This window comes from Brevibacterium sp. LAARM3_SD1, from assembly GCF_057364765.1.
Map to the genome: position 1 here is coordinate 1 of NZ_JBNFOL010000020.1, position 56,692 is coordinate 56,692.

The window sequence follows — 56,692 nt, forward strand, 5'->3', positions numbered from 1 at the left end:
AACCTCGCGCGAGGTTGCTGGGCCGCCGTCAGGTAGTTCTGGGGGAAAGGTCTTGACGGGGACTCCGCGGGCTGTCTATGCTGATTTCACGGAATGGAAACAAAACTTCCATAATACGGAAAACAGAGGCAACTCAAAGGAGAGCTCCATGTCCCCGAACTTCACCTCACCCGGCAGCTACGTCCTCAACTGCTCCACCCTGCTCGCCGAGGTGCCCGTTCTCGAGCGGGCTCAGGCCGCGAAGGATGCGGGTTTCGACGAGGTCGAATTCTGGTGGCCCTTCGACGGGAACCCGACCCCATCCTCGGCGGAGGTCGATGAGTTCATCGCTTCCCTCGAATCCGCAGGGGTCGCCCTCAAAGGTCTGAACTTCTGGGCCGGGAACATGGCCGCGGGCGATCGCGGAATGGTCTCGATCATCGGAGCCGAAGAGGACTTCGCGGCCAATGTCGCCATCGTCGTCGAGATCGGCCGACGCACCGGCTGCCGCGCCTTCAATGCGCTCTACGGACTGCGCACCGACGGCCAGGACCCGGCCGGACAGTACGCCACGGCCGCCGCCAACCTGGCGCTGGCCGCCGGCAAGGTCGCCGAGATCGGCGGAACTGTCCTCGTCGAACCCGTCTCCGGAGCCGAGGGCTACCCGCTCAAGCGATACGCCGACGCCGCCGAGGTGGTCGCAAAGGTCCGGGCCGACGGACCCCAGAACATCGCCGTGCTCGCCGACTTCTACCACATGCACGTCAACGGCGACGACGTCCCGGCCGTCATCGAGGCCGAAGCCGCGAACTTCGGCCACATCCAGATCGCCGACGCCGACGGCCGCGGAGCACCGGGAACCGGATCGCTGCCGCTGCGTGACTGGATCGACCGCGCTTACACTCTCGGCTACACCGGATCCGTGGCGCTCGAATACAAACAGGACCGCGCAACCGCCTTCGACTGGCTCGACCGCGCCGCCCAGACCGCCTGACCATCACCACCGACGACTTGAAGGAAACCCCACCATGTCCAAGACCATCGCTTTCATCGGACTCGGCATCATGGGCCTGCCCATGGCCAAGAACCTCGTCGCCGCCGGATTCGACGTCCGCGGCTTCAACCGCACCCCGCCAAGGCCGACGCCCTCGCCGAGGCGGGTGGCAGTGCCGCCGCCACCATCGCCGAGGCGGTGGCCGGGGCCGATGTCATCATCACCATGGTTCCCGACTCACCCGACGTCGAAGCCGTGCTGACCGGCGACGACGGAATCCTCGCCCACGCGTCTGCCGGGTCCACCTGGATCGACTTCTCCACCATCCGCCCCGATGTCGCGAAGGACTTGGCCGAACGGGCCAAGGCTGCTGGCCTCAAACCGCTCGACGCCCCCGTCTCCGGCGGCGAACCCGGAGCCGTCGACGGTGTCCTCTCTGTCATGGTCGGCGGCGACCAGGCCGACTTCGATGCGGTCTCCGACGTCTTCGAAGCCGTCGGCAAGACCATTGTCCTCGTCGGCCCCTCGGGAGCCGGCCAGACGGTCAAGGCCGCGAACCAGCTCATGGTCGCCGGCAATATCGGACTGCTGGCCGAAGCCGTCGTCTTCCTCGAAGCCTATGGAGTCGAAACGGGTGCGGCACTGCAGGTCCTCGGCGGCGGGCTGGCCGGATCCAAGGTGCTCGATCAGAAGGGGCAGAAGATGCTCGATCGCTCCTTCGACCCCGGATTCCGGCTTGAACTCCACCACAAGGACATGGGCATCGTCACCGCCGCCGCCCGCGAGGCAGGAGTGGCGATCCCGCTCGGCGCCACGGTCGCCCAGCTCGTCGGCGCAACGGTGCAGCAGGGCAACGGAGGTCTCGATCATTCGGGTCTCTTCACCGTCGTCGAAGCCCTCTCCGGCAAGAACGAGAACTGAACGACCGCCTCGGCGCCGGTGATCTCACCACTCAACCCCGAACCGAGCCGGCGACAGCGTCGTCGCCGGCTCCAGAACAAAGGACTCAACCCATGACACGCATGCGCGCAGTCGACGCCGTTGTGCTCATCCTCGAGAAGGAAGGCGCCACCGAGACCTTCGGGCTGCCGGGAGCGGCGATCAACCCGCTCTACTCGGCGATGAAGGCTCACGGCGGAATCCGCCACACCCTGGCCCGGCACGTCGAAGGAGCCTCGCATATGGCCGACGGGTACACCCGTTCGGCACCGGGCAACATCGGAGTCTGCCTGGGCACCTCGGGCCCGGCCGGCACCGACATGATCACCGGGCTCTACGCCGCGGCCGCGGACTCCCAGCCGATTCTGTGCATCACCGGCCAGGCGCCCGTCGCCGTGCTCGACAAGGAGGACTTCCAAGCCGTCGACATCGCCTCGATCGCGAAGCCCGTGACGAAGATGGCAAAGACGGTGCTCGAAGCCGGGCAGGTGCCCGGCGTCTTCCAGACCGCCTTCCAGTTCATGCGCTCGGCCCGTCCCGGACCTGTGCTCATCGACCTGCCCATCGACGTGCAGCAGACCGAGATCGAATTCGACATCGACGCCTACGAACCGCTGACCCCGGCAAAGCCCGCGGCCACCTCGGGGCAGGCGGAGAAGATCCTCGACCTCATCGCCGAGGCGGAGCACCCGATCATCATCGCAGGCGGGGGAGTCATCAATGCCGATGCCGCCGACCGCCTCGTCGAATTCGCCGAACTCACGTCCATTCCGGTCTCACCGACCCTCATGGGCTGGGGTGCGATCCCGGACGACCACCCGTTGGCCGCGGGCATGGTCGGCATCCAGACGCATGTGCGCTACGGCAATGCGACCTTCCTCGAATCCGACCTCGTCATCGGCATCGGCAACCGCTGGGCCAACCGCCACACCGGTGACCTCGACGTGTACCGGAAGGGTCGGAAATTCGTCCACATCGACATCGAACCCACCCAGATCGGACGCGTCTTCGCCCCCGACTTCGGTGTCGCCTCGGACGCGGGAGCCGCACTCGATGCGCTGCTGGCAGCTGTACGGTCTCGGGCGGGAGGGCTGCCGGACTTCACCGGTTGGGCCGGCGAATGCACGGCACGGAAGTCGACCGAGCACAGGAAGACGAACTTCACCGAGGTGCCGATCAAACCGCAACGCGTCTACCAGGAGATGAACCAAGCCTTCGGCCGCGACGTCACCTATGTCTCGACGATCGGGCTCAGCCAGATCGCCGGCGCCCAGATGCTCCACGTCTACCGGCCCCGGCACTGGATCAACGCGGGACAGGCCGGACCCCTGGGCTGGACCGGACCGGCCGCGCTCGGCGTGGCCAAGGGCAAACCGGAGGAGACCGTGGTGGCGCTGTCCGGTGACTACGACTTCCAGTTCATGATCGAAGAGCTCGCCGTCGGCGCGCAGCACAACATCCCCTACGTCCACGTCGTCGTCAACAACTCCTACCTGGGGCTCATCCGGCAGTCCCAGCGCGGATTCGAGATGGACTACGAAGTCTCGCTGGCCTTCGAGAACATCAACGCCGCCGGCTCCGCATCGTCCGGATACGGCGTCGACCATGTGGCCGTGGCCCAGGGACTCGGCTGCAAGGCGCTGCGGGTCGAGGACCCCGAACTCATCGGGGAGGGCCTCCGAGTGGCCAAGGAGCTCATGGACGAACACCAGGTGCCGGTGGTTGTCGAGGTCATCCTCGAACGCCTCACGAACATCTCGATGGGTGCAGCCCTCGACCAGATCAACGAATTCGAGACCCTCGCCCAGACTCCGGCCGACGCTCCGACGGCGCTGAGCCCGATGGGCGAACTGGCCGCGGCGAAATAGGCTGGGTCGAACCGATTGAGGGCTGGGCCGAACCGCCCGAGCCGAGTAGGCTAGAACGGTATACCGAAAATTCATTCACCGGCCTTCCGGGGCGGGCGACCGAGGAGGAACATTGAGCAACGACGCCGACTTCGACCTGATCATCCATGCCGAGAAGGCTCTGCTGCCTGAGGGCATCGAACCGGTGACGATCGGGGTCAGGGACGGGAAGATCGCCGCGATCTCCCGCGGTGGACAGGATCTGGGCGCGACCGCCTCGGCGGGGGCAGAAGTCATCGAGATTGAGGATGATCGGGTGCTGCTGCCCGGACTCGTCGACTCCCATGTCCACGTCAACGATCCCGGTCGCGCCGAGTGGGAGGGCTTCGCCAGCGCCACCCGCGCGGCCGCGGCGGGGGGAGTGACGACGATCGTCGACATGCCGCTGAACTCTCTGCCACCGACGGTCGATGTCACGGCGTTGGAGACCAAACGTGAGGTCGCCGCACCGAAGGCCTTCGTCGACGTCGGCTTCTGGGGTGGGGCGATCCCCGGCAACACTGCGGACCTGCGGCCCCTGCACGACGCCGGCGTCTTCGGGTTCAAATGCTTCCTCGAGGACTCCGGAGTTGAGGAGTTCCCGCCGCTGGAACCGGCCGAGATGACCGCGGACATGGCCGAGATCGCCTCCTTCGACGGAATGCTCATCGTCCACGCCGAGGATCACGAGGTGATGACCTCGGCGCCGAAGAACTCGGGTCCGAAGTTCGCCGACTTCCTCGCCACGCGCCCCCGCGAGGCCGAGAACGTCGCGATCGGCCGCGTCATCGACGCCGCTCGTGAGACCGGAGCAAGGGCGCACATCCTGCACCTGTCCTCGGCGGATGCGCTGGAGCAGATCGCCGCGGCCAAGGCCGAGGGGATCAAGCTCACCGTCGAGACCTGCCCGCACTACCTCGTCTTCACCGCCGAGGAGATCCCGGATGGGGCGACGACGCACAAGTGCTGCCCGCCGATCCGTGAGGAATCGAACCGTGAGGCGCTGTGGCAGGGGCTCATCGACGGCACGATCGACTGCATCGTCTCCGACCACTCGCCGTCGACGCCGAGCTCAAGCTGCTCGACACCGGTGATTTCGGTGCGGCATGGGGCGGGATCTCGTCGTTGCAGCTCGGCCTTTCGCTTGTGTGGACAGAAGCTGCGAAGCGCGGGATCGACCTCGCCGGGGTGGTCCGCTGGATGTCCGCGGCACCGGCGGCCGTGGCCCGGGTCGAGGGCAAGGGAGCGATCGCCGAGGGCAATGACGCGGACTTCGCCGTGTTCGCCCCCGACGAGGAGTGGACGGTGCGGGCCACGGAGCTCTGGCACCGCAACCAGATCAGCGCGTATGACACCCGCACCGTCCGCGGTCGGGTCACGCAGACCGTGCTGCGCGGCACCCCGGTCGACTTCGAGACCCCCGCCGGCCGCCGTCAGGTAGTTGTGGGGAGAAGTTATCCACAGGTTGTTCTCAGGTATTGTCTTTTGATGGTCAAGAGTGCAGTTTGGTGTCATGTACCTAAGTATGACGACGCAGAAACTCTATCGGCTCGGGTTCACCAAAGACGAGATTCGGCGCGGGGAGAAGTGCTGCCTCGAACGCGTAGCGCGAGGACGATATGTGGCCACCGGCTCCTGCACGGACGCGCGACATGAGCCGATCTGGTCGGCACTGAGTGAAGAGGACTTCGAGGAGTTCGGCCACCACGGCGACATGCGTGATGAGATCGAGCGTCTTCGCGTACTCATCCGGACTCGGGCTGAGAAGATCCACACCGCGTCTGGACGGTGGCGAGTGACGAAGGGGCGCGAGGTCTTCTCGCATCTGTCGGCGGCGCTCATCCACGGCCTCCCGATCGCTTATCCGGCCGAGTCCAGGGTGGAGGTGCTGCGTCCCAACATCAGCCGCAAGTACAAGCACCTCTATGTCCGGGACAGAGAGGTTCCGTCACCACATCGCCAGATGGTCGGCATCTATGCGGTGACGACGATGGAACGGACGCTCATCGACGTCGCCCGCGACTACGGACCCGATATGTCGGTGCCGATGCTCGACGAGGTGATCCGCCGACGCCGCACCGCGCGATTCCGCATCGAGGCGGTGCTGGCCGAATGCCCCGAACTACGCGGGGACGCGGCGGTGCTGCGCGCCCTCGACCTCACCGACGGCAGGCGCGAAGCCCCGTCGGAGTCGATCGCAGCAGTGCGCTTCTTTGAGCACGGAATCATCGGCTTCGAACCGCAAGTCGAATTCTTCGACCACTCCGGAGGCGTTGTCGCCCGAGTCGACTTCTGCAATCACGATGCCCGTCTGATCATCGAGATTGACGGCATGGAGAAGTACACGATGAATGGACTTTCGCCGGAAGAGAGCATCGCCGCGGAGAAGGCGCGTCAGGCCGCACTCGAAGCCAGGGGGTACACGATCATCCGGCTCACATACGGCGATCTCTTCCGTGCGGCTCCGTTCGAGCGGATCCTCGGTGAGCTCGCCACCCGGCTGCGCACGAACTGAGTGCCCGGAAACGCTCCCAGACGCAGGTGGCGGCGGTGGTGCCACCTCGCGCGAGGTGGCACGGCCGCCGCCAGGTAGTAATTGGAGGGTCAGGCGTTGAGCTCTTCGCGGAGGCGGGCTACGTGGCCGCGGGCGTCGACGTTGTACTCGGCGTGGGTGAGCGTGCCGTCGGCGCCGATGACGAAGGTCGAGCGCTGTGTGCCCTGGAACGTGTGCTCGCCGATCGTCTTCTGCCCATAGCTGCCGTAGGCCTTCGCCACCGCAGCGCCCGGGTCGGAGAGCAGCGAGAAGGTCAGCCCCTCCTCGGCGGCGAATTCCTTGAGCGATTCGGTGTCATCGGGGGAGACCCCGAGAACCTCGAAGCCCGCGGCCGCCAGCGCCGAGAGGTTGTCCCGGAAATCGCAGGCCTCCGTCGTGCAGCCCGGCGATGCGGCCTTCGGGTAGAAGTAGAGGATGACGCTGCGGCCGGCATAGTCGGCCTTCGACACCGTCCGCCCCTCGGCGTCGGTGAGCGTGAAGTCGGGAGCGATGTCTCCGACGGTGAGCTGAGTCTGAGTGGTCGTGGTCATGGTGCGTCCTTTCGTCGTTGAATGGTGCGTCCGGCGGCGAGCTGAGTGCGCACGCCTGCGCAGCCGTGTCCTCGATGAGCGCTTCGGCGCGCTCGGACAGAGTGGTGAGGTCCGCCGGTCCCGATGCGATCGACAACGCCGCCGTGATCCCGGCATCTCGGCATTCCGCGGCGGTCAGACCGACCCGACCGGCGATGACGATCACCCTCGCCGAGGCGGGGGCATGGTCCCGCACGGCCGCGACGACTTTCCCGCCCAAGGATTGGGAATCAAATGACCCCTCTCCCGTGAGCACGAGATCGGCGTCGGCCAGAGCCTCGGACAGTCCCACGGCCTCGGCGACCATCGTCGATCCGGGCACCACCTCGGCGCCGAGCAGCATCGTCAGTGCCAGCGGTATCCCACCGGCGGCCCCGAATCCCGGCGTCGCCGCCAGGTCGTTGGCTTCGGCAGAGGTGCCGGTGAGCACCTCGGCCAAGTGACCGAGCCCGGAATCGAGCACGTCCACCGAGTTCGCGTCCGCTCCCTTCTGCGGACCGAAGACCGCGGCAGCCCCGCAGGGCCCGGTGAGCGGATTGTCGACGTCGACGGCGATGCGCCACCGCACTGCCGTCGCCCGCCGGTCCAGCCCTGCTGTGTCGACCGCGGAGATCGCGGCCAAGCCGCCTCCGCCCGGCGCGACCGCCTGACCGGCAGCATCGGTGAAGCGGGCACCGAGGGCGGTCAGTATTCCGGTCCCGCCGTCCGTGCTCGCCGAACCGCCGATGCACAGCAGGATCTCCTCGACCCCGAGGTCGAGGGCCGCGGCCGCGATGAGTCCGACGCCGAAGGTATCGGCGCGCTCGGGCTGCAGTTCGACGTCCGAGACCTGCGGCAGGCCGTTGGCCTGTGCCGCTTCGATGACCGCGGTCTTTCCGTCAGGGGAGAGGCCGAAGTCCGCCGAGGCGGCCCTGCCCAGGGCATCGACCGTGTCCACAGTGCGCGGCCGAGTTCCCCACACGGCGAGCAGGGCGTCGAGCGTGCCCTCCCCGCCGTCGGCGAAGGGCAGTTCGGTGACCCGCGCTTCGGGGAGCACCGCTCGGACGCCGCGGGCCATGGCAGCTGCGGCGGCAGGAGCGGAGGCTGAGCCCTTGAAGGAGTCAGGGGCGCAGACGATTGACGGGGTCTGATCTGTCGTTGTCAGGCTCATGCACTCATTCAACCTCATCGTCGATGGTCGGGTGTGCGGCGGTTGCCACACGAACAGTATCCACCATACGGAAGAAAGTTTCCATAAAAATGTGTGAGCAATTTGACTTTGCCGATGGCGCCCAGCAGACTCGGATCAGTTGTTCGGAAATGGTATTCCGAACGGTGAAAGTCATTCAGCGCCTGCCTAGGAGGTCACCGTGGACCTGGCCGAGTTCAATCGACTCCCGGCCGATGACGCCCGCGGAGTTCTGCGTCCCTGCCTCGATGTCGACCGGTGGATCGACGCGATCGTCGATGCCCGCCCCCTGACCGACCTCGACTCCGCGACGGCCGCGTCCCGATCCGCTGCACCGCTGACCACCGCCGAGATCGACGCGGCCATGTCCCACCATCCGCGCATCGGTGAGAAGGCGAAGGGCGAGAGCGCCGAGGCGGCCCACTCGAGCCGTGAACAGGCCGGACTCGGCACCCTGGAAGCAGATGTGCAGTCCCAGCTGGCCGCCGGAAACGCCGCCTACGAGGCCCGCTTCGACCGCGTCTTCCTCATCCGCGCCGCCGGGCGCACGCCCGAGGAGGTCCTCTCCGAACTGCGTCGCCGCATGGACAACACCGCCGAGGAAGAGACCGCCGAGGTCGGGCAGCAGCTCATCCAGATCGCCGAACTGAGACTCGAAGGAATCCTCTCATGAGCTTCATCACCGCCCACGCCCTCGACTCGATGGTCGGCACCCCGGCCGCCGACCTCGAGGTCACGCTCTACTCCGGTGACGAGGTCATCGTCTCGGCCCGCACCGACGACAACGGGAGGGTCTCCGACTTCGGCCCCGATCACCTCGAGCCGGGGGACTACCGGATCGTCTTCGGCACCGGCGACTACTTCGCGGCCCGGGAGATCGACCACTTCCACCCCGTCGTCACCATCGACTTCACTGTCCAGGCCGGCCAGGAGCACTATCACATTCCGCTGCTGCTCAGCCCCTTCGCCTACAGCACCTACCGCGGCAGCTGAGCCGCGCCCACAACCGCTCACAGGGGAAGCAGGCCCCCTGCAGGATCTCCATCCTCAACAAACCGCCGAAGCCGACCGGTCCCATCCGGCAGGCCTCGACAATCGAATGGTCACGGTGTGCGCAGACTCGCACGCCGACGAACTGGAGGAAGAAAATGAGCAGCAAGGTCCGACTGACATCGAACCAGTACGGCAAGGCGGAGAACCGACTCATGCGGGTCTACCGCGATTCCGATCGCCACGAGATCCGCGATCTCAATGTCACCTCGCAGCTGTGGGGCGACTTCGAGACCGCTCACACCGAAGGCAACAACGAACACGTCGTCGCCACCGACACCCAGAAGAACACGGTCTTCGCGAAGGCCAAGGAGCTGGGCGTGAGCTCGCCCGAACAGTTCCTCATGGGTCTGGCCGACCACTTCACCTCAAGCTTCGACTGGGTCACCGGCGGTCGCTGGGAAGCCGAAGAATACGGCTGGGACCGGATCAACGACCACAAGCACTCGTTCTTCAAGTCCGCGCCCGAGGTCCGCACCGTCATCTTCACCCGTGACGACGACAAGGACACGCTGATCTCCGGCTTCAACGGACTCACCGTGCTCAAGACCACGGAATCGGGATTCGTCGGCTATCCGAAGGACAAGTACACGACTCTGCCGGAGACCGAGGACCGGATCCTGGCCACCGATATCGCCACCCGCTGGATCTACAACACCACCGACCTCGACTTCGAGGCCGTGTACACCAAGGTCAAGGAGATCATCCTCGATTCCTTCACCGACCACTTCTCCCACGCCCTGCAGCACACGCTGTACCAGATGGGCGAGAAGGTCATCGAGGCTGTGCCGGAGATCGACGAGATCCGCTTCTCCTGCCCGAACAAGCACCACTTCCTCTATGACATCGAACGTTTCGGACTCGAGAATCCGAACGAGGTCTTCATCGTCGCCGACCGCCCCTACGGCCTCATCGAAGCCACCTTCACCCGTGAAGGCGTCGACGAGAACAAGGACGCATGGGCACAGGTCGCCGGCTTCTGCTGAGATCTGAACATCACCTGCTGAGACAGGCTTTCCATCTCCGGGCTCCCGGGGTACTGTTCCGGGAGCCCGGACCCCGTGAGAAGGAAACCCCGATATGACACAGGACACAACCTCGGCGAGTCCGAGGGGAATCACCGACGAAGAGGTCGATGAATGGATCGAGTCCTGGGAAGGGCTCGTCGACGCGCGCGGAACCCAGCGCGCGGCCGAGATCATGGAGGCGCTGCGTGCACGCGCGGCCACGAACTCCGTCGCCCAGCCCAAGGTCACCACCACTGACTACGTCAACACCATCCCCGTCGACCAGGAGCCGTTCTATCCCGGCGAGGAGAAGGTCGAACGCCGCTTCCGCCGATGGCTGCGCTGGAACTCCGCCATGCTCGTCCACCGGGCACAGCGGCCCGAGATCTCCGTGGGCGGACACATCTCCACCTACGCGGGTGCGGCCACGCTCTACGAAATCGGATTCAACAACTTCTTCCGCGGCCAGGACCATCCCGGCGGCGGCGATCAGGTCTTCTTCCAGGGCCATGCCTCACCGGGAATGTACGCCAGGGCGTTCCTCGAGGGCCGCCTGACCGAGGCCGACCTCGACGGGTTCCGGCAGGAGGTCTCACGCGCCCCGCACGGACTGAGCTCGTATCCGCACCCGCGGCTGATGCCGGAATTCTGGCAGTTCCCGACCGTGTCGATGGGTCTGGGCCCGATCAACGCGATCTATCAGGCGCAGATGAACCGATACCTCCACAACCGCGGCATCTCCGACACCTCGGACCAGCGGGTCTGGGCGTTCCTCGGCGACGGCGAGATGGACGAACCCGAATCGCGCGGTGCCCTGCAGCTGGCCGCGAACGAAGGGCTGGACAACCTCACCTTCGTCATCAACTGCAACCTCCAGCGCCTCGACGGGCCCGTGCGCGGCAACGGCAAGATCGTCCAGGAGCTCGAGGCGACCTTCACCGGCGCCGGCTGGGACGTCATCAAGGTGCTATGGGGCCGCGAATGGGACGACCTGCTGGCCAAGGACCGCACCGGTGACCTCGTGAAGATCATGAACGAGACGCTCGACGGGGACTACCAGACCTTCAAGGCCGAATCCGGCGGCTTCATCCGCGACAACTTCTTCGGTCGGACCCCCGCGACGAAGGGGCTCGTCGACCACCTGTCCGACGACGACATCTGGAACCTCAAGCGCGGCGGCCACGACTATCACAAGGTCTTCGCCGCCTACCAGAAGGCCGTGAACACCAAGGGCAAGCCCACCGTCATCCTCGTCCAGACCGTCAAAGGCTACGGACTGGGCACGACGTTCGAGTCCCGCAACGCCACCCACCAGATGAAGAAGTTCACCGCCGACGATGTCAAGGCCTTCCGTGATCGGATGGACATCCCGATCAGCGACAAGGTCATCGACGAAGACCCGTACGCGGTGCCCTACTACCATCCGGGCAAGGACTCCGAGGAGATCCAGTACATGCTCGACCGCCGGCGTCAGCTCGGCGGATTCCTGCCGGCGCGGAAGCCGGAGAACAATCGGATCACCCTGCCTGCACCGAGTGACAAGGCGTTCGCGCAGACGAAGAAGGGCTCGGGGCAGCAGATGGCCGCCTCGACGATGGCCTTCGTCCGGCTGCTCAAGGACCTCATGCGAGAGAAGGGGCTGGGCGAGCGGATCGTGCCCATCATCCCCGATGAGGCCCGCACCTTCGGCATCGACGCGTTCTTCCCGACCGCGAAGATCTACAACCCGAACGGACAGAACTACCTCGCCGTCGACCGCGAGATGTTCCTCTCCTACAAGGAAGCGACCAGCGGTCAGCTCCTCCACGTGGGCATCAACGAGGCCGGTGCCGCCGCCGGATTCACCGCTGCGGGAACCTCGTACTCCACCCACGGCGAACCGATGATCCCGATCTACGTGTTCTACTCGATGTTCGGGTTCCAGCGCACCGGCGACGCCTTCTGGGCCGCCGGCGACCAGATGACCCGCGGGTTCATCATCGGCGCCACCGCCGGACGGACGACCCTGACCGGGGAAGGACTCCAGCACGCCGACGGGCATTCCCCGGTGCTCGCGGCCACGAATCCGGCCGTGCGCGTCTATGATCCGGCCTACGGCTACGAGATCGGGCATATCGTCCGCGACGGCCTCCACCGCATGTACGGCGAGCACGACCTCGGCGAGGACGAGCGCAACGTCATGTACTACCTCACCGTGTACAACGAGCCGATGCTCCAGCCCGCCGAACCCGAGGACGTCGACGTCGAAGGCATCCTCAAGGGCATCCACCGCGTCGCCGAGGCGGCCGGAGGCGACCGTCCGCAAGCGCAGCTGCTCGCCTCCGGTGTGGCAGTGCCCTGGGCGCTCGAAGCCCGGGAGCTGCTCTCAGCCGACTGGGGCGTCGACGCCGCCGTATGGTCGGTGACCTCGTGGCGCAGCTGCGCCGTGACGGTCTCGAATGCGAAGCCGCGGAACTCAACGCGGCCGCAGGCGACGACGAACCCGCGGATCGCGTGCCCTATGTGCGGCAGAAGCTGGAAGGTCGGCCGGGGCCGATCGTGGCCACGAGCGATTTCGACTCGACCCAGCCGGACCTCATCCGGCCGTTCCTCGACCACGATTTCGCGACGCTGGGCGCCGACGGGTTCGGCTTCTCCGATACCCGTGCCGCCGCGCGCCGGCACTTCAAGATCGACGCGCACTCGATGGTCGTGCGCACCCTGCAGCTGCTCGCCAAGCGCGGTGAGATCGACGGGTCCATCCCCGCCGAGGCGGCTCGACGTTATCGTCTGGGCGACGTCAACGCCGGCACCTCGGGAACGGCCGGCGGAGACTCCTGACCCGATCGGAGAACTGAAGTCAGCGGCCGCTCTGCATCTCTGCGGAGATGCGGGCGGCCGCGTCTTTGAGCAGCGGGACCGCGCGATCGGCGAACGACTGGTCGACGCGGCTGATCGGCCCCGATACGGAGATCGCCAAGGGAGCGGGGGAGTCGGGGATGGCCATTGCGAAGCAGCGCACTCCGAGCTCCTGCTCCTGTTCGTCGATGGCATAGCCGCGTTCGCGGATGCGCTCGAGCTCGGCCTCGAGACCGTCGATCGTCCCGATGCTGTATTCCGTGGGGGTGGGCATGCCCGCGGTGGTCGCGATATGCCTCACCTGCTCGGAGTCGAGGCCCGCGAGGATGGCCTTTCCGACCCCGGTGGCGTGCATATGGGCACGGCGTCCCACCTCGGTGAACATCCTCATCTGTCGATCCGACGCGACCTGATCGACGTAGACGACCATGTCTCCGTCCATCGTTGCCACATTCGCCGACTCCCCGAGTTCGGCGACGAGCTCGCGCAGATAGGGCCGCGCAATCGCGCCGAGCTGCGAGCCGGCGATATCGCCGAGGCGGACCAGCCCGGGTCCGAGCGCATAGCCGCGATCGGGCAGCTGCCGGACCACACCGAGGTTGACCAGGGTGTTGAGCAGACGGTGGATCGTCGGCAGCGGCAGATTGACGTCCGCGGCGATATGGCTCAGCGTTGCCGAGCCCGCGGAGTTCGCGATGCACTCCAGCAGTCCGAATGCACGTTCGACGGACTGTACGCCGCCCTTGGACTGGCGGATCGCCGGGGAGTCCTTGCTGCTCATCGATGTTCCTTAATCTGTGGGGAGTCTCGGCAGTGAAACTGCGTTCAGTCTAGCCCTCAAATGGAAGAAACTTTCCGAATTCACTGACACCAACTAGAGTTTCCGCTAGGCAAAAGTTATTATCCATAATACGGAAAATCGATATCAAGGAGGATATTGCCCATGGTCGCCACCAGCCCCGGATACTCCATCACTCTGCGCGTCGGCACCGAGGTCGGTCAGGCCTCGACCTCCGACCTCGTCGCCGCAGCCGCAGCCACCGGTGCGTCGGTCACCGCCCTCGACGTCGTCGAGTCCACCCCGCATTCGGTCATCATCGACGTCAGCGCAGACACCCGCGATGTCGCCCACGCCGACGAAGTCTCCGACGCCCTCAATGCACTGACCGGAGTCGAGGTCCACAAGGTCTCGGACCGGACCTTCCTCCTCCACCTCGGCGGGAAGCTCGAATCCACCCCGAAGGTGCCTCTGCGCAACCGCGACGATCTCTCCCGCGCCTACACCCCCGGTGTGGCACGCGTGTGCAAGGCGATCGCCGAGAACAGAGAGGATGCGCGCCGGCTGACGATCAAACGCAACACCGTCGCCGTGGTCACCGACGGCACCGCGGTGCTCGGCCTCGGCGACATCGGCCCCGAAGCGGCCATGCCGGTGATGGAGGGCAAGGCCGTGCTGTTCAAGCAGTTCGCCGACGTCGACGCGTGGCCGGTGGCCCTGGATACGAAGGACACCGAGGAGATCATCGCCATCTGCAAGGCCATCGCCCCGGCCTACGGCGGAATCAACCTCGAGGACATCGCGGCCCCGCGCTGCTTCGAGATCGAGGCCCGACTGCGCGAGGAACTCGACATCCCCGTCTTCCATGATGACCAGCACGGCACTGGCGTCGTCACCCTCGCCGCGCTGAAGAACGCTCTGAAGGTCGTGGACAAGAAGATCGAGGACCTGCGCATCGTCGTCTCCGGAGTCGGCGCGGCCGGCAACGCCATCATCCGCCTCCTGCAGGTCGCGGGAGCCGTGAACATCATCGCCTGCGGCCGCGACGGGGCGATCGGTCCGGACTCGACGGTCGACACCGACCACAAGAAGTGGCTGCAGGCGAACACGAACCCCGAAGGCTTCGCAGGCAGCCTCAAGGAAGCCGTCGTCGGCGCCGACGCATTCATCGGCGTCTCCGCCCCGAACGTGCTGAACGGGGACGATATCGCGGCGATGAACACGGACGCCCTCGTCTTCGCCATGGCCAACCCCGACCCAGAGGTCGACCCAGCCGAGGCGGCGAAGCACGCAGCCGTCGTGGCCACCGGACGCAGCGACTTCCCGAACCAGATCAACAACGTGCTCGCGTTCCCCGGAATCTTCCGCGGCCTCCTCGACGCCGAAGCCCGGGACGTCGGCGAGAACATCATGGTCGCCGCGGCCGACGCCATCGCCTCGTGCATCCCCGAGGACGAACTCCACCCCGGCTACGTCATCCCCTCCGTCTTCGACCCGGAAGTCGCGAAGAAGGTCGCCGAGGCGGTCGCCGAGGTCTCGTTATGAAACCCCAGAGAGCCTCCGTGCCAGGCGGTGGTGAATGAGAGACAATGAGGCCAGGCCCGGCACCGCCGCCTCGCCGTCGAACCCCGTGCAGAGAAAGAGAATGTGAAAGTGGAACGATCAACACTGGCCGATATCGACTCACTGCTGGGGGACACAGACGAGCTTCTGGCGACCGCATACCCCGGGGAACGCGACGTCCGCCAACCCGTCCACACCGTCTACGTCCCCGGTCACCGCACGAGCGCGGACCTGCCGTATCAGTGGGGACAGCAGGCGCTCGAGTGCGTCGAGGCCCATGGCGGAATGCTGCAGCTGGCCGAACGCGTCATCACCGCCGCCCGGAAGGAATCCGGTCCCGCGATCCCCGGCCAGGGGGCCAGCATCCACCAGGTGGCCAGGGAGGCCGAACTCCTCGCCGAGGCGGTCACCGCAAAGCTCGAACGCGAACCGATCGAGGATCTGCGTCTGGACTTCGAAGACGGATTCGGCGATCAGGGCGATGAGACCGAGGACCGGTGGGTCGTCCAGGCCGCCCGCGATGCGGTGGCCGGTCGCACCGAGAAGGGCGCCCCCGGCTTCGTCGGCATCCGGTTCAAATGCATGGAGAAGGCGACCCGGGAGCGCGGCCTGCGCACCCTCGATCTGTTCCTGTCGGAGCTCATCAAGGCTGGCGGCCGACTGCCGGAGAACCTCGTGCTCACCCTCCCGAAGGTCAGCACCGTCGATCAGGTGAGGGCGATGGTGCTCGCCGCTCGGGCGCTGGAAGCCGAGCACAGCCTCGGCGAGGGGACGATCACGTTCGAGATCCAGGTCGAGACCCCGCAGATCGTCCTCGCCGCCGACGGCACCGTGCCACTGGCGGCGTCCCTGCAGGCCGGGGCCGGACGCGTGACTTCGCTGCACTACGGAACGTATGACTATTCGGCGTCGATGGGCGTGGCCGCGGCCTACCAGGCGATGGACCATCCGGTCGCGGACTTTGCGAAGAACCAGATGATGCTCGCCGTCGCCGGCACCGGAGTCCACCTCTCCGACGGGTCGACGAACATCCTCCCGCTCGGCGAACCCGCAGAGGTCCACCATGCGTGGGCGCTGCACGCCGGCCTCGTCCGCCGCCACCTCAAGCGGGGGATCTACCAGGGCTGGGACCTGCACCCGCACCAGCTGCCGACCCGGTTCCTGGCGACCTTCGCCTTCTACCGCGAAGGCGGGGCACGGGCGGCTCAGCGCCTGCACGACTACGTGTTCAAGGCAGATTCGACCGTCCTCGACGAACCCGCCACCGCAAAGGCGCTCGCCCGCTACCTCGACCGGGGGCTCGTCTGCGGCGCCCACACCGAGGAGTTCGTGACCTCGCGGACGAACCTCAGCCTCACCCAACTCGGGCAGCTCGCCCGCACCGGCTCGCTCGACTGAGCAGACGACCACCGACCGAAGGAGACCCCGCACATGACGACGACCGACCCGTACACCTACTGGGCCCCGACCGGCGGCCACCCGCCGCAGTCCGATCTGCTCACCGACCGCGCGTTGGTGACCGAGGCCTACACGGTCATCCCGCGCGGAGTGATGCGCGATATCGTCACCTCGAACCTGCCCGAGTGGACCGGGACCCGGTCGTGGGTGCTGAGCAAGCCCGTGGCCGGGGGAGCGGTGACGTTCTCGCAGACGATCCTCGAAGTCGCACCCGGCGGCGGCTCGCAGGCGCCGGAACCGCAGCCCGAGGTCGAAGGGTTCCTCTTCGTCATGGCCGGAACGCTCGAGGTCACCCATGAGGGCACCGCGCATACGCTGACTCCGGGTGGGTTCGCGTTCCTGCCCGCCGGATCGACGTGGTCGGCGACGTCCACCGGCGCCGAGGCGGCCCGCTTCCACTGGGTGCGCAAACGCTACCAGCCCGTGGCGGGACTGACTCCTGAGGCGAAGTTCGGCAACGAAGCCGATGTCGAACCGTCGCCGATGCCCGGAACCGACGGACGCTGGCGCACGACCCGCCCGCTCGACCCGGACGACCTCGCCTACGACATGCACGTCAACATCGTCACCTTCGAAGCCGGAGCGGTCATCCCGTTCGCGGAGACCCACGAGATGGAGCACGGCCTCTACGTGCTCGAGGGCAAGGCCGTCTACCGTCTCAACGGCGACTGGGTCGAGGTGCAGGAGGGCGACTTCATCTCCATGCGCGCCTTCTGCCCGCAGGCCTGCTATGCCGGAGGGCCCGGACGCTTCCGCTACCTGCTGTACAAGGACGTCAACCGCCAGGTCGAGCTCTGAGCTTCTCGACGCTCCGAACTCCTGAGCGAACGTAAGAAGCGGCTGGCCGGAAAGGATTCCGGACAGCCGCTTCTCCTGTATGTCAGTCGCCTGAGTGCGTCAGTCCACTCAGATGAGCTGCAGGGTCCGCGAGGTGTACTCGGAGACCTCCTTGAGCAGCGTCTCGTCATCGACGAGGTCGCGGCCGAGCGACGGGATCATGTCCTTGAAGCGCTTCTCCCAGCCCGCGAACTCGCGCGGGAAGCAGGTCTTGAGCAGTTCGATCATGATCGGCACCGCGGTCGAGGCACCCGGTGAAGCACCGAGCAGGGTTGCCAGCGAACCGTCGGCGGACGAGATGAGTTCGGTGCCGAACTGGAGGACGCCGCCCTTCTTCGGATCCTTCTTCATCACCTGCACGCGCTGACCGGCCTGGATGAGTTCCCAGTCGGCGGGGTCGACGGAGGGGATGAAGGTCTGCAGGGCCTCGAAGCGGGCCTTCTTCGTTGCGGCGAGCTCACCGAGGAGGTACGTGACGAGGTCCGTGTTGTCCTTGGCGACATTGAGCATCGTGCCGATGTTGTTTCCGCGCACGGACAGCGGCAGATCGGTGAAGCGGCCCTTCTTGAGGAACTTCGGCGAGAAGCCGGCGTAGGGGCCGAACATCAGGTAGTCCTGGCCGTCGACGACACGGGTGTCGAGGTGCGGCACCGACATCGGGGGAGCATCCTGAGCGGCCTGGCCGTACACCTTCGCCTGGTGGCGGGCGACGAGATCCTGGTTCGCGGTGCGCAGGAAGTAGCCGGAGACCGGGAAGCCGCCGTAGCCGCGTCCCTCCGGGATGCCGGACTTCTGCAGCAGCGGCAGTGCACCGCCGCCGGCGCCGACGAAGACGAACTTCGCGCCCACCTGGTGGGTCTCGTGCGAGAGCAGATCCTTCACGGTGAGAGTCCAGCCGTCCGAGGAACGGTCGAGGTCGGTGACCTGGTGGCTGGTGCGCACGGTCGCGCCCTTGGCGGCGACGTAGCTGAGCAGCTGAGACGACAGAGAGCCGAAGTCGACGTCGGTGCCCTGCTTGATGCGCGAGATGCCGTTGACCTGCCCGGGACCGCGGCCGGAGAACATCAGCGGCAGCCATTCGGCCTGAGTGTCCGCGTCCTCGGTGTATTCCATGTCCGCGAACAGCGGATTGCGCACCATCGTCTCGTAGCGGTTCTTGATGTAGTCACGTCCCTTGTCGCCGCGTCCGTAGCTGACGTGGGCGATGGGATTGATGAAGGTCGTCGGATCGGTGATGACACCGGTGTCGACGAGGTGCGACCAGTACTGGCGCGAGTGGTGGAACTGCTGGTTGATGTTCGAGGCCTTTTCTAGGTCGATCCGACCGTTGGAGTCCTCGGGGGTGTAGTTGAGTTCGCAGAGTGCGGCGTGGCCGGTGCCGGCGTTGTTCCAGGGGTCGGAGCTCTCCGTTGCCACATAGTCGAGCTTCTCGTAGACACGGATGTCCCAATCGGGCTGAAGTTCGGTCAGCATGGCGCCCAGAGTGGCGCTCATGATGCCGCCGCCGATCAAGACGACGTCGACTTTTTCCTGCGGTGAGGGCATTTGGACTCTCATTCCTCGTCTCTGACTACATGTATTCGTCTCTCAGGGTACTCTCCGGCATCGGCCCACCTGTAACCCGGGAGGAGGGAACGAAGCGCCGCGAGAGCATTCTCACAGCGGATGGACGTCCGCCCTGCTCGCCTTTATCCGACCATTCGGACGCTTTGGCAAGACAGTCTGTGTTGCCCGCCACAAGATATGCAACTATGGGCACATGTCCAAACGTTTCCAGCTCCGTGACGCGCTCGCCGAATTCCCTCCCTACGTTCCCGGCAAGCCTCCCGTCGCATCCCCCGGCCTGACCCCGTACAAACTGTCGTCGAACGAGAACCACCTGCCGCCGCTGCCGGGTGTCGTCGAATCGGTGGCATCCGCCTCGGCGATTCCGGGGAACTACCCCGATCCCACCGCAGCCGCGCTCGTGGCCGATATCGCCTCCCACCTCGATGTCGAACCCGCCGAGGTGGTCCCGCGCCGGGCCGCTCCGAGGTCCTCACAGCGCTGACGAACATCACCCTCGAAGCGGGCACGTCCGTGGTCTATCCGTGGCCGTCGTTCGAGATGTACCCGATCCTCGCCTCGGCGCGGGGCGCGGAGAAACGCCCCGTCGCTCTGCTGGAAGACGGTCGGCACGACTTCGCCGGGCTGGCCGCGGCGATCGATGACACGACCCGCCTCGTGCTGCTGTGCTCGCCGAACAATCCGACCGGTCCGACGATCACCGATGCCGAACTCGAGGGATTGCTCGCCGAGGTGCCCGAGTCCGTCATCGTCGTCCTCGACGAGGCGTACCTCGAATTCGCCACCGAGGCCGCCGACTCCCTAGCCGCCTACCGCAAGCACTCGAACCTCGTGCTCGCCCGCACCTTCTCGAAGGCGCACGGCCTGGCAGGTCTGCGCGTGGGCTACGGCATCGCCGACGCCGAGATCGCCTCGGCGATGCGACAGGTCATCGCCCCGTTCTCCGTCACCGCCGGTGCCCAGGCCGCCGCCCGGGAATCCCTGGCACGCGTCGACGAGGTGGCCGTGCGCGCCAAGGAAGTCGCCGCGGTGCGCGACCGGTTCGCTCACGATCTGCGGGAGCTGGGTCTGTCCGTGCCCGACGCGCAGGGCAACTATGTGTGGATTGCGCTCGACCCCGAGGCGGCCGTCGCCTTCGAAGGCGAGTGCGCGAAGCAGGCCGTGGCCGTGCGTCGACTGCAGGGCGGCGTGCGCGTGAGCATCGGACCCGATGAGGCACTCGACCGTGTGCTCAAGGTCGCCGCGTCCCTGTGACGATGAGCGCGGAGACGACGGTGGGCACGGAACTGGACGGACTTGCGGCCGAACTGAGCTCGGGCGCCCTGGTCACCGATCGGGATGTCATCGACTCCTACTCGTCGGACAAAGCCCTGTTCTGTCCGGCGGGGACCGCCTCGGCGCTCGTTCGTGCTGCCGACGTCGATGATGTGGTCGCGGTGATGCGGTTCGCTACCGCGCATCGGATCCCGGTGGTTACTCAGGGTGCCAGGACGGGACTGTCGGGGGCGGCGAACGCCACGGACGGCGCGATCCTGCTCAACGTCGCGAAGCTGAATGCGATCGTCGATATCGACGAGGTCGACCAGACCTGCCGGGTCCAGCCCGGAGTCATCAACCAGGACCTCAAGACCGCGCTGGCCGAGCATGGTCTGTCGTATCCGCGGATCCGGGGTCGGTGGCGATCTCGACGATCGGCGGGAACGTCGCGACGAACGCCGGCGGCATGTGCTGTGTGAAATACGGGGTGACGCGAGACTACGTGCGCGGTCTGACCGTGGTCCTCGCCGACGGGACAGTGACCCGGTTGGGTCGGCAGACGGCGAAGGGGGTGGCCGGTCTCGACCTGGCCGGTCTGTTCGTCGGGTCCGAGGGCACTCTGGGTGTCATCGTCGAGATCACGCTCGGGCTCAAACCGCTGTTGGCGCCGCCGGTGACCGGGGTCGGGATCTTTCCCGATATGGAGTCGGCCGGGCGTACGGTGACGGAGTTCATGGCTTCCGGGGCGGCCCGTCGATGTTGGAGCTCATGGATGGGGCGACGGTCGGCATGATCAACGCGTATGGGGATTTCGGTCTGCCCGACGGGGCCGGTGCGCTGTTGTTGGTGCAGTCGGATGCTCCGGGGCAGGCCGGTGTGACCGAGCTGGAATCGTTCGAGGCGATCGCCAGGGCGCAGGGCGCCGATGAGGTGTTCTTCTCCGATGATCCGGCGGATTCGGAGATGTTGGTCGCGGCTCGTCGGGCGGTGTCTCCGGCGATGGAGAAGTACGTGTCGGGGCTTGGTGGGGGAGAGCTCATCGATGATGTGTGCGTTCCTCGGTCCCGCCTCGGCGAGTTCTTCGCCAGGTTGGACGAGATCGCGGCCCGGCATTCGGTGGAGGTGTCCACGGCCGGGCATGCCGGGGATGGGAACATGCATCCGAGTGTGCTCTTCGATGCTCACGATCCGGCGAGTGTGGCCGAGGCGAAGGAGACGTTCGCTGAGATCATGCAGCTGGGGCTCGACCTGGGTGGGACGATCACGGGTGAGCACGGCGTCGGGTATCTGAAGAAGGACTGGCTGGTGCGCGAACTCGATGCGGGTGCGCGGGCGCTGCAGACCTCGATCAAGGCGGCTGTCGATCCGTTGGGGATCCTCAACCCGGGGAAGATGCTCGGCTGAGACCTCGGGTGACCGAACTCAGCCCGGCCGACGCATGTCGAAGCGCTGATCCGAGCTGATCCCGAAGTAGGCGGTCGGTCCGCCGCCGCGCAGCACCGGATCGGCGGCGGCTGTGTCGACGATCCCGTCGGTGAGCAGGGATTCGTCGAGATGGACTCCCACCACTTCGCCCACGGTGAACCATGAGCCGGAGCTCTCCCCGTCCGCGGTGCGCAGGTCGATGATCTGGGTGACTCGGCATTCGAAGGTCGCCGGTGAGGCTGCCACGCGTGGCGCAGAGATCTCCACGGACTCGGCCTCCTCGATTCCTGCGGTGGAGAACTCGTCGACTTTCGCGGTGGTCGACGTGGCGTTCATCGCCTCGGCGAGGGTCCGAGTGACGAGGTTCCAGGTGAACTCCCCGGTCTCCCGGCAGTTGGCAACGGTGTCCTTCCACGCGTTGCTGGAGAAGCCCACGAGCGGTGGAGAGTAGTTCAGCGCATTGAAGAACGAATAGGGCGCGAGATTGCGGCGGCCCTCGGCATCGACTGTGCCGATCCAGCCGATGGGCCGCGGCGCGACGATGGCGTTGAAGGGGTCGTGCGGCAGACGGTGGCCTTCGGACGGGCGATAGAAATGAGTCACCCGACTATTCAAGCAGGTATGACGGAGTGTTGCGCACGATGACGGATCGCCGCTGCCTCGACGGCGGACGTGCCTATCGTCTGTGACATGACCATCACCCAGCTCCCCATCCTCGACCTCAGCCTGGCCGAAGACCCCGCGACCGCCGAGGCGTTCCGTGCAGACCTGCGCCGTATCACCCATGAGATCGGCTTCTTCTACCTCACCGGCCACGGAATCCCCGACGCCGACTTCACCCGCATCATCGATGTCGCCGATCGCTTCTTCGCTCTGCCCGAGGCCGAGAAGCTCGCGATCGAGAACACGAACTCTCCGCACTTCCGCGGCTACACCCGCACCGGAGGCGAACGCACCCAGGGGCGCGTCGACTGGCGGGAGCAGATCGATATCGGCCCCGAACGCGCACCCGTGGCCGAGCCGGTCAACGACTTCGACCACCTCACCGGCCCCAACCAGTACCCGGAATCGCTGCCCGAGCTGCGCGAGGCCACGGAATCCTGGCACGGGCAGCTGAGCGAGGTCGGCGCTCGTCTCCTCGAACAGTGGGCGCTGAGCCTCGGTCAGGCGGGCGATCATTTCGCGTCCGCCTTCGCCGAGGATGCCGAATCCTTCATCAAGATCGTCCGCTACCCCGAAGCCGAATCCGAGTCCGTCACCCAGGGCGTGGGCGAACACCGGGACGCCGGCACGCTCACCCTGCTCTACCCGCAGCCGGGCACCACCGGCCTGCAGGTGCTCACCGATGACGGTTGGATCGATGCGGATCCGATCGAGAACACCTTCGTCGTCAACATCGGCAAACTCCTCGAAGTCGCCACGAACGGCTACCTCAAGGCCACCGTCCACCGTGTCCTGCCGACCGGACCCGGGCAGGACCGCATCTCCATCCCGTTCTTCTTCAACCCGGCTCTGAACGCTCGTCTGCCCGAGGTCGACTTGCCCGCCGAACTCGCCGCCGATGCCCGCGGTGTGACTCAGGACGAACGCGACGCTCTGCACGCCGTGTACGGCGAGAACGCCTTCCTCTCCCGGCTGCGCTCCCACCCGAACGTCGCCGAGAAGTTCTATCCGGACCTCGTGAGCGCTCGGGCCTGAGAACTCAGGCTCGGGTCCGCTCCGTCAGTGCGGCGATGTCCTCCGGACGCACCCGACAGCAGCCGCCGATGATCCGCGCACCGAGGCGGCCCCACTCCGCCACCGGCCACGAACCGACGCCGGCTTCCGCACCGTCGCGCCAGGTCAGAGTGGCCGCATCGTAGATCTCGCCCGAGTTCGGATAGGCGATGAGCGGCAGGTCCGTGTGCCGGGACAGTTCTTTCAGAGCCGGAGTGACGAGAGATGGACGCACACAGTTGACCCCGATCGCCTGCACTCTCGCCGAGGCGGCCGCCGCCTCCGCGAACTCCGCCAAGGTGCTGCCGTCGGGCAGGGTCGGGGAGCTCGTGTCCGTGCCGGTCTGTAGAGTCACGGTCACCCAGGAAGGGAGACCGGTCTCGTCTGCCAGGTCGATGATCGCTGCGATCTCGTCGAGGCGCGGCTGGGTTTCGATGGCGAGCAGGTCCGCTCCCGCCTCGGCGAGGGTGTCGATGCGCGGACGATGGAAGGCGGTGTATTCCTCAGGACTCCGGTGATAGCTGCCCGTATATTCGGCGCCGTCGCCCAGAGCTGCGCCAAAGGGGCCGACGGAACCGGCGACGGGAACGTCTCGGCGTTCTGCGGCACTGCGTGCGACTCTCACGCTTTCCGCGATGATCCGGCTGCCTTCCGCGGTGCCGATTCCCGCCTCAGCGAACCCGAGCGGCGTCGCCTGGTAGCTCGCTGTCGTGAGTATCCGTGCTCCGGAATCAGCGAACGCGGCGTGGATTGCCTGCAGGGTGTCCGGATCACGGCGGATGAGTTCAGCCGACCACAGGGCGTGGTCGAGGTCGATGCCGCGATCCTCGGCGGCGCTGCCCAGACCGCCGTCGATGACGATGGGGGCGGTCGCCTCGGCGAATGTGAGCATCTGGGTGAATGTCATGGACTTAGTTAAGCTTGTCTGGTGACTGCAGACGAAACTTCGGCGGCATTCGAGACCGCACCCATCAACGACCGATCGAACTTCGGATTCGAGGTGGGCACCCGCATGGACACGGGCGGACGCACCGGGGTCATCCACACCCCGCACGGCGATATCCGGACCCCGGCGTTCATCCCGGTCGGGACGAAGGCCACGGTCAAAGCTGTGCGCCCCGACGAGGTCGCCGAACTCGGCGGTCAGGCGGTGCTCTCGAACGCCTACCACCTCTACCTGCAGCCGGGGTCGGACCTCATCGACGAGGCCGGCGGTCTGGGCAGGTTCATGAACTGGCCGGGACCGACCTTCACCGACTCGGGCGGATTCCAGGTGATGAGCCTGGGCTCGGGATTCAAAAAAGTCATCTCGATGGAGTCGACAGGCGAGCAGAACGACGAACTTGTCGCCGTCGGCAAGGAGCGCCTGTCGAACGTCGACGACGACGGGGTGACGTTCAAGTCGCATCTCGACGGGTCGATGCACCGCTTCACCCCGGAGATCTCGATGCGCGTGCAGCACGAACTCGGCGCAGACATCATGTTCGCCTTCGACGAGCTGACCACGCTGGTCAACACCCGCGGCTACCAGGAGGAATCCCTGGAGAGGACCCGACTGTGGGCGATCCGCTGCATCGAGGAGCACTTCCGCCTCACCGAGGAGCGTTCGCACCGGCCCTATCAGGCGCTCTTCGGGGTGCTGCAGGGTGCGCAGTACGAGGATCTGCGGCGCAAGGCCGCTCGAGACCTCGGCGCCATGGACTTCGACGGCTTCGGCATCGGCGGTGCGCTGGAGAAGGAGAACCTCGGCATCATCATCCGCTGGGTGTGCGAGGAGCTGCCGGAGAACAAGCCGCGGCACCTGCTGGGCATCTCCGAACCCGACGACCTGTTCGAAGCGATCAAGACCGGTGCGGACACCTTCGACTGCGTCTCGCCCTCCCGCGTGGCCCGCAACGCCGCGATCTATACCCGCGACGGCCGGTTCAACCTCACCGGCGCGAAGTATCGCCGCGATTTCGGTCCGCTCGATCCCGACTGCTCGTGCTATACGTGCCAGAACTATTCACGGGCGTATCTGCGGCATCTGTACAAGGCGAAGGAGATGCTCTTCTCCACCCTGTGTACGATCCACAACGAGCACTTCGTCGTCTCGCTCGTCGATGAGATCCGGCAGTCGATGATCGACGGCCGCTTCGACGAGCTCGAAACCGAGGTCCTCGGCCGCTACTACGCGAAGAAGTAGGCGCGCTTCCGGCAGCCACTGCGGTCGCCCGCCGGCCCGTACCGGTCAGTCATCGACTTCTGATCAGCACATCGAGTTCTATCCCGATGACCTGATCAGAAGTCGATGTCGGCCGGGGACAAAACTCGATCACACTCGTCGGCAATCGCTTTCCGTTCGGGGCCGGCCGTTGTGCGTCCGGTGCATCAGTTCGCGAACGCGCGCCGGTCGGCTAAGGCGTCATTGAAATCTACGCTTCAGCCGCGTCGAGTTCGTAGCTGGGTTCGTGGCGTTTGACGAGCTTGATGACCCGATAGGTCACAGGCAGGAAGATGATCTCGACCGCGACCTTGTAGACGAAGCCGACGACGATGTAGTTGAGGAAGTCGAGCCCCGGGATGACACCGGCGAAGGCGATGATGCAGAACAGCAGCGTGTCGACGAACTCGCCGACACCGGTCGACGTGAGCAGCCGCACCCACAGCTTCGATTCGCCCATGCGCTTCTTCACCGCCACGAGCACCCACGAGTTGAGCAGCTGGCCGACGAAGTAGCCGACGAGGGAAGCCGCGACGATGCGCGGGTAGAAGCCGAGCACGGCGGCGAAGGCGTCCTGGTTCTCGTAACCGGGCCCCGGAGGCGAGATGAGTACGAGCCAGAAGACGAAAGTGGCCAGGATCTGCAGGGCGAATCCGGTGATCACGGCCTTGCGAGCGGCTTTGAAGCCGTAGACCTCGCTGATCACATCGCCGAGGATGTAGGCGATGGGGAAGAGGAACGCGCCGCCGTCGGTGACGATCGGACCGAAGCCGATGACCTTCGTGGCCGAGATGTTCGAGATGATGAGCACCGTGCAGAACACGGCGAGGAAGACCGCGTAGTAGCGGCCCCGGGAGGAAGCGAAAGCTGCGAATCGTGCAGCCGAGGTGGTGGTGTGCGCCGGATCGGTGGTGCGATCCGGCTGCCCAGACTCAGACTCGGAACGCCCAGACTCAGGACTCTTCTGCGCCAACGGTGATTTCCTTTCCTCCGGTGACCGTGAGCAGCTGCTCGTACGTCAGAGGCACCATCGAATTCGGTGTCCCCGCGCCGGCCCAGAGAACAGGATAGTCCTTCAGCGACACATCGACATAGGTCGGAATCGGCCCCGGATGACCGCAGGGAGCGACCCCGCCGATGACCTGTCCCGTGGCCTCGCGGACGAGTTCCTTCGACGCCCGGTCGAGGGAGTCGACGCCGATGAGTTCGGCGACATGCGTGGTGTCGACCCGGTGAGCGCCCGAGGCCATGATGAGTACGGGTTCACCGCCGGAGGAGAAGATGAGGCTGTTCGCGATCGCTCCGACCTCGATGCCCAGGGCTTCGGCCGCCGCGGCCGCCGTCGGCGTCGAGCCGTCGAAGATCTCGATGCGCGGGTCGATCCCGGCGGCCGAGAGATCGGCGGCGACCGCCTCGTGGTTGGGATGATCCCATCTCGCCGAGGCGGCTCCGGGCTCGGTCTCGGCCGTTGCCTCCTCGTCCTCGTCGTCGACCTCGGTCACCGGTTCGGCGAGACCGCGACGGCGCAGCAGGGGAGCGACATCCGGGCGGGTGCCGAAGAAGCGTTCGATCGCTGCCATCGGGTCGACCGAATAGCCGGGGGCGAGGATGGCTTCGCGGAAGGCATCGCCGGCCTCCCGATTGAGTCCGCCTTGGTCCTCGAACCATTCGCTCACCCAGGCGGCGATGACTTCGGAGTAGAGGTAGGAGTAGTAGCCGGCGGCATACCCGGAGGCGAAGATGTGCCCGAAGTACGTCGACCGGTAGCGCGGCGGAACGAGCGGCGAGAAGCCGGCCGCGGCGAGCACCTCCGATTCGAAGGACAGGACTTCGGTGATGTGCTCCCCGGCCTCGAGCGAATGCCAGGACAGGTCGAGCATGGCAGCGGCAAGATACTCGATCGTGTCGAAGCCCTGGCCGAACTTCTCCGAGGCGATGAGCGCGTCGACGAGTTCGGCCGGCATCGGCTCACCCGTGTCGACGTGCTTGGCGAAGTGGGGGAGGACCTGCGGGTGGAAGCGCCACATTTCGTTGAGCTGGGATGGGAATTCAACGTAGTCGCGGGGGACGGCGGTGCCGGCGTCGACGGGTAGGTGGAGTTCGCGAAGAGCCCGTGGAGGACGTGGCCGAATTCGTGGAAGAACGTCGTCAGCTCGGTCGGATTGAGCAGAGTGGGCCGGCCCGGACCGGGTTTGGCGAGGTTGAGCGAGAGGGTGACGACCGGCAGCAGCCCGGTCAGCCGGGAGGCCGGAACCAACTGGTCCATCCAGGCTCCGCCGCGCTTCGTATCCCTCGAGTACGGGTCGATGAGGACGAGTCCCAGGTGACGTTCGTTGACGTCGGTGACCTCATAGACTCGGACGTCCTCGTGCCAGGCGGTGACGCCCTCGTACGGAGAGAAGGTGATTCCGTACAGTCCTGTGGCGGCTCGGAAGACACCTTCGGTGAGGACGGAGTCGAACTCGAAGTACTTGGCCACCTCGTCGGGGTCGATGCCGAATTCGTCGGCGCGGAACTTCGCAAGGTAGTACTTGACGTCTTCGGACGCGACCGTCTCGAGGCCGTAGCGCTCCTTGACCTGCGCAAGTTCCTCATCGAGTTGGGCATTCGCGGGATTGATGAGCGAGGAGACGATATCGGCAGCGGCATCGGGGTCGCCGGCCGTCTGATTGTCGATGGCGAAGGACGAGTAGGAAGGGTATCCGAGAAGATGCGCCTTCAGCGCACGCAGCGCCGTGGTGTCGGCGACCTGGGTGCGGGTGTCGCCGTCGCCGCCGCGGGATCCACGGGCCATCGAGTTGTTCAGCACATGCCGACGCGTCTGTGCTGTGCTCAGGGATTCGAGCACGCCCTGTTGGGTGAAGTTGTTCAGCGGCAGCAGGTAGCCGTCGACGCCGCGTTCGGCGGCACGATTCGCCGCTGCCGCGATCTGATCGTCGTTCATCCCGGCCAGGGAATCGGCCTCACTGAGGTGGACGGCCAACTCGCGCGTATCGAGCTGCAGCGCGCGGGAGAAGGAGTTCTCCAAAGTGGTCAGTTCGGCCGCGATCGTGGCCATCTGCTCACGTTCGTCCTCGCCGAGGCGGGCGCCCGCACGCACGAACTGATCGATGGTCAGTTCCTGCTGGCGCTTGTCCTCGGGGTTGAGGTCGGAGACCGAGACCTGCTCGATGCGGTGGAAGAGGTCGACGTTCAGCAGGATCTCGGTCTCGGTGGCCGACAGGAGCTCCCAGGTCTCAGAGATGGCGTCGGTGAGTTCGGGACGCAGATGATTCGACTCGATGGCTGCTGCCACGGAGGCGATGCGGGTCATCGGCACGGACGCGGATTCGAATCTCACGGTGGTGGAGAAGAACGTGGACTCGGCGTCGTCGGCGATGATGGCAGCCACCTCGGCGCGGGCGAAATCGGTCGCCGTGTGAACCGCGGTCAGCAGGGTCTCCGGGGTGACTGCGGCGAAGTCGGGCAGCGAATAGTCGGTCTGCGGGTCGAGGAACGCTTCCCAGACATCGATGCTGTTCGGATCTGCGCTCATTTTCTCGACGATTCACTTTCTGAAGCGGGTGGGGGTTCGCTCCGATCCTAACGTGAGTCGACCGGCCAGTGCATGATCGCTGGTTACACTGGATTCCATGGGCACTGGGCAGGGCAAGTCCCTCACACTCAACAGCGCGTTCCGGCTCGGCTTCACTGGCGCCCTGGGCGTCGGGCTGGCGATCGTGGTGATGACGGCACTGCAGTCCGTGGCGACCGTGATCATCTACATCGGTCTGGCACTGTTCCTCGCGCTCGGGCTCGAACCGATCGTGCAGTGGCTCGTCGACCGCAAGGTTCCGCGGTCGCTGTCGGTGCTCATCGTCGTCGTGGCATTCATCCTCATCGTCGTCGGCGTCGCACTGCTCATCGCGCCGGCCGTGATCAGCCAGATCCAGACGTTCGTCGCGGATCTGCCCGGGATCGTGGCGAACCTTGCCACGACCGGGTGGGTGACGGAGCTCGAAGAGCAATTCACCGGCGCGATCGACATCGATGCGGTGTTCGCCAACATCTCGGAGTGGGCCTCGGATCCGAAGAATGTGCTCTCCCTCGGCGGCGGCGTCGTGTCGATCGGGGCGGGAATCCTCAGCTTCCTCACCGGGGTGATCATCGTCGTCATCCTCACCATCTACTTCGCCGTGTCCATGCCGACGATCAAATCCGCGATGCTCTCCCTGGTCGCGGCCTCATCGCGGCCGACGGTCGAGTCCGTCACCGAGGAGGTCACCCGATCCATCGGACGCTACGTCCTCGGTCAGGTGTCCTTGGGTGTCATCAACGGCGTATGCTCGGCGATCTTCCTCACCATCATCGGCGCCCCGCTGCCGGCGCTGTTGGCGTTCGTGGCGTTCCTCGCCTCGCTCATTCCCCTGGTCGGCCCGATCACCGGGGCGATCATCATCACCGCTTCCTGCCTGATGGTCTCGCCCGGGCTGGGCATCACAGCCGGAATCTACTACCTCGTGTACATGCAGGTCGAGGCGTATCTGCTCAGCCCGCGGATCATGAACAAGGCCGTCGACGTGCCCGGCGCCCTCGTCATCATCGCCGCGATCGCCGGCGGAACCCTCGGCGGTGTGCTCGGTGCGGTGGTCGCGGTGCCGGTGGCCGCCTCGGCGCTCATCATCATCCGCAAGGTCGTCGTCCCGGCGCAGGCGAAGAAGTAGGAGCGGCTGGCCGACTGTCAGTCGTGGTCGTCGTGGTGGTCGGAACCGAGTCGGGTGACGAGGGCGTGGATGATGAGCTTGACGATGAAATAGGCGCCGAAATAGGCGACTGCCGCGAACACGAGGCTCATGAGCAGGTTCCCGTCACCGCCGAGACGGGGCAGCACGACGAAGATGGCTGCGGTGATTGCCGCGAGATACGGGATCAGTCGGAGGACGGGGGATTCGGGCTCGCTCATGGGGCTGAGTCTAGCAACGGGGTACCGAAGCATCGATGCGGAGTCTAGGGTGGAGCCCATGACTGAAGCCGACTGGAGGGCTCAGCGCGACGAGGCCGTGCCTAAGGAAGTGGAACGGCTGCTCGCGACCGTGCTGGAATGGTTCGGCAGACCAACGAAATCCATTTCACCGTCGTCGACCGTCCGTCCACGGCGGGGCGTCGGGACTGCGATGATCGAGGCCATCACCGAGGATGTGCTTGCCCGTGGGGTGAAACTGCTCGAGGTGAAGACCCTCGGACCGTCGAAGGACGATCCGAACTATGCGCGGACCCGTCACTTCTACGAGAAGATGGGCTTCCTGCCTCTGGAGGAGACCGACCTGTGGGGAGCGGACACACCCTGCCTGTCCTGGTGAAGCCTTTGGTATGACACTGCCGAATTGGCCCCGAATTCCTCCAGCCCATGGGGCGATACAGTTGCGCCCGGTCGAACGGCGTGACGTCGACATGGCACGAAAGCTGTCGACGGACCCATACGTGCCGTTGACCGGTTCGTTGCCAGGCAATGCAAGCAAAGCGGAAGCGAGTTTTTGGGTCCGACGACAGCAGGGCCGCCACGCAGAAGGCCGGGGGTTCTCATTCGCCATCGCGCGCCAAGACGATGATTATGCCGTCGGCCACTGCGGTCTGTGGCTGAAAGCTCTCGACACAGGTCGCGCGACCGCCGGCTATGCCATCGTGCCCTCCGATAGAGGCTGCGGGTACGCAACAGACGCCCTTTCAGCGCTGACAGAATTCGGTCTGTCGATTCCTGAGGTCCTGCGCATCGATCTGTATATCGAGCCCTGGAACATCCCGTCTCTTCGCACGGCCGAGCGTGGAGGATACCTCCGCGGTCAGCTGGTCGTGGGGCACCAGGCAATCGGTGGCAGACTCCGCGACATGATCGAGTATTCGACACCGATCCGGGGGCCGAGTGATGAATGACTTCTGGAGAGCCAACGTCCGGGCCGTAGTCTTCGACGTCGGTGAGACTCTTATCGACGAGACTCGAATGTGGACCGATCATGCGCACGTGCCGGAGTGACGTCGTTGAGTTTCTTCGCTGTGCTTGGGGCGCTGATCGAACGAGGAGACGATCACAGTGGGATCTGGGCTGAGCTGGGACTACGTCCACCCGCTGAACTGACTCAAACTGATCCTGTCGATCTGTATCCCGACGCAATCGACTGCATTGAGACCATTCGGGCGACGGGCATGAGAGTGGGAATCGCCGGAAATCAGCCTGCTGGACTCGCCCGACGTCTGAGTAGCATGAGGCTCACCGTAGACTTCATAGCGTCTTCGTCCGAATGGGGAGTGAAGAAGCCGTCGAGAGAGTTCTTTGCTCGGGTGATCGATGCTGCAACAGTGCCTGAAAGCGAGATTCTCTATGTCGGCGATCGACTCGACAACGACATTGCACCGGCCAACTCAATGAGCGTTCGGACAGTTTTCCTGATGAGAGGCCCATGGGCACATATTCAGCGGCATCGTCCTGAAGCAGAGCTTGCCGATCTGAGACTCGATTCACTGGAACAGCTGCGCGACATATTCGTTGACGCGGCGAAACATTCGGATGCGGAATGCGGCGACGGCGGAGATGTCAGCTGAAGCTCTCGATCTCGACTACCCCTTCACCGGTCGCTGGCTGGTCCAGAACAGCCCCGCAGATCAGGTGCCCAGCCATGGAACAACCCGATTCGCGACCTCGTACGCGATCGACTTCGTACCGGTCGATGACTCAGGCCGGTCGGCCGCCTTCGGGTTCGCCTCGCTGATTCGCCCGGAACCGCCGGAGCAGTTCATAGGTTTCGGCCGCAGCGTGCTCGCTCCTATCGCCGGCACCGTTGTTGCCATCCACGACGCAGTGACCGATCATCCTGCGTACCGTGGTCTACCTTCGCTCGGCTATGCGATGACTCAACGCAGACGAGTTGAGGCCGGATGGCTCGCGCTCGCCGGGAATCACGTCATGATCCGAACCGGTGCCATCGTAGTGGCACTCTGCCACTTCCAGCAGGGAAGCGTTCGAGTCCAGGTCGGACAGACTGTCCGGATAGGTGAGAGGCTCGGGCGATGCGGAAACTCAGGCAACAGCACTGAACCTCATCTTCATGTTCAGGCGATCAGCAGTCTTGACCTCGCCCGCGCCGACGCTGTGCCGATTCGCTTCGGCGGAGCTCTCCCGCCAAATGGTGCCATCGTCGATCCGTGAGCCTCCGTCCTAGCCTTCGGCGACCAGCCTCCGAACTCCCTCAACGGCTATTGTCCGCACCCCGGTTCCGGCTTAGGGTGAGAGGACACGGACATATCCGCTCCGCGCCTCCGACCGCCATCGGACGAGGCATGTGTTGTGGGGTGGATGGACTCACACGAAGGAGTGTCATGGCAGTCTACTCAGCACCCGGTACCGACGGTGCGCTTGTCACGTTCAAGCCCCGTTATGAGAACTACATCGGAGGAGAGTGGGTGCCGCCGAAGGACGGCAACTACTTCGAGAACATCACTCCCGTCACCGGGCAGGCTTTCACCGAGATCCCCAGCTCAACCGCTGACGATGTCGAGACCGCGCTCGATGCCGCATGGGCTGCGGCACCGGCCTGGGGCAAGACCTCGGTCGCCGAACGGTCGAACATCCTGCTCAAGATCGCCGATCGCATCGAATCCAACCTCGAAATGCTCGCCGTCGCCGAAACCTGGGACAACGGCAAGGGAATCCGCGAGCCGCTGGCCGCAGACCTGCCGCTGGCCGTCGACCACTTCCGCTACTTCGCCTCCGCCATCAGGGCGCAGGAAGGCGGCATCTCCCAGATCGACGACGACACCGTCGCCTACCACTTCCATGAGCCCCTCGGCGTGGTCGGACAGATCATTCCCTGGAACTTCCCCCTGCTCATGGCCACGTGGAAGCTCGCTCCGGCGCTCGCCGCAGGCAACTGCGTGGTGCTCAAACCGGCCGAGCAGACCCCGGCATCGATCCTCGTCCTCGCCGAACTCATCGGCGACCTGCTGCCTCCGGGCGTCCTCAACATCATCAACGGATTCGGCGTCGAAGCCGGCAAACCGCTGGCGTCGAACAAACGCATCCGCAAGATCGCGTTCACCGGCGAGACGACGACTGGCCGCCTGATCATGCAGTACGCCTCGCAGAACATCATCCCGGTCACCCTGGAACTCGGCGGCAAGTCGCCGAACATCTTCTTCGACGACGTCATGGCCGCCGACGACAGCTACCGGGACAAGGCACTTGAGGGCTTCGCGATGTTCGCTCTCAACCAGGGCGAGGTCTGCACCTGCCCGTCTCGCGCACTCGTCCAGGAGTCGATCTTCGACGACTTCGTCGCCGCCGGTGTCGAACGCGTCCGGTCGATCAAGCAGGGCAACCCGCTCGACACCGACACCCAGGTCGGCGCACAGGCCTCGAACGACCAGTTCGAGAAGATCATGTCCTATCTGAAGATCGGCAAGGATGAAGGCGCCGAGGTGCTCATCGGCGGCGACAAAGCCGAACTCGACGGTGACCTTGCCGGCGGCTTCTACATCCAGCCGACGATCTTCAAGGGCACGAACAAGATGCGCATCTTCCAGGAGGAGATCTTCGGACCCGTCGTGGCCCTGACCTCGTTCTCCGACTACGACGACGCGATCGCCACAGCCAATGACACGCTCTACGGCCTCGGTGCCGGCGTCTGGGCCCGCACTGGCAACACCGCCTACCGAGCCGGACGCGACATCCAGGCCGGTCGCGTCTGGGTGAACAACTACCACGCCTACCCGGCCCACGCCGCGTTCGGCGGATACAAGTCCTCGGGCATCGGACGTGAGAACCACAAGATGATGCTCGACCACTACCAGCAGACGAAGAACCTGCTGGTCAGCTACTCCGAAAATGCACAAGGATTCTACTGATGAGTGAAACAGCCGAAACAGCCGCTCTCGAATCGACACCGACGATCGAGGGCGAAGAGAAATCGCGAGTGGCGATGACTCAGGCCGCCATCGACCTGCTCGCCGACCTCGTCGACAAACACGGACAGCTCATGTTCCACCAGTCCGGCGGCTGCTGTGACGGCTCGTCGCCCATGTGCTTCCCCGAAGGCGACTTCCTCACCTCGGAAGCCGATGTGCTGCTCGGACACTTCGACCTGCCCATCGATGATGCCGAGAAGGCCGGACTGGACTTCTGGATGTCGACGGAGCAATTCGAGTATTGGAAGCACACGCATCTGACGATCGATGTGGTGCCGGGACGGGGGAGCGGCTTCAGCGTCGAATCACCGACGGGAAACCGCTTCATCATCCGCTCGACGCTCATGGACGTCGGCTGAGGCCTACTTCAGCACCTCGGGTTCGCCGAGGGAGAGCATCAGTCGGTTCGCCCAGTTGAAGAAGGCGGCACAGCTGAGTGCGTCGATGATGTCGCCGTCGTCGAGACCCGCCGCACGCAGCTGCTCGACGTGTGCGACGCCGAAGGACTGCGGGGTCAGGGTCAGTGCCACCGAGGCATCGACGACGGCATCCCACACCTGATCACCGAGGTGGCTCTTCGTGCCGGTTCCCTCGTCGAGGAGGCGTTGGACGACGTCCCGACGCCCGGATTCCTCGGTGGCCCGAGCCGCGTGGACCGACGCACAGAACAGGCACCCATTGAGCCGCGAGGCCGCGGTCGCGGCGAGTTCGCGTTCGGCCCGCCCGAGCCCGTCGGTGGTGTTGAAGAAGATGTCGAAGTCGGTCAGCGTCCGTGCCTTGAGCGCGGAAGGATCCCTCGCCAGCAGCCGGAAGTACGGGTTCTTCGCCCGTCCCGCCTCGATCAGGGCATCCCGTTGGTCATCGCTGAGGTCCGCCTCGGCGACGGGAGCGATCCACGGCACCCACCCGAGCCCACCTTGCTGGAACAGCTTCGGACGGTGGAGATTCGGATACGTCTTCACCCGATCGCCGACGGCCTGCAGTGCCTCTTCGACTCTCGCCGAGGCGGGGCTGTCGTCGGCCCCGTCCGTCTCGTTCGCGGATTCGCCCTCTGACCGGTCCACCTGGTGCGGTTGGGCATCCGCGGTCGCGGAGGCCGCCTCGGTGAGCGCGGCGAGACCGGTGCTGATGCGGATCTGGAAGTTGAGGAACGACACGAGCTGGGCGAGAGTGACGATGCCGTCCTCGTCCCATCCCGCCTCGAGCAGAAGCGCGAGGTGACCCGGGCGGCTGTCGCGCGGATGGAAAACGAGAAGATGAGCGAATTCGAGTCCTGCCGTCAGCTTCTCACCGAGTCTCTCTGCCGTCGCCTCGGCGGCAGTCAGCCACGGCCCGGGAACGTTCTCTTCAGCCAACGCTGCGGATTCGAAGATTCCGTAGGGACCAGCTGTGCCGGCAGGCGAGGTCGCCTCGTCGAGGAGTTCGGCGACCGCCCAGGACACGGACTCGTCTTCGTCACGCAGGAGATCACGGTAGAACTCCTCGGCCCGAGTCGAACCGAGCAGACCCGCGGTGAACGCGGCGACCGCATAACGGTCGCGGAAGCTCACGCCCTTCGGATCGGCGGGTTCGAGCAGAGCCTCGAAGCTCAGCTGAGCATTCTCCTTCGCCTGTGCCCGGTGATCACGCAGGCCATCGAGAGGATCATTCGCCGCGATTCCGGCGAGGAGGTTGATGATATCGGCCATCTCAGTGCACCCGCTCCTTCGTCACGGAGAACCCGAGGGCCGGGGCCACCTCGGTGGCGAGCAGTTCGATCGACCGCAGAGCGGTCTCGTTCGTCGCCGGTACCGAATGCACTTGGAAGCTGACGTCTGTGACCCGGTCGAGGACACGGTCATGGTGCAGCCTCTCGACGACCTGCTCAGGCGTGCCGAGGTAGGTGTCGGTGGCGATGAGGAGCTCATCGAGGCTCAGCCCGGACGTGTCATAGCCGACGAGGCGGTCGGCCTCAGCCCGCAGAGCCGGTTCGGTGATCTCACGCAGCCGGGGCAGGTCTTCGGCATCGGCGACCACGGCGGTGCGGGAAGCGAGGATCCGCGGTTCGACCCCGTCCGGCAGCTGGGAGAGATAGGTGTCGATGACCGGCAGCTGCACCTCGTCGAGGCGTGCCGCCGGGTTGTCCTGGGGACGCGGCTGAGTCCTGGAGAGCATGAGTCCGTCACCGGCAGCGCCGGCCGCACCGGCACCGCCGGCGGAGAACGTCGCCTGCCACAGACGTCGTTCGAGACTCGGACGCTCCGCGTCGGGAACGGGATAGAGACTGTGGTCGGTGGGAAGCCGGTCGCCTGAGAACAGGGTGCGCAGTGTTGCGAGGTTGTCGGCGAAGACCTCGCGACGGTCATCGAAGCTCGTGCCGAAGGCTGGGAAGGACTTCGGATTCCCGCCGGAGCCCAGACCGATCTGGAGGCGACCGGCGGAGAGTTCGTCGAGGACGGCGGCGTCTTCGGCCACGCGCACGGCATTCTCCATCGGCAGGGTGATGATCGCGGTGCCCAAGTCGATTCGGGAGGTGCGGGCGGCGGCATGGGAGAGGAAGACGAGCGGGGACGGCAGCCCGCCCTCTGCCGCGGAGAAGTGGTGCTGGGCGACCCATGCCGAATGGAAGCCGAACTCCTCGGCCGTCTCGATCTGTTCGAGGGCGAAGCGGTAGCGCTGAGCTGCCGGGGCGTCCTCGAGCAGGCGAGTGAAGAATCCGAGCTTCGGTCCGGTCGCCTGGGTGTCGGTCGGTTGAGGGTTCATGGTTCTCAGCTTTCTGCTGCTGCGGTGAGCAGGGTCGGGGTTGCGGGTCGAGTGTTCGCAGGCGCTGCATCGGCCGACAGCGTCGCGGGACGGGGGATCGCCTCGAGCAGAGTGCGAGTGTAGGCAGAACGCGGGCGAGTGAAGATCTCTTCGGTCGCGCCATCGTCGACAAGGTGCCCGTGCGACATCACGGACACCGTATCAGCGATCTGACGGACGACGGCGAGGTCATGGGTGATGAAGACGTAGGTCAGGCCGAGCTCCCTCTGCAGCTCATCGAGCAGCGTGAGAATCTGCGCCTGCACGGTCACGTCGAGAGCCGAGACCGCCTCGTCGAAGACGACGAGTTCGGGTTCGACGATGAGGGCGCGAGCGATCGCGACTCGCTGCAGCTGCCCGCCGGAGAGTTCGGCGGGACGCCGGTCGAGGAAGTCGGTCGGCAGCGCCACTCGATTCATGGCCTCGGCGACGATTCGAGGGCGGGAGGTGCGGTCACCGAGGCGGAAGTTGCGCAGAGGTTCGGTCAGGGTCGAGCGGATCGAATGCTTGGGATCAAGAGCGGAGAACGGGTTCTGATGGACCAGTTGGACGGAGCTCCGGAACTCCCGCAGACGGTGACGTGAGGGACGACCGCGTCCGAGTTCCGCGGCGTCGAAATCGCCGATGCGCACTTGCCCGGACTGGGGTGTGAGGAACCCGCTCAGGGCCTTGCCCGTGGTCGTCTTGCCCGAACCGGATTCGCCGACGAGTCCGTGCGTGGTCCCGCGCGCCACCGTGAAATCCACACCTTCGACGCCGGTGATCTGATCACCCGTGCGGTCGAAGATGTGGGTGAGTGATTCGACGGAGACGAACGGGGTGTCAGTCTGCGTGGTCGCCTCGGTGCGGTCCGGACGTGCCTTCGTCTGCAGCGCAGGGGCATCGGCGATGAGGCGGGAGGTGTACTCGGTGGCCGGGTCGGAGAAGACACGGCCGGCGTGTCCCGATTCGACGATGCGTCCGCCCTGCATGACCACGACCTCGTCGGCGCGCTCGCCGGCGACGGCGAGATCGTGGGTGATGAAGAGGACGCCCATCCCGGTCTCGGCGCGCATCTCGTCGAGGAGGTCGAGGACCTGCTTCTGGACGGTGACGTCGAGGGCGGAAGTGGGTTCATCGGCGATGAGCAGGCGCGGACGCAGCGCGATGGCGGCGGCAATGAGCACCCGCTGCCGCATCCCGCCCGAGAGCTCGTGCGGGAACTGATCGGCCCGCTTCTCCGGCTGGTCGATGCCGACCCGGTCCAGCAGCTCGATGACCTGAGCACGAGCCTCTGCCCGGTTGGCTCGGCGGTGGATGCGCAGCGCCTCGGCGACGGATTTCCCGATCGTCTGCAGAGGATTGAGCGAGGACCCCGGGTCCTGTGGGACATAGCCGATCTGGGAACCGCGCACACCGCGCCACCCGGAGGTGCCCAGGCTGAGCAGATCGAGATCGCCGAGGCGGATCCGCCCGTTCGCGACCCTGGCCGATGGCGGGAGCAGGCCGATGGCCGCGTTCGCCGTCGTCGACTTCCCCGAACCGGATTCCCCGACCACGGCGGTCATCGAACCGGGACGGACCACGAGGTCGAGTTCGCTCACGGCAGGTGCCGCGGAGCCGCCTCGGCGGGTGTATTCGACGGAGAGACCGTCGATGCGCAGCAGTGAGGAGTCGGTCATGATGTCACCTTTCGCAGGGTGTTGCCGATCTGGTGGGTGGCGAGCACGATGGCCATGACCACGAGGCCGGGCAGCACGGTCAGCCACCACGCGGTGGCGACGAAGTCGCGGCCCTCGGCGATGATGAGGCCCCATTCCGGGGTGGGCGGCGGAGTGCCGTATCCGAGGAATCCGAGAGTGGAGATCTGGAGGATCGCCGAACCGACCTGGAGCACCGCCAGTGAGAGCACGGGAGAGATCGAATTCGGCAGGATATGGCGGACCAGGACGGAGAAGAAGGTGCCGCCGGATCCGTAGGCCGCGGCCACGTAGTCGCTCGTGTTGATCTGCACCGCCTGGGACCTGGCCAGTCGTGCGAACTGGGCGATGGCGGTGACTCCGACGGCGATGGCCGCGTTGATCGTTCCGAAACCGAGGACGACGACGATCGAGAGGCTGAGCAGGATCGCGGGGATGGACAGCAGCACATCGATCAGGCGCATGAGCACATCGTCGACGAACCCGCGCCGGGTGCCGGCGATGAGCCCGATCGTGGTGCCGACGATCAGCCCGACCCCGACGGCCACGAGCGCGGCCAGCAGGGACTGGGAGGCGCCGTAGACGACGCGGGTGAAGGCATCGCGGCCGGTCTGGTCGGTGCCGAACCAATGCTCGAGGCTCGGGGCCAGAAGGGCAGGGGTGTCTCCGCCGTCGTTGGGATCGAAGTGGGTGAAGAGACCGGGGAACAGCGCCCAGGCGATGGCGATGAGCAGCACCAGCCCGGAGGCGATGGTGGCCGGGGTGATCGCGGCGCGTGCCCGGCCGCCGCGAACTCGGCGGGTGTCGGTGCCGATGCCTTGGCCGCGTGTGAAGACGATGCTCATGAGTCCTTCTCCTTCGCCTCGTCGTCCCAGTCGAGGTCGACGCCGACGCTGGCCGCGGTCGCCGTCAAGGCGCGACGTGAGGGTTCGTCGTGGCTGAGCAGTGGCCTGCCCGCCGAGGCGGTGCTGCGTTTCGTGCGCAGTCGGACGTCGATGACGGGGTAGAGGAGGTCGACTGCGAGGTTGATGATGACGTAGCCGAAGGTGGCGATGACCACGACGGCCAGCAGGATCGGATTGTCCCGGTGGGTGACCGCTTGGGCGGTGATGAGTCCGATGCCGTTGCGGCCGAACACGGTCTCCGTGACCACGGCGCCGGCGACGAGTTCGCCGAAGACGAGGCCGATGATCGTCAGCCCCGGCAGCACCGCATTGCGGGCGACGGTGTGGACGAGGATCCACAGTTCGGAGGCGCCCTTGGCCGTGGTGACCTTGACGAATCCGGAAGCCTGCACCTCGGTGATGGAGCGGATGAGCACCTGGGCGATCGGGGCCGACAGCGGAACCGCCACGGTCAGGGTCGGCAGCACGAGCGCCTCGGCAGGGCCGGGGTCGACGACGGAGACGAGACCGAGCTGGAAGGAGAAGACCTGGATGAGCAGGATTCCGAGCCAGAACACCGGGATGGAGATGAAGAGACTGGGCACCGAGTCGAGGACTCGCCGCACCTTGGCCGTCGGCCCGGTGGCCGGTCCGAAGGTCGCGAAGACGGCGATGATCACGGCGAGGACGAGGGCGGTGACGAACCCGGAGGCCGCGAGCACCGCGGTCGACGGCAGCGCCGCCGCGATGATCGTCGACACGGCGGCACCGGTCTGCACTGAATAGCCGAAGTCGCCCGTGAGGAACCCGGTGAGGCTCGTGAGGTACTTGCCGAACCAGGAGTCGTCGGCGCCGGTGGCTGCGCGTATCTCGGCGATCTGGTCGTTGGACAGGCCCAGTGCGGGATCGGCGAAGCGGGCGGTGACGCCGTCTCCGGGGATGAGGCTGAGCAGGATGAATGCCGCGGTGAACGCGAGCAGCAGCACGAGGACCGCTTGGCCCAGGCGCAGGAGGAGGTAGCGGGTGTCGAGGATCATTTCTCTCCTGCCAGCCAGGTGCTGTAGAAGTCGGGGCGGCCCACGGGTTCGGTGGTGAAGCCGCGGACGCGGCGGCGGAACGCGAAGACCTGCGGTTCTTCGAAGAACGGCAGCACATAGGCCTGGTCGACGAGGTAGTTCTGGACCGCCTCGGCGGCCTCCTGCCGTTTCTCATGGTTCGGTTCGGACGCCAGCGTCTCGAGGAGTTCGTCGACCTTCGGATCGACCGAATCGTCGTCGGCGTCCGCGCGGTCGACTCCGTTGAGGAAGACGTCGCGGTTGACCGAGGAGTAGTTCGAGCGCAGATTGTCGAAGTCGGCGCGGGCGACCATCGAATGGTAGATCTGCACGGTATCGAGTTCGAGAGCGTCGAGCGTCTGCTTCGACTGGTCACCGGGATTGATCGACAGGCGCACACCCACGCGGCGCAGCTGCTGCTGGATGAGAGTCTGGACCTCATTCGACCGTGGCTGCGGCAGCGCGATATTCACCGTCAGCGCCAGCGGAGTTCCGTCCTTGACGCGGTAGCCCTGCCCGTTGCGCTCGCTCCAGCCGGCCTGGTCGAGGAGACGGTTCGCCTTGTCCGGGTCGAAGTCCCACGACCCCGACTGGTCGACATACCCCATGGCGCCCTTGGCCAGCAGGCCGGTGGCCAGCGGGTAGTTCGGGGTGAAGAGCTTGTCGACGATCTCCTGTCGATCGATGGCGGCGATGAGCGCTCGCCGAACGTCGATGTCGTCCAGCAGGTCGTGGCGGAACCGGAAGTTGATGCTGTTGTTGATTCCGTTCGTCGCCTTCGCATAGAGGCGCAGGCCCTGTTCGGTCACGCGGGACTCATCGGGTGCCTGGACGTCGCGAACGCCGTCTGCCTGTCCGGAGAGCACGGCCCCGATGCGCACGGAGTATTCGTTGTTCGTCAGGTAGTCGATGCCGTCGAGGTGGGCCCGGCCCTGATGTTTCAGGTGCGGGGGCGCCCAGTCGTAGTCCTCGCGGGCACGGACGGAGAGCTTCGTGCCGATGGTCTCTGCAGTGATGTGGAAGGGCCCGCAGGTGTGGATCTGCGTGGCTCCGCCAGGGCCGAAGCCTTCGGCGTCGAGGTCGAGAGTGGAATCGGCGAGCAGGCCCGCGTTCATCGTCGACGTCGCTTGGGCGAAACCGGGGGAGGGTGCCGAGAAGTGGAACCGGACCCGATTCCCGTCGAGGACTTCGCTGCGTTCGTAGTTCGAGATCTGCTCGGACACCGGCAGTGTGCGTGATTCGTCGCCGCGGCCGAAGAGGTCGAAGTTCTTCGCCACATTCTCCGGTGTCAGCGGTGAACCGTCCGAGTAGGTCACGCCCTTGCGGATGGTGAAGGTGTAGGTCGTGCCCTCGGCGTCGGTCTCCGGCAGGTCGGTGGCCAGCCACGGATGGAGCTCGAGGGTCTCGGGATCCTGCCACAGCAGGCGTGCCGAGATGTTGTTCATGATTCCGCCGTTCGGGTAGAAGCCGACCGACGGCGGGTAGAGCAGGGTCCAGGTCTGGGGTTCGAAGTAGGTGAGCACTCCGCCGCGGACGGGTTCGCCCTCGGCCAAGGAACCGGAGTCGTGGGGAGTGCAGGCGGTGAGGGTGAGCAGAGTGCCGAAACCGAGACCGAGGCTCAGTACCGAGCGGCGGTCGAGGCGGCGGTCGGTCAGGCGCTGAGTCAGACGCGCTGAGGTGGAGAGACGGTGATCCGTCATAGGACGTCCTTCGGGCAAGAGGAATGGAACAGAGGGAATTGAGCCGGATGGTTCAACAATATACGGACATTGCGGGCGCCGTTGGTGGCTGGCAGGGGCAGTGTCCGGTATGGGGCCCGAAGTGGATGTGCATGCCCTGAGTAAAACGCATCCGTGCAATCCGCGTCAATCCGGGGCTTAATATTGAGACATGTTGAACACATCGAGTTTCGATCATCTGGTCATCGCCGTGCCCGACCTTGAGGAATATGTTGAGCAATCGTCGGCTCGTCTGGGGGTGAGAGCGATCGACGGCGGGGCCCATCCGGGATTGGGGACAGCCAATGCGCTGCTCGGACTCGAGCTCGGCGACGACCTCACCGAGTCGCTCGGGCTCAAGCCGGAGAACGGTGCGAACTCACTCACGTATCTCGAGATCCTCGGCCCCGACCCCGAGCAAGACCCGGCACTCGCGGCAGGGCGCTTGGCCGGGATCACGGCACCGACCGTGCAGCGGTGGGCGATCCGTCCGGACGATTTCGACGGCGTCGTCACGGCAGCTGCGCGTGCACGGGAACCGCGCGTCGACCTCGGCGAGGTCCATGACATGACCCGACGCCGACCGGACGGGGAGGTGCTCGATTGGCGCCTGACCAGGCGCACCCCGCTGCCATGGTCGGGAATCCAGCCGTTCATCATCGATTGGAAGGACTCCGAGCATCCGGCGAGCCAGAAGATGCCGCGGGTCCGTCTCGAGCAGCTGTGGGCCGCGAGTGATCAGCCGGCTGCGGTCGGCTCGATCCTCGACTTCTTCGGCATCGCTCTCGACATCATTGCCCCAGGCCGCCAAGAGGGGGAGACTGAGGGCCTACACGCTCATCTGAAAGGTCCGGGTGGATCATGGACGCTCTGAACACCATTCCCGCTGAACTCGACCACCTCATCATCACGGTGCCCGATCTCGAGGCCGGGGTCGCCGCCGTCGAAGAGGCCACCGGGGTGCGTGCGATTCCCGGCGGCTCGCACCCGGGGCGGGGGACCGCGAACTTCCTCCTCGGGCTCGCCCCGACGGGCTGGCCGGAGGGAGCGCACACCTACCTCGAGATCCTCGGCCCCGACCCGCAGCAGGAGAAGCCCGCTGACGGCACCCTTCCGCTCGACGCACATCTGGCCACCGAGCCGACCCTGCAGACCTGGGCCATCCACCCGCCGGCGTTCCTCGCGAAGGTCGCGGCCGCGAACACCGCGGGCATCGACTTCGGCGAGGTCCAGGACATGGCCCGCGATACTGCCGAAGGCGACCGTCTCGAGTGGCGGCTGACCACGCGTTCTCCGCTGCCGCACGAGGGTGCGCAGCCGTTCCTCATCGACTGGGGCGAATCCGTCCATCCCGCCGAGGCGGCCCTGCCCACCTGTGAGCTGCTCGAATTCCGTGTGGAATCCCCGGAGCCCGAGGCGGCGCAGCAGGTGCTCGAGGTGCTCGGGGCCGGTGACACCACTGTGGTCGAGGGGTCGGACTGCCGTCTGCGCGCGCAGTTGCGCGGTCCCGGCGGCGTCCTCGAGTTCTGATCTCGTCGAAAAACGCGCTGCGTGTCGAGACACGGGGGTGCGCACGCGTTCCTCGACACTCAGCCCGTTTCTCGGCGAATCAGCCTCATCGTCGCGTGCTGCGGCTAGACTCGCAGGCGTGCTCAGTCGAACCCGCCTCGCTTCCCGCCCACGCCTCCGAATCCTGACCTCGGTGGCCGCTGCCTCGCTGCTCATCGGACTGAGCGCCTGCGCGCCCGCGGCCGATGAAGAGACCCGACCGACTCCGAAAGCGGCCGAAACACAGTCCGCATCGCCAGAGCCGAGCGAGACAGCCAGCGGCGAGCCGAGCGAGTCACCCACGCCCACGAAGACCGCGAGCGTCGAGGACGCTGGAGCGGCCGGAGTCAGCGAAGGCGATATCGACACCCACGGCAGCGGCGAATGGGATCGGCCGAAGGGCGAGACCGGACCCAACCGCGACGACGGCAAGACCTTCAAGGTCGCCCTGCGTGTCGAGGACAACCTGCCCATCGACGTCGATGGGGCTGGCGACTTCATCATCAAGACCCTCCAGGACGAACGCGGCTGGCAGGACATGGACGATGTCTCCATCGAGCTCGTCGACGAGGGCCAGGACACGATGATCTCCATCGCCAGCCCCGACACGGTCGACGAGATGTGCCTGCCGCTGCGCACCCTGGGCAAGCTCTCGTGCCGCAACGGCCCCAACGTCATCCTCAATGCCAAGCGCTGGGTGTCTGCCACGGACGAGTTCGACGACATCGTCCAGTACCGGCAGTACCTCATCAACCACGAGGTCGGTCACGCGCTCGGCCACGGACACGAGTCGTGCCCGGGGCCTGGCGAGACCGCTCCGCTCATGCAGCAGCAGACGAAGGGTCTGCAGGGGTGCAAGCCGAATGGTTGGCCCTCGAAGGGCTGACCGCGCGCTGGCCGGTCACTGCGTGTGACGGCGACCTCAACCTCCTCGGGAATAACGGCGGCCGTTGCCCTGTTGATTGAGTCGTATACGCTCAACTCTGAAAGAGGAGGTCAGCTTTGGCCACATTCTTCGGACCCGCAGGCTCGGGCGGAGACTCGTTCGACGAGTTCCTCGCCCGTTTCCTCCAGGGACAGACCGGAGCCCGCCGAGGCCGTTCCGTCGACATCAACCGACTGCTGAGCAAGCGCAGCCATGAGGTCATCGAAGCGGCCGCGGAGTTCGCAGGCCGCCACGGCGAGTCCGAGGTCGACGCACTCCATATCCTGCGCACCATGGTCGATTCCGAACCCGGCATCTCCGCCGTGCGTCAGGCAGGCGCCGACCCCGAGGCCATCGCCCACGCGATCGAAGAGCGACTTCCGGCCAGCACCGACACCGAGGCGGATTCCACGCCCACGCTGACCGGTTCGGCCCAGCGCGCACTGCTCGACGCCTACCAGGTGGCGCGAGCCTTCGGGTCGACGTACATCGATCCGGAGCACATGTTCTTCGCCTTCGTGCTCAATCAGGAGATGCCCGCCGGTCGGATCCTCGCCCAGGCGGGAGTCACCCAGGCCGCGCTCCAGGCCGGAGCCGAGGCCGCAGAAGCCGCAGGCATGCACCCCGGCCAGGAGGCCGAGGGCGAGGACGGTCAGGAATCCGTGCTGGAGAAGTTCGGCACCGACCTCACCGAACTCGCAGCCGAAGGCAAGCTCGATCCCGTCATCGGCCGTGCAGAGGAGATCGAGCAGACGATCGAGATCCTCGCCCGCCGGACGAAGAACAACCCGGTTCTCCTCGGTGAAGCCGGCGTCGGCAAGACCGCGGTCGCCGAAGGCCTCGCCCAGGCCATCCACTCGGGTGACGTGCCCAAGCAGCTGCAGGGCAAACGCATCATCGCCCTCGACATGCCCGGAATGCTCGCCGGCACCCGCTACCGCGGTGACTTCGAGGAGCGCCTGACCGGAGCTCTGAACGAGATTGCGGACGACGGAGACATGATCGTCTTCGTCGACGAACTCCACACCCTGGTCGGTGCCGGGGGCAACGGCGAAGCGAACTCGATGGACGCCGGAAACATCCTCAAACCGCGACTGGCCCGCGGCGATCTGCACATGATCGGCGCGACCACGCTCAAGGAGTACCGCACCATCGAGAAGGATTCGGCTCTCGAACGCCGCTTCCAGCCGGTGACCGTGGGTGAACCGAGCGTCGAGGATGCGGTGACGATCATCGACGGACTCAAGGATCGCTACGCGGAGTTCCACGAGGTGACCTACACCGCCGAGGCGGTCCGTGCCGCCGTGGAGCTGTCGAACCGCTACATCACCGACCGGTTCCTGCCGGACAAGGCCATCGACCTCATCGATCAGGCCGGCGCCCGGATGTCGCTGAGGCGCGGACCCGCGGTCGATATCGAGGCCCTCAAGCTCAACCTCTCCGAACTCGAGGCGGAGAAGAAATCCGCAATCGAGTCGAGGACTACGAGCGCGCCGGCCGTGTCCGCGACGAGATCAACGAGGTGACCGCACGGATCGAATCCGCCGAGAACCCGGATGCCGAGGCCGCGAAGACCGCTGCCGCCGAGGCGATCATCGGTGAGCAGGAGATCGCGCATGTGGTCTCCCGTGCCACCGGAATCCCGGCGGAACGGATGACGCAGACTCAGAAGGCACGTCTGGCGAACATGGAAGAGGTCCTCCACGACCGTGTGGTCGGACAGGACGAAGCCGTGACCGCCGTGTCGCGCGCCATCCGCCGCAGCCAGACCGGTATGGCCGATCCCGACCGTCCCATCGGCAGCTTCCTCTTCCTCGGCCCCACCGGCGTCGGAAAGACGGAGCTGGCGAAGGCTCTGGCGCAGACCCTGTTCGACGACGAATCGGCCATGATCCGATTCGATATGAGCGAGTTCGGCGAACGCCACACGGTGTCGCGTCTCGTCGGTGCCCCTCCCGGCTACGTCGGCTACGACGAGGCCGGTCAGCTGACGGAGAAGGTCCGCCGTCGCCCGTATTCGGTCATCCTCCTCGACGAAGTCGAGAAGGCTCATCCGGATGCGTTCAACCTGCTGCTGCAGGTCCTCGACGACGGTCGGCTCACCGATGGTCAGGGCCGGACGGTCGATTTCCGCAACACCGTGATCATCATGACCTCGAACCTCGGTTCCGAGTTCATGTCCGGCACTCCGCTGGGCTTCGCCTCCGGTGCAGCCGGGGACGCGGAGAAGGACCTCAAGGCCAAGGTCATGGGTCGGCTGAAGGAGTTCATGCGGCCGGAGTTCATCAACCGCATCGACGACACCGTGATGTTCTCGCGGCTCGACCGCGAGCAGCTGCGCTCCATCGTCGGTCATCAGCTCGCCGCGTCGAAGCAGCGTCTCGAGGCTCAGGGCATCGCCCTCGACGTCTCGGCCGAGGCTCTCGACTGGCTGGCTGATGAAGGCTACGAACCCGAGTTCGGTGCCCGTCCGCTGCGTCGCACGATCCAGCGTGAGCTCGACGACCGCATCGCCGATCTCCTCGTCACCGAGTCGGTCGAAGATGGCGGCACCGTGCGTGCCACCGTCGTTGACGGCGCACTCAAGGTCGTGGCCGGGGCCCGCCCGGAGCCGATCATCGCCTGATCACCGAGGCGGCCGGCACCGGCCGCCGACACAGAGCCCGGGGCGGAGGACGTTGATCCTCCGCCCCGGGCTCTGCTGTGTTCCGGGCTCAGCCGGATACCGCGGTGGTCGCCTCCGGCTGCGGATCGTTCGCGCCGAGGAGGCGGTTGAGGATCAGCCGTTCGCCGAGCGTCCAGGTGGTCGTCGTCGCCAGATAGAGTGCCGCGGCCAAGGGGACGAAGAGTGCGAAGATCGCGGTGAGGAAGGGCATGAAGCTCAGGGTCTTCATCACCCCGGACAGATCCGGCATCGCCGGAGCATCTGCACCATTCTTGGCCGGGGCAGCGGTCGGGGTCTCGGGCACGGCCGGGGTGAGCAGGTGCCGGGAGAACGCGGCGACGACGGTGATGAGCACGACGAGGACGAGGTAGACCGTGATCGCAGTGCCGGTCAGATCGCCGGCGCCGAGGAGTTTGACGAAGCTCGTATTCAACGGCAGACCGAAGAGCGTATGCCCGAGCAGCTCATTGGCATGCCCGCCGATCGTCGAATTGATGAAGAGACCATAGACCGCCATGAGTACCGGCATCTGCGCGAGCACCGGCAGGCACCCGGCGAAGGGGGAGGCGTTCTCCTCCTTGTACAGCTCCAAGAGCTTCTGCTGCATGAGTTCCGGCTTGTCCTTGTATTTCTTCTGCAGCGCGGTGATCTTCGGGGCCAGACGCTTGCGAGTGATGCCGGCCCTGACCTGGGACACCCCGACGGGGATGAGCACGGCACGCACCAGAACGGTGAGCACGATGACGGCCAGGGCGGCGCTGAAGCCCCCGGCGAGGGGCTCGAGAATGTCGCTGATTCCCGTGACCACCGTGTAGGCGGCCTCGACGAGCAGACGGATGGGCAGGAATTCGTAGATGTTCACGGGTGAGTGTCCTTCGGACAGGGCGCACTGCGGCGCGGTGGAATGGGCCGTCTGAGGCCATCACCGTGACGATCACCCGCGCCGAGGCGGGGGAGGAGTTCCGTACGGAACGTGATTGAGGTCGTTCAGGCGATGGCGTGAACGACGGCCGAGGGGGCTCTGGGCAGAGCAGTACCCGGGGTGCCGGGCTCCTCGGGCATGCGGAATTCGCGGGTGCTCCGGCGCGTATCCGGCAGGGACGGCGGACGTGCCGACAGTGAGAGCACCCGCAGCAGGGCGATGCTCGCCCATGCGGCGATCGGCGTCAGCAGTGCCGCACCGAGGAGTGCCAGGACGATGAGATGAGTGGGGGACTGGGGGACGACCGAGTCGAGGTCGGAAGAGAGCACGACGACGAGCAGCTGCAGAGTCAGCCACATATTCGCCATCATCTTGTCCCCTTTCCAGTGCGACGATGCTAGCACGCGGGCCTGTGCGGGCCTGTCAGAATAGCGGAGTCCGTCCGCTCACAGCGGCAGGTGTCTGCGCCGAGCGGATTCGGGTTCCGCGCACCCATCGCCGCTGCGAGGGTGGACGCATGATCACTCACACCTCTTCGCCACACAGCCGACCACCCACATTCTCCGACTCCGACGAGGCCGCGGCAGCCGCCGCGATTCCCGAATCCCAGCGTATGCTCTACGCCTACCGGTCCGTCGTCTTCAACGGCGAGCTGCGGGACGAGAACGGAATGGAGATCATCTCCCGCCTCGTCCTCCTCTCCGCCGAGGACCCGCACACCGACATCCACCTGTGGATCAATTCTCCGGGCGGTTCCGTGCCGATGATGCACGCGATCGCCGACACGATCGCCGCCCTGCCCAACGACGTGGTCACGATCGCTTTCGGGTGGGCCGCCTCGGCGGGGCAGTTCGTGCTCATGATGGGCACGCCGGGTAAGCGCCTGGCCCTGCCCCACGCCCGCATCCTCCTCCACCAGGGCTCGGGTGGGATCGGCGGAGCCGCGGCCGACGTCGAACTCCAGGGAGACGACCTCCGAGAGGTCCGGGACTCCGTCCTGCACCGGATCGGCGAGGCGACCGGGAAATCGTATGACCGCATCTTCGAGGACTCCCTGCGCGACCGGTGGTTCACCGCTGAGGAGGCGATCGAGTACGGGCTCATCGATCGCGTCATCGATTCTCCGGCCGATCTGCGCGCTCAGATCGGTGGGGGACGATGAGCCAGTACACGATTCCCAATGTCGTCGACCGCTCCGGCGGCAGCGAGAAGATCGTCGATGTCTACTCGCACCTGCTGGGCAACCGCATCGTCTACCTCGGCGTGCCCATCGACGACGGGGTGGCGAACACGATCATCGCTCAGCTGCTCCACCTCGATTCGAGCAGCCGGGACCTGCCGATCAGCATGTACATCAATTCCCCGGGCGGGTCCCTGACCGCGATGACCGCGATCTTCGATGCGATGCACCACATCGGCGCACCCGTGGCCACCACGTGCGTCGGACAGGTCGCCGCCGATGCGGCCGTGCTCCTGGCCGCCGGTGAACCGGGCCAGCGGGCCATGCTCGCACACGCCCGCGCCGTGCTGCGACAGCCGCACGCCGACGGTGCACGCGGCACGATTCCCGATCTCATCGTCGCCGCCGACGAGATCGTCCGACAGCGCCGAGAGGTCGAGGAGATGCTCGCCGGCAGCACCGGACGGACTCCGGAGCAGATCCACCGCGACTTCGATCGTGACCTCGTTCTCGATGCGAAGGCGGCGCGCGATTTCGGACTCGTCGATGCCATCGTCTGACACTCTGCTCCCGCTGGAGTGGTCGGACGTACTCCCCGAGGATGACGACGACGTCCGGTGCGGGTCGCTACCATCGGAGAATGAGACCGGAACGTCCTGATCGCCGAGCACCCGCGGAAGGGATTCCGCCGCGCGCTCGCAGACGGATCGTCCTTCTCACCGTCGCTGCGGTGGTGCTGCAACTGCCGTTCGCCATCGTTCTCGCCGTGCAGACCGAAACGTCTGCGGCCGCGATGATCGTCCGCATCGGCACCGCGGTCGTCTCACCCGCGATCTTCTTCTTCGCCGCGAGGTGGCCCGGACCGCGCGTGGCCGCACTGGCCGGTCTCACCCTTCTCGACATCCTGGTGTGGGCGGCGGTGACTCCTGTTTCTGGCTCCGGCGTATATGGGGTGGGGCCGGGCACATGGGGCGACCGCGGACCGTGGTCATCGGCCGGGCCCGGAACGACGCCGTTCTACGCCGCCTTCCTCTTCTCCATCGTCGCCGCGATGGTCCGCGGACGACAGCTCTGGGCGATCGCTCGGCTGCGGGAGTTTGGGCGGGCTGCCTGCTGCTCGGTCCCGTACTGGGAATCGAATGGTCGGTGGGGCGGGTGGTCTCGGCGACGATGGGACTGGCCATCGCCGTGGGCGTCGGCGCCTTCGTCCGACGCCGGGGCGAGCTGCGTCGCCAAGAGGCAGCGCAGCAGAGCGCCCGGCACGCCGAGGTGGTCCAGGCCGAACGCCTGCGCATCGCACGGGATCTCCACGACGTCCTCGGTCATGCTCTGTCCCAGATCAATGTCCAGGCCGGAGTCGGCGAACACCTCATCGACCGCGATCCCGACCAGGCGCGTTCCGCGCTGGCGGCCATCAGGGATCTCAGCCGCACCGGGCTCAACGAAGTGCGCACCGTGTTGCACACGATGCGCTCGGACACCGGTTCCTCGGACATGCCGGGGCCGGCGCCACTGACGCCGGTGCTCGGTCTCGACGCTGTTCCGGCTCTGGTCTCCCGCCTCGTCGGCTCCACGGACATCAGCGTGACGATCGACGGGCCCAGGATTCCGACGGAGCACGGGAACAGCCCGGCCAGGCGACGGATGCGGCCGCCTATCGGATCATCCAGGAAGCGCTGACGAACGTGCTCAGGCATGCCCGAGCCGGCAGTGCACGGGTCGTGATCGAGCGGAGCTCGGACCGGCTGCGCGTGCACATCAGCGATGACGGGACGGGACTCCCGGACGGAGTCGAAGGGACGGGAATCATGGGCATGCGCGAGAGGGCGAAGCTGCTGAACGGGACGCTCACCCTGACCTCGGCGGGCCGGAGAGGAACCACCGTCGACGTCGACCTTCCCTGGAGCGTCGACCCTGCAGAGCCAACGGATAAGGAGCCGCGGCGATGACGCCGATCCGAGTCGCCATCGCCGACGACCATCAGCTCGTACGCGCGGGTTTCGCCTCGCTGCTCGACTCCGAGGACGATATCGAGGTCGCGATCCAAGCCTCCGGCGGGCAGGCCCTGCTTGATGAGCTGCGCACGGCACCCGTCGACGTCGTCCTCATGGACATCCGCATGCCCGACGGAGACGGGCTGTGGGCGACGGAGGAGATCGCCGCCGACCCGCGGCTCGACGCCGTCCGCGTGGTGCTCGTGACGACCTTCGGACTCGACGAATACATCGTTCGGGCCGTTCGCGCAGGCGCCAGCGGCTTCCTGCTCAAGGACACCGACCCGACTGACCTCATCCGCGCCGTCCGCGTCGTCGCCGCCGGCGAGGCTCTGCTCTCGCCCGAAGTCACGAAATACCTGCTCTCGCGGATGTCACTGGGGCTGAAGGCCGAACCCGACGCCGGTCTCGACGTGCTCACCGACCGCGAACGCGAAGTCCTCGCGCTCGTCGGCCAAGGACAGTCGAACGACGAGATCGCCGAGACGCTTGTGCTGTCCCCGCTGACCGCGAAGACCCATGTCTCTCGCATCATGACGAAGGTCGGGGCCCGGGATCGCGTCCACCTCGTCGTCCTCGCCTACGAATCGGGGCTGGTGTCGCCCGGCTGGCTCAATGAACGCTGAACCCTGCTCCGTCAGGAGCAGCGCAGGTGACTCCCGCCGGCGGATTCGCAGCGACCGGGCCGAGGTGTGTGATGGACTCAGGTCCACGAACGGCGTGGACACCCGCCAAGGAGGCATCATGCACATGGAACACGGACCGCTGGCCTGGCCGTTCTTCTTCCTCATTCCGATCTTCTGGGTCCTCGTCATCGGACTCATCGTCACCCTCATCGTGACCCTCAACCGTCGCCGTTGGCGTCAGGCCGGGGGACCGCCGTGGGTGAATGCCGCACGAGCGGGCACGAAGAGCGCCGAGGCGACACTGGCGCAGCGCTTCGCACAAGGAGACATCGAGGAGGCAGAGTACCGCGCCCGCCTCGAGGTGCTGCGAGCGAACCGGCTCGAGGCCGGGAACGGCTGAGCCGCTCAGGCGGCCAGAGCGAGCCGCACCTGACCCGCCGCCGGCGGCGCAGGTGCGGCTCGCGTCATGCCGGTCGCGGACAGCAGCGTGGTGGATGGGACCTCAGCGGTCATGCCGACGGCCGCGAGCACGAGGATCTGAGGCAGCTGGAGCCCGAGAACCTCGGCCACGGCCTCGATGACCTCCGACGACGGGTCCTTGAGCCCACGTTCGATCTCGGAGAGGAACTGGGTCGAGACGCCGGACCGCTGGGAGACCTGAGCCAGGGTGAGCCTCATATCGGTGCGGCGCAGCCTGAGTGCTCGGCCGAGCGCCTCACGCCACAGCGGCGGCGGGGTCGGGCTGTGCGGGAGCAAATCGGTCATGGGGTGAGCCTACGGTCAGCGGGGCCGCCTCGGCGAGGGTTTCTGCTGTCAGCAGATGAGACTGCCTGACGTGAAGTGGCTTACAGGTGTTGCGGAAACGGCGGTAGGTTAAGTTAGGCTGGCCTATGTTAATGTCGAGGGGCCGTTTTAGGCTCCGACCACTGTCGAAAGGACAGGAATGTCAGTTCCTCACAGCCGCCGGGCCGTCATCGCCGGAGCGCTCGTCGCGCTCTCCTTCACCGCCACCGCCTGCGGGCAGGGATCGCAGGCCGCGGAGGAATCCGGGTCCGCGAATTTCGAGACCGTGACGATCAAGCACGCACTCGGCGAAGCGGTCATCGAAACCGAGCCCGAACGCGTCGTCACCCTCGGCCAGGGATCGACGGAGACTGCGATCGCTTTGGGCAAGACACCGGTCGGCATGGAGGAATATGCCTGGGGATCCGATGACACCGGCTACATGCCGTGGATCTACGAGGCTGTGAAGGACAAGGGTGAGAAGCTGCCCGAACAGTTCCAGGGCGATACGGAACTCGACGTCGAGGCCATCGCCGAACTCGAACCGGATGTCATCCTCGCCCCCTGGTCGGGAATCACTGCCGAGCAGTACAAGCAGCTCGATGACATCGCCCCGACCGTGGCCTACCCGAAGCAGCCGTGGACCATCGAATGGGATGAGCAGATCACCACGATCGGCAAGGCACTCGGTCAGGAAGAGGAATCTGAAGGGCTCGTCGACGACATCAAGACGCAGCTGAAAGAGGCGAAGCGGGAGGAGTACAAGGACCTCACGTTCTCCTATATCTACAATTCCGGTCCCGGCACCCTCGGCGTCTTCTATCCCACCGAGCAGCGTGTGGCGATGGTCTCCGCGCTCGGACTGACTCCGGACCCGGTCATCGACGAACTGAAGAAGGAATACGACGAGCCGGGAACGGATTCTGCGCTCATCGGTCTGGAGAACGCGGATAAGCTCAACGACTCGGACCTCATCTTCACCTTCTACTCTGATGAGAAGAACAAGAAGGAGATCGAATCGCAGGGACTGTACGCGAACATCCCAGCGATCAAGTCCGGAGCCGTCGTGGCTCCGGATGATCAGCCCTTCGTCACCGGATCCTCGATCATCAACCCGCTCACCGTCCCGTGGACGCTGGAGCGCTATGTGCCGATGATCGACAAGGCAGTGAAGAAGATCGACAAGTAAGTCGACGGCGCGAGTCAGTCGACGGCGAGATAACGGCCGAATCAGGCAAGCAGGCTGGGCGCTCTCAATCGAGGGCGCTCAGCTTCTTCCATTCATCCCAGGAGTAGACCCAGTCCGAGATGTCGCTGTCGTCAGTCGACAGGTTCACACTCGAACCGGTGACCTCGACGGGATCGCCGAAGATCGCGGAGTCGTAGTACTGCTTCGCTCGTTCGGTGGTGAGGTTGATGCAGCCGTGCGAGACGTTTTGGGAGCCCTGGACGCCGGCCGACCACGGAGCGGCGTGGATGAATTCGCCGTTGTTGTGGATGCGCACTGCCCACTGGACATCGGTCTCGTAGTCCCACTGCTCGGAGGTCATCGTGTAGTCGGCGGCCTTCGACATCACCACATGCGTGCCGTTGTATGAGGGGGACTTCGGTGCGCCGAGGGAGGCCGGGAAGTCCATGACCTGCTTGCCGTCACGGGTGACGGTCATGCGGTGGGTCTTCACATCGGCCTCGGTGACCTGCTTGCGTCCGATCTCGAAGTCGAGGGTGAGATCGTTCTGGCCCACGCTGTTCTCACCGGTCGGCACGTCCTTGAGCGGAACGTCGACGGAGACCTTCGAATGAGCCGGCCAGAATTCCTTCGGACGGAAGTGCAGTCGGGACTGCGGATCGTCGTAGAGCCAACCCCATGAGCCTTCGACCTTGCGCTCCTTGCCGCTCTCGTCGGTGACTCTGACCGAGAGGCGGCGCTCCACATCGTCGCGGAAGTCCTCGGACACGGTGGAGCCGAAGTTGAGCATGATGGGAGCGGCGACGCCGACGGTCTGATCGTCGGAGAGCGTTGTGCGCACCGACATCGGTTCCCCGTCGCTGGCGCCGACGGTGATCGTCGCGTCGAGGTCGACTTCGTCGCCGTCGGCAGTGGTGGCGGTGGCGTTCACGGTGTATTCGCTGTCGGCGACGAGGCCGAAGGTCGAGATCCAGGCGGCGGACTCGTCCGGGGCGGAGACCGCCTCGGCGTTGTCGGCGGGCTCGGACTCGGTGGAGGACGGTGTCGACGAACCGGCCTTTGCGTCCTCATCGGGCTCGAGTGCGGTGCCGGAGGCGTCGAAGAAGGTGCCGGGATCGTGCGCGATCCGGGGGTGAGCCTCCTCAGTGACGGAGATGTCACTGAGGTCGGCGTTCTCGACGGAGATGCCGATCCGCTGGCCGGCTTCCAGGTCGATCTCGTCGCCGGATTCGGTCACTTCGCCGAAGTCCCCGGCGCCGGGCATCGCGGTGGCCGCATCGGTGGACTGGCTCGGTTCCGCAGTGGAGGTCGCATCGTCACTGGGCTGCGAGGTCGACGTCGATTCGGACGCGGATTCTGCGTCCTCGGAGCTGATGGCTCCGACGCGGAATACGGGATCCTCGGCCGCCTCGGCGGTCTTGTTCGCGCCATCGCGGGTCGCATCGGGATCGTCGCTCGACGGGGTGCACGCCGTGAGCAGGGCCAGTGCCGAAAGGGCGGCAATGGCCCCTTGGATCTTCGTGGACAACAGGGAAACCTCGTTAAAACACAGGGATGAGAACTGCGAATAATGGTAATGAAGCAAAATCACGAAAGTATTAACGAATTCGCTTTGCGGCCCCGATTTCGGGGCCCGGAGGTCAGTGCGGGCAGAGCTGACCAGGGCAGACGGGGGATAAGGGGAGTTGTGGAATTGTGATGTTGGGGAATAGAGGACTCCCCGTGCACCCGACAGAGCTCGCTTACCCTTGCTGCCTTCCGGCCCTGGGGGAGTTCACAAGATGACGCCGCACGGGGAGCCGTGAATCAGTCTAGTCGAGAGCGGCCTCGGTGAACAAAACGAGTGGGCGGGGCCACAGGGTAATCGGGTGCCGCAGGGCTCAACCGTTGTCGAGGCGGCCCTGCTCGATCCATTCCTTCTCCTTCTGGATCCATTCGTTGTCCTCGGGGAAATCCTCGGGACCGTTGATGCGCCGCACTTCGATCTGGGATCCGGTCTCCAGCGGAGCCTTCTTCGCCCAG

Annotated in this window: 50 protein-coding genes, 1 other RNA gene and 7 pseudogenes (1 of these 58 cut by a window edge); 36 read left to right on the top strand and 22 right to left on the bottom strand. The window is 65.8% G+C overall.

All coding sequences use genetic code 11. From position 1 onward, the window contains the following. The first annotated feature begins 148 nt into the window (after positions 1-148). The 5 genes and pseudogenes from AC2W7L_RS11830 to AC2W7L_RS11850 all read left to right on the top strand — a co-directional run bounded on the left by AC2W7L_RS11830 (position 149) and on the right by AC2W7L_RS11850 (position 6,313). Entirely contained in the window at positions 149-973 is an 825-nt protein-coding gene (locus AC2W7L_RS11830; protein WP_486004622.1) for a hydroxypyruvate isomerase family protein, read from the top strand. A gap of 34 nt (positions 974-1,007) precedes the next feature. Further along, positions 1,008-1,894 (top strand): annotated as a pseudogene (locus AC2W7L_RS11835) (2-hydroxy-3-oxopropionate reductase). Between the two features lie 92 nt (positions 1,895-1,986). Further along, positions 1,987-3,780 carry a glyoxylate carboligase gene (gcl, locus tag AC2W7L_RS11840; protein WP_486004623.1) on the top strand — a complete coding sequence of 598 codons (1,794 nt, stop codon included), beginning with the start codon at positions 1,987-1,989 and terminating at the stop codon, positions 3,778-3,780. Positions 3,781-3,892: 112 nt separating this feature from the next. Further along, positions 3,893-5,229: pseudogene (gene allB / locus AC2W7L_RS11845) on the top strand (allantoinase AllB); the annotation flags it as partial. Between the two features lie 94 nt (positions 5,230-5,323). Beyond that, positions 5,324-6,313, top strand: a complete 990-nt coding sequence (locus AC2W7L_RS11850) for a DUF559 domain-containing protein (RefSeq protein WP_486004624.1) — start codon at positions 5,324-5,326, stop codon at positions 6,311-6,313. Positions 6,314-6,402: 89 nt separating this feature from the next. Here the strand turns inward: AC2W7L_RS11850 and bcp are convergent, their stop codons facing one another. Both bcp and AC2W7L_RS11860 read right to left on the bottom strand, forming a co-directional pair. Continuing rightward, positions 6,403-6,882 (bottom strand): thioredoxin-dependent thiol peroxidase, encoded by a 480-nt coding sequence (bcp, locus tag AC2W7L_RS11855; protein WP_486004625.1) that lies wholly within the window; start codon positions 6,880-6,882, stop codon positions 6,403-6,405. A gap of 55 nt (positions 6,883-6,937) precedes the next feature. Continuing rightward, positions 6,938-8,089 (bottom strand): annotated as a pseudogene (locus tag AC2W7L_RS11860) (glycerate kinase); the annotation flags it as partial. A 181-nt stretch (positions 8,090-8,270) separates the two neighbouring features. Between AC2W7L_RS11860 and uraD the strand changes: the two are divergent. The 4 genes and pseudogenes from uraD to aceE all read left to right on the top strand — a co-directional run bounded on the left by uraD (position 8,271) and on the right by aceE (position 12,966). Beyond that, positions 8,271-8,762, top strand: a complete 492-nt coding sequence (gene uraD, locus AC2W7L_RS11865; RefSeq protein ID WP_486004626.1) for a 2-oxo-4-hydroxy-4-carboxy-5-ureidoimidazoline decarboxylase — start codon at positions 8,271-8,273, stop codon at positions 8,760-8,762. Further along, positions 8,759-9,082, top strand: coding sequence for a hydroxyisourate hydrolase (uraH, locus tag AC2W7L_RS11870; protein ID WP_062861137.1), 324 nt, complete (start codon positions 8,759-8,761; stop codon positions 9,080-9,082). Before uraD ends, uraH begins: the two co-directional genes overlap by 4 nt. Positions 9,083-9,237: 155 nt before the next feature. After that, the gene (pucL, locus tag AC2W7L_RS11875) at positions 9,238-10,125 is read left to right on the top strand and encodes a factor-independent urate hydroxylase (RefSeq protein WP_486004627.1); all 888 of its coding nucleotides are present in this window, start codon (positions 9,238-9,240) and stop codon (positions 10,123-10,125) included. Positions 10,126-10,219: 94 nt separating this feature from the next. Then, positions 10,220-12,966 (top strand): annotated as a pseudogene (gene aceE, locus AC2W7L_RS11880) (pyruvate dehydrogenase (acetyl-transferring), homodimeric type). Positions 12,967-12,985: 19 nt separating this feature from the next. Here the strand turns inward: aceE and AC2W7L_RS11885 are convergent. Next, positions 12,986-13,765: an IclR family transcriptional regulator gene (locus AC2W7L_RS11885; RefSeq protein WP_486004628.1), complete on the bottom strand. Its 780-nt coding sequence runs from the start codon at positions 13,763-13,765 to the stop codon at positions 12,986-12,988. A gap of 162 nt (positions 13,766-13,927) precedes the next feature. On the opposite strand from AC2W7L_RS11885, the gene AC2W7L_RS11890 reads away from it, so the two are divergent. The 3 genes from AC2W7L_RS11890 (at position 13,928) to AC2W7L_RS11900 (ending at position 17,581) form a co-directional block, all read left to right on the top strand. Next, a complete protein-coding gene (locus AC2W7L_RS11890; protein ID WP_486004629.1) occupies positions 13,928-15,307 on the top strand; it encodes an NAD-dependent malic enzyme in 1,380 nt (459 codons plus the stop codon). Between the two features lie 108 nt (positions 15,308-15,415). Further along, positions 15,416-16,723 carry a DUF6986 family protein gene (locus tag AC2W7L_RS11895; protein WP_486004630.1) on the top strand — a complete coding sequence of 436 codons (1,308 nt, stop codon included), beginning with the start codon at positions 15,416-15,418 and terminating at the stop codon, positions 16,721-16,723. A 33-nt stretch (positions 16,724-16,756) separates the two neighbouring features. Further along, entirely contained in the window at positions 16,757-17,581 is an 825-nt protein-coding gene (locus tag AC2W7L_RS11900) for a bifunctional allantoicase/(S)-ureidoglycine aminohydrolase (protein ID WP_101547044.1), read from the top strand. A 108-nt stretch (positions 17,582-17,689) separates the two neighbouring features. Here AC2W7L_RS11900 and AC2W7L_RS11905 read toward each other — a convergent pair whose 3' ends face one another. After that, a complete protein-coding gene (locus tag AC2W7L_RS11905; protein ID WP_486004631.1) occupies positions 17,690-19,165 on the bottom strand; it encodes a malate:quinone oxidoreductase in 1,476 nt (491 codons plus the stop codon). Between the two features lie 214 nt (positions 19,166-19,379). Here AC2W7L_RS11905 and AC2W7L_RS11910 point away from each other — a divergent pair, with 214 nt between their 5' ends. From AC2W7L_RS11910 to AC2W7L_RS11925, 4 genes and pseudogenes are all read left to right on the top strand, one after another. After that, entirely contained in the window at positions 19,380-19,670 is a 291-nt protein-coding gene (locus AC2W7L_RS11910) for a hypothetical protein (RefSeq protein WP_486004632.1), read from the top strand. Positions 19,671-19,699: 29 nt separating this feature from the next. Then, entirely contained in the window at positions 19,700-20,440 is a 741-nt protein-coding gene (locus AC2W7L_RS11915; RefSeq protein ID WP_486004633.1) for a pyridoxal phosphate-dependent aminotransferase, read from the top strand. 185 nt (positions 20,441-20,625) lie between these two features. Next, positions 20,626-21,236: pseudogene (locus AC2W7L_RS11920) on the top strand (FAD-binding oxidoreductase). Then, positions 21,212-21,847 (top strand): FAD-binding oxidoreductase, encoded by a 636-nt coding sequence (locus tag AC2W7L_RS11925; RefSeq protein WP_486004634.1) that lies wholly within the window; start codon positions 21,212-21,214, stop codon positions 21,845-21,847. The pseudogene AC2W7L_RS11920 and the gene AC2W7L_RS11925 overlap by 25 nt, the downstream one beginning before the upstream one ends. A gap of 18 nt (positions 21,848-21,865) precedes the next feature. Here the strand turns inward: AC2W7L_RS11925 and AC2W7L_RS11930 are convergent, their stop codons facing one another. Then, positions 21,866-22,471, bottom strand: coding sequence for a flavin reductase family protein (locus AC2W7L_RS11930; protein WP_062244985.1), 606 nt, complete (start codon positions 22,469-22,471; stop codon positions 21,866-21,868). Positions 22,472-22,558: 87 nt separating this feature from the next. Between AC2W7L_RS11930 and AC2W7L_RS11935 the strand changes: the two genes are divergently transcribed. Next, positions 22,559-23,566 carry an isopenicillin N synthase family dioxygenase gene (locus tag AC2W7L_RS11935; protein WP_486004635.1) on the top strand — a complete coding sequence of 336 codons (1,008 nt, stop codon included), beginning with the start codon at positions 22,559-22,561 and terminating at the stop codon, positions 23,564-23,566. 4 nt (positions 23,567-23,570) lie between these two features. On the opposite strand, the gene mmuM is transcribed toward AC2W7L_RS11935, so the two are convergent. After that, positions 23,571-24,491: a homocysteine S-methyltransferase gene (gene mmuM, locus AC2W7L_RS11940; protein ID WP_486004636.1), complete on the bottom strand. Its 921-nt coding sequence runs from the start codon at positions 24,489-24,491 to the stop codon at positions 23,571-23,573. 21 nt (positions 24,492-24,512) lie between these two features. Between mmuM and tgt the strand changes: the two genes are divergently transcribed. Beyond that, on the top strand, positions 24,513-25,769 hold the full coding sequence (gene tgt, locus AC2W7L_RS11945) for a tRNA guanosine(34) transglycosylase Tgt (protein WP_486004637.1): 1,257 nt from the start codon (positions 24,513-24,515) through the stop codon (positions 25,767-25,769). Positions 25,770-25,998: 229 nt separating this feature from the next. On the opposite strand, the gene AC2W7L_RS11950 is transcribed toward tgt, so the two are convergent. The 3 genes and pseudogenes from AC2W7L_RS11950 to AC2W7L_RS11960 form a co-directional block, all read right to left on the bottom strand. Further along, on the bottom strand, positions 25,999-26,760 hold the full coding sequence (locus AC2W7L_RS11950; RefSeq protein WP_486004638.1) for a queuosine precursor transporter: 762 nt from the start codon (positions 26,758-26,760) through the stop codon (positions 25,999-26,001). Continuing rightward, positions 26,741-27,367, bottom strand: a complete 627-nt coding sequence (locus tag AC2W7L_RS11955) for a YbaK/EbsC family protein (RefSeq protein WP_486004677.1) — start codon at positions 27,365-27,367, stop codon at positions 26,741-26,743. Before AC2W7L_RS11955 ends, AC2W7L_RS11950 begins: the two co-directional genes overlap by 20 nt. Then, positions 27,362-29,322 (bottom strand): annotated as a pseudogene (locus AC2W7L_RS11960) (M3 family metallopeptidase); the annotation flags it as partial. The gene AC2W7L_RS11955 and the pseudogene AC2W7L_RS11960, both read right to left, overlap by 6 nt. A gap of 97 nt (positions 29,323-29,419) precedes the next feature. On the opposite strand from AC2W7L_RS11960, the gene AC2W7L_RS11965 reads away from it, so the two are divergent. Beyond that, a complete protein-coding gene (locus AC2W7L_RS11965; protein ID WP_486004639.1) occupies positions 29,420-30,490 on the top strand; it encodes an AI-2E family transporter in 1,071 nt (356 codons plus the stop codon). A gap of 17 nt (positions 30,491-30,507) precedes the next feature. Here AC2W7L_RS11965 and AC2W7L_RS11970 read toward each other — a convergent pair whose 3' ends face one another. Further along, entirely contained in the window at positions 30,508-30,729 is a 222-nt protein-coding gene (locus AC2W7L_RS11970; protein ID WP_486004640.1) for a hypothetical protein, read from the bottom strand. A 58-nt stretch (positions 30,730-30,787) separates the two neighbouring features. Between AC2W7L_RS11970 and AC2W7L_RS11975 the strand changes: the two genes are divergently transcribed. From AC2W7L_RS11975 to AC2W7L_RS12000, 6 genes are all read left to right on the top strand, one after another. Further along, positions 30,788-31,126, top strand: a complete 339-nt coding sequence (locus AC2W7L_RS11975) for a GNAT family N-acetyltransferase (RefSeq protein ID WP_486004641.1) — start codon at positions 30,788-30,790, stop codon at positions 31,124-31,126. 10 nt (positions 31,127-31,136) lie between these two features. Next, positions 31,137-31,697, top strand: coding sequence for a GNAT family N-acetyltransferase (locus AC2W7L_RS11980; protein WP_486004642.1), 561 nt, complete (start codon positions 31,137-31,139; stop codon positions 31,695-31,697). A gap of 105 nt (positions 31,698-31,802) precedes the next feature. After that, a complete protein-coding gene (locus AC2W7L_RS11985) occupies positions 31,803-32,363 on the top strand; it encodes an HAD family hydrolase (RefSeq protein WP_486004643.1) in 561 nt (186 codons plus the stop codon). Then, positions 32,353-32,967 (top strand): M23 family metallopeptidase, encoded by a 615-nt coding sequence (locus AC2W7L_RS11990; RefSeq protein WP_486004644.1) that lies wholly within the window; start codon positions 32,353-32,355, stop codon positions 32,965-32,967. Before AC2W7L_RS11985 ends, AC2W7L_RS11990 begins: the two co-directional genes overlap by 11 nt. 170 nt (positions 32,968-33,137) lie before the next feature. Next, complete coding sequence (exaC, locus tag AC2W7L_RS11995) at positions 33,138-34,661, top strand: acetaldehyde dehydrogenase ExaC (protein ID WP_486004645.1); 1,524 nt, start codon at positions 33,138-33,140, stop codon at positions 34,659-34,661. After that, positions 34,661-35,080, top strand: coding sequence for a DUF779 domain-containing protein (locus AC2W7L_RS12000; RefSeq protein ID WP_139469337.1), 420 nt, complete (start codon positions 34,661-34,663; stop codon positions 35,078-35,080). The genes exaC and AC2W7L_RS12000 overlap by 1 nt, the downstream gene beginning before the upstream one ends. 3 nt (positions 35,081-35,083) lie before the next feature. On the opposite strand, the gene AC2W7L_RS12005 is transcribed toward AC2W7L_RS12000, so the two are convergent. Genes AC2W7L_RS12005 through AC2W7L_RS12030 form a run of 6 tightly spaced genes read right to left on the bottom strand, consistent with a single transcriptional unit; the run spans position 35,084 to position 42,820 of the window. Then, positions 35,084-36,409 (bottom strand): alkylhydroperoxidase domain protein, encoded by a 1,326-nt coding sequence (locus tag AC2W7L_RS12005; RefSeq protein ID WP_486004646.1) that lies wholly within the window; start codon positions 36,407-36,409, stop codon positions 35,084-35,086. Between the two features lies 1 nt (position 36,410). Then, positions 36,411-37,463, bottom strand: a complete 1,053-nt coding sequence (locus AC2W7L_RS12010; RefSeq protein WP_486004647.1) for a putative FMN-dependent luciferase-like monooxygenase — start codon at positions 37,461-37,463, stop codon at positions 36,411-36,413. Positions 37,464-37,468: 5 nt separating this feature from the next. After that, a complete protein-coding gene (locus AC2W7L_RS12015) occupies positions 37,469-39,163 on the bottom strand; it encodes a dipeptide ABC transporter ATP-binding protein (protein WP_486004648.1) in 1,695 nt (564 codons plus the stop codon). After that, positions 39,160-40,026, bottom strand: a complete 867-nt coding sequence (locus AC2W7L_RS12020) for an ABC transporter permease (protein ID WP_486004649.1) — start codon at positions 40,024-40,026, stop codon at positions 39,160-39,162. Before AC2W7L_RS12020 ends, AC2W7L_RS12015 begins: the two co-directional genes overlap by 4 nt. Further along, on the bottom strand, positions 40,023-41,102 hold the full coding sequence (locus AC2W7L_RS12025) for an ABC transporter permease (RefSeq protein ID WP_486004650.1): 1,080 nt from the start codon (positions 41,100-41,102) through the stop codon (positions 40,023-40,025). The genes AC2W7L_RS12020 and AC2W7L_RS12025 overlap by 4 nt, the downstream gene beginning before the upstream one ends. Further along, the gene (locus AC2W7L_RS12030) at positions 41,099-42,820 is read right to left on the bottom strand and encodes a TIGR04028 family ABC transporter substrate-binding protein (RefSeq protein ID WP_486004651.1); all 1,722 of its coding nucleotides are present in this window, start codon (positions 42,818-42,820) and stop codon (positions 41,099-41,101) included. Before AC2W7L_RS12030 ends, AC2W7L_RS12025 begins: the two co-directional genes overlap by 4 nt. 190 nt (positions 42,821-43,010) lie before the next feature. Between AC2W7L_RS12030 and AC2W7L_RS12035 the strand changes: the two genes are divergently transcribed. The 4 genes and pseudogenes from AC2W7L_RS12035 to AC2W7L_RS12050 all read left to right on the top strand — a co-directional run bounded on the left by AC2W7L_RS12035 (position 43,011) and on the right by AC2W7L_RS12050 (position 47,937). Continuing rightward, entirely contained in the window at positions 43,011-43,712 is a 702-nt protein-coding gene (locus AC2W7L_RS12035; protein WP_486004652.1) for a VOC family protein, read from the top strand. Beyond that, on the top strand, positions 43,700-44,368 hold the full coding sequence (locus AC2W7L_RS12040) for a VOC family protein (protein ID WP_486004653.1): 669 nt from the start codon (positions 43,700-43,702) through the stop codon (positions 44,366-44,368). Before AC2W7L_RS12035 ends, AC2W7L_RS12040 begins: the two co-directional genes overlap by 13 nt. A 118-nt stretch (positions 44,369-44,486) precedes the next feature. Then, positions 44,487-45,272, top strand: coding sequence for a DUF3152 domain-containing protein (locus AC2W7L_RS12045; protein ID WP_486004654.1), 786 nt, complete (start codon positions 44,487-44,489; stop codon positions 45,270-45,272). 116 nt (positions 45,273-45,388) lie between these two features. Further along, a pseudogene (locus AC2W7L_RS12050) lies at positions 45,389-47,937 on the top strand (ATP-dependent Clp protease ATP-binding subunit). Between the two features lie 88 nt (positions 47,938-48,025). On the opposite strand, the gene AC2W7L_RS12055 reads toward AC2W7L_RS12050, so the two are convergent. Beyond that, positions 48,026-48,838, bottom strand: coding sequence for a YidC/Oxa1 family membrane protein insertase (locus AC2W7L_RS12055; RefSeq protein WP_486004655.1), 813 nt, complete (start codon positions 48,836-48,838; stop codon positions 48,026-48,028). 125 nt (positions 48,839-48,963) lie between these two features. Beyond that, on the bottom strand, positions 48,964-49,269 hold the full coding sequence (locus AC2W7L_RS12060) for a hypothetical protein (RefSeq protein ID WP_486004656.1): 306 nt from the start codon (positions 49,267-49,269) through the stop codon (positions 48,964-48,966). 146 nt (positions 49,270-49,415) lie between these two features. Here AC2W7L_RS12060 and AC2W7L_RS12065 point away from each other — a divergent pair, with 146 nt between their 5' ends. The 6 genes from AC2W7L_RS12065 (at position 49,416) to AC2W7L_RS12090 (ending at position 53,098) form a co-directional block, all read left to right on the top strand. Continuing rightward, a complete protein-coding gene (locus tag AC2W7L_RS12065; RefSeq protein ID WP_486004657.1) occupies positions 49,416-50,060 on the top strand; it encodes a ClpP family protease in 645 nt (214 codons plus the stop codon). Beyond that, positions 50,057-50,638: a ClpP family protease gene (locus AC2W7L_RS12070; protein WP_486004658.1), complete on the top strand. Its 582-nt coding sequence runs from the start codon at positions 50,057-50,059 to the stop codon at positions 50,636-50,638. Before AC2W7L_RS12065 ends, AC2W7L_RS12070 begins: the two co-directional genes overlap by 4 nt. A 406-nt stretch (positions 50,639-51,044) precedes the next feature. Then, the gene (locus AC2W7L_RS12075) at positions 51,045-51,758 is read left to right on the top strand and encodes a sensor histidine kinase (RefSeq protein WP_486004659.1); all 714 of its coding nucleotides are present in this window, start codon (positions 51,045-51,047) and stop codon (positions 51,756-51,758) included. A 5-nt stretch (positions 51,759-51,763) separates the two neighbouring features. Beyond that, complete coding sequence (locus tag AC2W7L_RS12080) at positions 51,764-52,027, top strand: sensor histidine kinase (protein ID WP_486004660.1); 264 nt, start codon at positions 51,764-51,766, stop codon at positions 52,025-52,027. Continuing rightward, positions 52,024-52,698, top strand: a complete 675-nt coding sequence (locus AC2W7L_RS12085; RefSeq protein ID WP_486004661.1) for a response regulator — start codon at positions 52,024-52,026, stop codon at positions 52,696-52,698. The genes AC2W7L_RS12080 and AC2W7L_RS12085 overlap by 4 nt, the downstream gene beginning before the upstream one ends. 118 nt (positions 52,699-52,816) lie before the next feature. Further along, positions 52,817-53,098 carry an SHOCT domain-containing protein gene (locus AC2W7L_RS12090; RefSeq protein WP_486004662.1) on the top strand — a complete coding sequence of 94 codons (282 nt, stop codon included), beginning with the start codon at positions 52,817-52,819 and terminating at the stop codon, positions 53,096-53,098. 5 nt (positions 53,099-53,103) lie between these two features. On the opposite strand, the gene AC2W7L_RS12095 is transcribed toward AC2W7L_RS12090, so the two are convergent. After that, entirely contained in the window at positions 53,104-53,463 is a 360-nt protein-coding gene (locus AC2W7L_RS12095; RefSeq protein ID WP_486004663.1) for a helix-turn-helix domain-containing protein, read from the bottom strand. A 178-nt stretch (positions 53,464-53,641) separates the two neighbouring features. On the opposite strand from AC2W7L_RS12095, the gene AC2W7L_RS12100 reads away from it, so the two are divergent. Continuing rightward, positions 53,642-54,670 carry an iron-siderophore ABC transporter substrate-binding protein gene (locus tag AC2W7L_RS12100; RefSeq protein WP_486004664.1) on the top strand — a complete coding sequence of 343 codons (1,029 nt, stop codon included), beginning with the start codon at positions 53,642-53,644 and terminating at the stop codon, positions 54,668-54,670. Positions 54,671-54,734: 64 nt separating this feature from the next. Here the strand turns inward: AC2W7L_RS12100 and AC2W7L_RS12105 are convergent, their stop codons facing one another. The 3 genes from AC2W7L_RS12105 to AC2W7L_RS12115 all read right to left on the bottom strand — a co-directional run. Then, a complete protein-coding gene (locus AC2W7L_RS12105; protein WP_486004665.1) occupies positions 54,735-56,198 on the bottom strand; it encodes a L,D-transpeptidase in 1,464 nt (487 codons plus the stop codon). A 180-nt stretch (positions 56,199-56,378) separates the two neighbouring features. Further along, an RNA gene (gene ffs, locus AC2W7L_RS12110) (signal recognition particle sRNA small type) lies at positions 56,379-56,474 on the bottom strand. 76 nt (positions 56,475-56,550) lie between these two features. Then, positions 56,551-56,692 carry the 3' end of a YciI family protein gene (locus AC2W7L_RS12115; protein WP_486004666.1) on the bottom strand. The gene runs 284 nt beyond the window's last position, so the window shows 142 of its 426 coding nt (coding positions 285-426); its start codon lies off the right edge, out of view; it ends in the stop codon at positions 56,551-56,553.

Coding starts and splice junctions, on each gene's coding strand:
- AC2W7L_RS11830 (WP_486004622.1), top strand. CDS start 149: ATGTCCCCGAACTTCACCTCACCCGGCAGCTACGTCCTCAACTGCTCC.
- gcl (WP_486004623.1), top strand. CDS start 1,987: ATGACACGCATGCGCGCAGTCGACGCCGTTGTGCTCATCCTCGAGAAG.
- AC2W7L_RS11850 (WP_486004624.1), top strand. CDS start 5,324: ATGACGACGCAGAAACTCTATCGGCTCGGGTTCACCAAAGACGAGATT.
- bcp (WP_486004625.1), bottom strand. CDS start 6,882: ATGACCACGACCACTCAGACTCAGCTCACCGTCGGAGACATCGCTCCC.
- uraH (WP_062861137.1), top strand. CDS start 8,759: ATGAGCTTCATCACCGCCCACGCCCTCGACTCGATGGTCGGCACCCCG.
- pucL (WP_486004627.1), top strand. CDS start 9,238: ATGAGCAGCAAGGTCCGACTGACATCGAACCAGTACGGCAAGGCGGAG.
- AC2W7L_RS11885 (WP_486004628.1), bottom strand. CDS start 13,765: ATGAGCAGCAAGGACTCCCCGGCGATCCGCCAGTCCAAGGGCGGCGTA.
- AC2W7L_RS11890 (WP_486004629.1), top strand. CDS start 13,928: ATGGTCGCCACCAGCCCCGGATACTCCATCACTCTGCGCGTCGGCACC.
- AC2W7L_RS11900 (WP_101547044.1), top strand. CDS start 16,757: ATGACGACGACCGACCCGTACACCTACTGGGCCCCGACCGGCGGCCAC.
- AC2W7L_RS11905 (WP_486004631.1), bottom strand. CDS start 19,165: ATGCCCTCACCGCAGGAAAAAGTCGACGTCGTCTTGATCGGCGGCGGC.
- AC2W7L_RS11910 (WP_486004632.1), top strand. CDS start 19,380: ATGTCCAAACGTTTCCAGCTCCGTGACGCGCTCGCCGAATTCCCTCCC.
- AC2W7L_RS11925 (WP_486004634.1), top strand. CDS start 21,212: ATGGATGGGGCGACGGTCGGCATGATCAACGCGTATGGGGATTTCGGT.
- AC2W7L_RS11935 (WP_486004635.1), top strand. CDS start 22,559: ATGACCATCACCCAGCTCCCCATCCTCGACCTCAGCCTGGCCGAAGAC.
- mmuM (WP_486004636.1), bottom strand. CDS start 24,491: ATGACATTCACCCAGATGCTCACATTCGCCGAGGCGACCGCCCCCATC.
- AC2W7L_RS11955 (WP_486004677.1), bottom strand. CDS start 27,367: ATGGCAGCGATCGAACGCTTCTTCGGCACCCGCCCGGATGTCGCTCCC.
- AC2W7L_RS11965 (WP_486004639.1), top strand. CDS start 29,420: ATGGGCACTGGGCAGGGCAAGTCCCTCACACTCAACAGCGCGTTCCGG.
- AC2W7L_RS11970 (WP_486004640.1), bottom strand. CDS start 30,729: ATGAGCGAGCCCGAATCCCCCGTCCTCCGACTGATCCCGTATCTCGCG.
- AC2W7L_RS11975 (WP_486004641.1), top strand. CDS start 30,788: ATGACTGAAGCCGACTGGAGGGCTCAGCGCGACGAGGCCGTGCCTAAG.
- AC2W7L_RS11980 (WP_486004642.1), top strand. CDS start 31,137: ATGACACTGCCGAATTGGCCCCGAATTCCTCCAGCCCATGGGGCGATA.
- AC2W7L_RS11990 (WP_486004644.1), top strand. CDS start 32,353: ATGTCAGCTGAAGCTCTCGATCTCGACTACCCCTTCACCGGTCGCTGG.
- exaC (WP_486004645.1), top strand. CDS start 33,138: ATGGCAGTCTACTCAGCACCCGGTACCGACGGTGCGCTTGTCACGTTC.
- AC2W7L_RS12000 (WP_139469337.1), top strand. CDS start 34,661: ATGAGTGAAACAGCCGAAACAGCCGCTCTCGAATCGACACCGACGATC.
- AC2W7L_RS12005 (WP_486004646.1), bottom strand. CDS start 36,409: ATGGCCGATATCATCAACCTCCTCGCCGGAATCGCGGCGAATGATCCT.
- AC2W7L_RS12010 (WP_486004647.1), bottom strand. CDS start 37,463: ATGAACCCTCAACCGACCGACACCCAGGCGACCGGACCGAAGCTCGGA.
- AC2W7L_RS12015 (WP_486004648.1), bottom strand. CDS start 39,163: ATGACCGACTCCTCACTGCTGCGCATCGACGGTCTCTCCGTCGAATAC.
- AC2W7L_RS12020 (WP_486004649.1), bottom strand. CDS start 40,026: ATGAGCATCGTCTTCACACGCGGCCAAGGCATCGGCACCGACACCCGC.
- AC2W7L_RS12025 (WP_486004650.1), bottom strand. CDS start 41,102: ATGATCCTCGACACCCGCTACCTCCTCCTGCGCCTGGGCCAAGCGGTC.
- AC2W7L_RS12030 (WP_486004651.1), bottom strand. CDS start 42,820: ATGACGGATCACCGTCTCTCCACCTCAGCGCGTCTGACTCAGCGCCTG.
- AC2W7L_RS12035 (WP_486004652.1), top strand. CDS start 43,011: ATGTTGAACACATCGAGTTTCGATCATCTGGTCATCGCCGTGCCCGAC.
- AC2W7L_RS12040 (WP_486004653.1), top strand. CDS start 43,700: ATGGACGCTCTGAACACCATTCCCGCTGAACTCGACCACCTCATCATC.
- AC2W7L_RS12060 (WP_486004656.1), bottom strand. CDS start 49,269: ATGATGGCGAATATGTGGCTGACTCTGCAGCTGCTCGTCGTCGTGCTC.
- AC2W7L_RS12065 (WP_486004657.1), top strand. CDS start 49,416: ATGATCACTCACACCTCTTCGCCACACAGCCGACCACCCACATTCTCC.
- AC2W7L_RS12070 (WP_486004658.1), top strand. CDS start 50,057: ATGAGCCAGTACACGATTCCCAATGTCGTCGACCGCTCCGGCGGCAGC.
- AC2W7L_RS12075 (WP_486004659.1), top strand. CDS start 51,045: ATGGGGCGACCGCGGACCGTGGTCATCGGCCGGGCCCGGAACGACGCC.
- AC2W7L_RS12085 (WP_486004661.1), top strand. CDS start 52,024: ATGACGCCGATCCGAGTCGCCATCGCCGACGACCATCAGCTCGTACGC.
- AC2W7L_RS12090 (WP_486004662.1), top strand. CDS start 52,817: ATGCACATGGAACACGGACCGCTGGCCTGGCCGTTCTTCTTCCTCATT.
- AC2W7L_RS12095 (WP_486004663.1), bottom strand. CDS start 53,463: ATGACCGATTTGCTCCCGCACAGCCCGACCCCGCCGCCGCTGTGGCGT.
- AC2W7L_RS12100 (WP_486004664.1), top strand. CDS start 53,642: ATGTCAGTTCCTCACAGCCGCCGGGCCGTCATCGCCGGAGCGCTCGTC.